This window comes from Allopseudospirillum japonicum (assembly GCF_900108915.1).
In the GTDB taxonomy this organism is placed as follows: Bacteria; Pseudomonadota; Gammaproteobacteria; order Pseudomonadales; family Halomonadaceae; genus Pseudospirillum; species Pseudospirillum japonicum.
This window is the reverse complement of record NZ_FNYH01000004.1, coordinates 1-57,671: the sequence shown is the minus strand read 5'-3', so window position 1 is coordinate 57,671 and position 57,671 is coordinate 1. Positions and strand designations below refer to the sequence as shown.

Here is a 57,671-nt window from a genome sequence, read left to right as displayed (position 1 = left end):
ATGCAGGTGCTCATACCCTAGTTTCCCCTGCTGATGGCGTGATTAGCCAAATAGGCCGGATTGAGGATGGGCGTCTTTTGCAAGCTAAAGGACACGATTTTAGCGTGGAAGCCTTATTAGGCGGTAATCCTGCGGAAGCCCAAACCTATCGCGCTGGCGAATTTGCCACCATTTATCTCTCACCGCGTGATTATCACCGCGTTCATATGCCTTGGGGTGGACGTTTACAGCAAACGCGTTATATTCCAGGGCGTTTATTTTCAGTCAATCAAGCCACGACAGCGCATGTCCCCAGCTTATTTGCACGCAATGAACGCCTTGTCTGTCATTTTGATAGCCCACAAGGGCCCTTTGTGATGGTCTTAGTCGGCGCTATGATTGTCGCCGCGATTGAAACTCCTTGGGCGGGACGCGTGGTACCTGTGAATCAAAGCATCCAAGAAACCCGCTATGCCCAGCAAGAAGTACAAATTATTGATTTACCCAAGGGAGCAGAAATGGGACGTTTTTGCCTAGGCTCGACGGTGATTATGTTATGGCCTGCCAAAGCCCAAGTTCAATGGCAAGCGCATGTACAAGCGGGAACACCTGTACGCATGGGGCAAGCCTTGGCTAGCCTAGGGCAAGGGTAAGCGGACATTGACTTGCAAGCCGCCTAAAGGGCTCGCTTGAAACGCCAGTTCACCTTGATAGCTTTCCACAATGGCTTGGCAAATCGATAACCCCAAGCCATGCCCCGCCCCTGCTTGCTCATCAAGGCGCACACCACGTTGGGTCAACAATGCCAATGAAGCCGCCGCCACCCCCTCCCCGTCATCTTCAATCTGCGCTTGTAGTTGATGCGCCTCTAACGTCCAACTCAGGCGTACTTGCTGGTGTGCATAACGCCATGCGTTATCCAATAAATTACCGAATAACTCCAACATGTCATCGCGATCAAAGGGTAATTGGGTTTTACCTTGTGATGCTAAATTCTGATAAGTAAAGTCTAATGGAGTTTCTCGCATCATTTGCAAAAAATTGACAATATGTAATATTTCCTGATCTGGCATAAAGTATTGCCCTGGATTTGGTGTCCCTGCAATCCGAGCACGCTTTAATTCACGCTCAATTTTATAATGTAATTCTTGGTAAATCGCTTGCAAAAGTTGCGCTTGCTCCTTGCTTTCTAATCCCTGAGAAATATGCGCCAAATGTTGTAAAGGATGTTTAAGCTCGTGCGCTAAATTCCCTAATGCCATTCGTGACCGCTTTATTTGTGCACTTGAAGTTTGTAATAACTGACGAATCGCTTCGACTAAGGGGGTCACTTCTTGCGGTGTATTTTTCGGCAGATCAAAGGTTTCTCCCATACGTTGGGCAGTAATGGCATTTTGTAATGGAGTGAGCCGAGCAAAAGCCCCCAAGATAATTTTCTGCTGCAAACTCACTTGAATTGCCAATACAAACAAAAACACCCCAACCAAGGCTATTTCTAAGATATAAATACTTATTTTTAGCTCGCTAATATCCTCAGCAACCCAGATAGTAAAATGCGTATTATGCTTTTGAATACCTTGCTGTAATACCAGCCAAGTTTGCCCTTGTAATCTGGTATCCAGGTAGTGGGTTTGTTGATCTAAAGGCATTTTATCCAAGGTTAACTGAATATCCCACAAAGAGCGGGAAGAATATTGTACTTGCTCGCTATCAATATAATAATAAGCGCCAGAATGCACTCTATGATAAATCTCATCAATTCCTGCAGTTCTGAGCTGCCAACTTTGTTGCTCGGTTTGATAGACAAGCGCACTGATAAGATTTGCTGCTTGACGCTCTAACCTAGCGAGCACTACGTCTTGCGTGAGTCGATTTAGACCCCAGTGTAAAATGACTAAAAAAATCACCATCAAAGCTAAACTTAGCAAAAAAAGCTGCCGCTTTAATTGCATAGCAAGACTTGGTTGCGCGTTTGCTGGATGATTTAAAAAACTCATTAAGTTTCTTCCTGAAGGTTTTTGACTAAAATATAACCTTGTCCACGCTTAGTTTTAATATGGGCTTTGCCTAACCTCTGCCGTAAGCGATTAATATAGACTTCTATGACATTGCTATCTTTTAAAGCATCCTCCTCATAAATATGTTCACTCAGCTGATTTTTAGAAAGAATTTTACCCGCATTAAGCATCATATAGCGTAATAAGCGAAATTCTTTCCCTGTTAAGGCATGTTGCTTGCCTTGTGTATCTATCACTTCTTGTTGGTGAATATTTAATTCTAAACCCGCCACTTGGAGCCTATTTTGTGCTTGCCCATAATGACGGCGAATTAAACTATGCAAGCGTGCAATTAATTCTGGTGTATAAAAGGGTTTACCTAGATAATCATCTGCACCCGCTTTTAAACCATCCACACGTTCTTGCCAGCTATCCCGTGCGGTTAAGATTAAAATAGGTATCATCATTTTTTGATTTCTTAGATTTGTTAATACCTCTAATCCAGATTTTCCCGGCAAGCCTAGATCCAAAACAATAGCACCAAAGTCTTCTTCTTGGGCTAAAAACTCCCCATCAATTCCATTATCTGCATGTTCAACAGCAAAACCAACTGCTTGTAATTCTGGTTTTAATTGTTTAACTAATAAAAGATCATCTTCAACAAGTAGAATCCGCATCCTTTCACTTCCCTAATCTTCTATTTCTTGATGTAAAACTGTGCCATCTTTGGCATCTAAATAAAATTCACGTACGATACTATCTGTACCTAAAATTTCTAGTTCGTAAACTAGATGGCCATCCTTATATTCAAGTTCTGCATCCAATAAATAACCTGCTAGAGTTTGTGGATGCAAAGCGCGTAGGGTTTCTAAAGGGGTGAGTTTACCTTGTTGAATCCACGTTTGAATCTGGGTGACAGGAATATCATCTGCATACAAGGTCAAACCAGGCCACAAAAGCCCCGCAATAAGATAGAAATAAAAAGCAGGCATGCTTCACCTCTTTAGCAAGATAATAAGCGGTCTATTATAAATTATTTACCTGAAATCAAGCTGAACAGAAGCCAAACCCCTAAAAGGAGATAAAAGTTAGTGATCAAGCTTCATCGAAGATAACCAACCTCCTCCTTCGTAGGAGGGGGAACTTTTCTCTAGGTCGGCAAGTGCTAACACACCCAATACAAGATCAGCAAAGGCGCACCTTATCGCCCTAGCGGGCGATGCGCTATCTATCTCCACCCAAATCGCAAAGCGACACAATGCGACTCTGGATGGAGAACTTCGCGCTTTTCGTTAAAGCAAGAATCTGCATTCCTTTGGGTTAGGCACAAGCTGCTTAGTTTAACGTATGCCAAAGCGTATCAAACTGATTAGCACGTGCTTCGCGACGGGTGCCTAAAGGTTCTAATTCAAATTGATTAAATTCCCCCGGGGAAGCCAGCAAGGCCAGCAAGCGGCTGCGCGAATTGCGCCCTTCGTGTTGAATCATCACTTTATGCCCTGCTTTAAAAGGCAAGGTTGGGGTAATAATGGTCGGTGGTGTGTTAACAACTTTCATCTCTGGCAATAGGAGGCCACGCATATACCCGACATCGCTACCGCTTTTAATCACGGGCTTAACCGCACAAGCAATCGCATGGGGGGCTAATAGCTCGACCCCTACTTGGGTTTGTTCTGTTTCTACATTTTGCCGTACCCAGCGTACCACTCCGATCAGCCAATCTTGGGTATCTTTTTCTTGCAGACCGATCAATTCCCCTGTGATCAAGCGCTCGGGGATTTCTGTCGTCCAAGCTAAACAATAACCGCCTGGGCTGGTATTGACCAGTTGGACCTCGTGTGTTGGGTAACGCGCGCGTTTGTGTGCCTTTTGTTGAGCCTCGTCTGGTTCGGCTTCAAACTCTACTTCTACACCACCTTGCGGCATCATGCGGTTTTCTATATTGGTATCGAAGGCATCGCCCCAAACATCATCTTCAAGGATTTCACCTACTTTGGAAAAACTGCTACCAACACGGCTTTGCGTACTTAAAAAAGGATTGCCTTTTTTCTGAGCACTTAAAGGAGAGGCAGCCTCATCCCCTAATAAATCATTGAGCTCTTGCTCGTGGCCGATATAAAAATGTGCATTGCTTAACCCTAAAGTGACACGAATTTTCCCACGCGCTGGTACACGGTTGTGACTGCGCTTAGTCGGACGACTCCATGCAAACAAAACATGATGTGCTAAACGGCTATTAAAATCTGCCGGTGGATTAAAGCCTTGCGGCGCTGGATGCTGTTCTGGATCGTCCAAATGCTGCGCATAGGCTTGCAGCTGATCAACCAAGGGTTGACAATCCACCCCTAACAAATGCGGACTATTGAGATGCGGCATCAGGGCGCGATATTTGGGCGGCGCATTCCCTGCCAAATCCACCACAAATAAGGCCTGTTCATCTTGGCCACTGAGCAAATGCGTATAGGGTGTCCAAAGCTCTAAACTGCGGTAGATAGTGGCCAAATCATTTTGACGTAATTGATTTGGGCGCGCTGCTGCGAGCAAAAGCACCTGAATATATACATCAGCAATACTAGATTTACTACGATACTGGCGTTCTGTATCCGATAAATATACCTGATCTAGGCGCATTTTACGTGCAAGATAAAAAATCCGGTGCAATTCCATCCACACAAGCGGCGGTGTATCTACATAGAGTTGACACGCCCTTAATACCAAAGCACCTAATTCACTGAGAGCACGATAGCAGGCCAAGGCTAAAATCTTCATCAAAGCGGCTTTGGGTAATTTATCTTTGAGCGCCAGCGTATGCTCGATGACTAATTTATACCCTGTCGCTAGCTCATTTTGTAAAGCTTGGGTTAAATCTGCAATTTGTGCTTCTTGATCTGAGCCTTTAGCAACATTTTGGCTCCCTAACGCCACACTGACGTAATAAATAGGGGAACGCAAAATTTCTAGCATTTGCAAACGCATATTCGGCAGCATGCGCACCTGATTGAGCTCAGTAATGGCCGCATACAGTTGACGTGAGGTTTCCCCCAAATGGGCCATGGGGAGGGCTTTCACCCAGTCGTTCATTGCATCTAACTGGGTCGCACAAAAACTCAGGTGTTTTTGTGTCGGCGTAGGAATTTTTAGTTTTAACCCTGACATGGACTCACGTACACTCCGACAAACTTGGGCTGGTTAAGACTAGGGGGGTTTTGCTGGCACGTTCAGGGATTTCCCGCACCAAACGCGGTACCAGAAATCCCGGCAAGTGCGCTAGCAACTCACTCACTAAGATTTGCGCTTGCTCATCAGGATAATCAAAATGCGCCGCCCCTTGTACCGGATCCAGCGTATGTAAGTAATAAGGTAAAATACCACAAGCAAACAAGGCTTCACTCAAATCAATTTGCGCCTGTAGGCTATCATTGATTCCTGCAAGGAGTACACTTTGATTCAACAAGCTCACACCCAAAGCGCGTAAACGTGCCACCGCTGCTTGCACTTGGGCATCAATTTCTTGTGCATGATTAATATGCAGCACCATCACCACTTGTATAGGTAAATCCGCCAACCAAGCCAAACAAGCCGCGTCAATACGTTGTGGAATCACTACGGGTAAGCGTGTGTGAATTCGTAGACGCTTAACATGAGGAATCTTGGCAATCGCTTGTGTCAAATACGCAAGGCGTGCATCACTGGTTGCTAACGGATCACCACCGCTTAAAATGACCTCATGAATATCAGGACGTTCCTCAATATATTGTAAAGAGGCCTGCCACTGTGCACGGCTTAAGGTATGTTCTTGATAAGGGAAGTGGCGACGGAAACAATAACGACAATTAATGGCACAAGCACCTTGCGTAATCAACAAAACGCGCCCTCGGTATTTGTGAATAATCCCAGCAACTGGCGTATACTCTCGCTCCTGCAAAGGGTCAAGCTGCATTTGTGGCTGAGTGTTGATTTCTTGGATCTGCGGCAGCACTTGCAACAATAAAGGATCATCCAAGCGCCCAACGTGCATTCTTTGCAAAAAGGGTTCAGGCACCAATAAAGGGAAATCTCGGCTAGCGGCTTGGATGTGCGCCGTATCTATCGCAGGCAATTGTAAACGCTGGCATAAAACGTGTGCATCACGAATACTTTGCGCCAGTATTTGCTGCCAGTGGGCTTGAGGTTCTGGCGTTGCAGGCTGTGGCCCTGCTGGTAAATTCGTCGGTTCTAAGTCCACACTCGGCTCAGTTCGCGCTATGATTAGCACCCTTTTCGCTCCTTAAATCCCTGCATAGCGCAGGGGTATTTTTTTGGCTTAACTTTTGAGGTTGATATGGCTAGCTATTCTACCAACGAATTTAAATCCGGTCTTAAAGTCATGCTCGATGGTGATCCCTGCTCCATCTTAGAAAACGAGTTTGTCAAACCTGGCAAAGGCCAAGCCTTTAACCGTGTGCGCTTACGTAATTTAATGACAGGGCGGGTCTGGGAACGTACTTTTAAATCCGGTGAAAGCCTTGAAGGTGCGGATGTGATGGATTTGGAGATGGAATATCTGTATACCGATGGTGAGTTTTGGCATTTTATGAAAACAGATGGCTCTTACGAGCAATTTGCTGCCGATGCCAAAGCTGTCGGTGATTGTACTAAGTGGTTAAAAGAACAGGAAGCCTATACGCTGACATTATGGGATGGCAGCCCAATTAGTGTCACACCGCCGAACTTTGTGGTTTTGGAAGTCACAGAAACCGATCCAGGTGTGAAAGGGGATACGGCACAAGGCGGCTCTAAACCTGCTACTTTATCCACAGGTGCTGTGGTACGTGTTCCCCTATTTGTTAACCAAGGTGATTTGCTGAAAATTGACACCCGCACCGGCGAGTACGTCAGTCGCGCCTAGGCCTAATAAACAATAACAGAGGCCTTTTTGGGGCCTCTGTTATCTTCACAAGACATTTATTAAGATATAGATTAGTACTTATAGCTTTCCGGCTTATAAGGACCTGCAACCTCTACCCCAATATACTGAGCTTGTTCTGGCGTAAGCTGGGTCATCACCCCGTCAAAGCCTTGCACCATATAGCGCGCTACTTCTTCATCTAACTGCTTCGGCAGCAAATCAACACGAATTTGCGTGGCTTTTTCTGCCTCCGGCAAGGCTGCAAATTGGCCTTCATACAGGTGAATTTGTGCCAAAACCTGGTTAGCAAAGGAACCATCCATAATGCGGCTTGGGTGACCTGTCGCATTCCCTAGATTCACCAAACGACCTTCAGAAAGCAGGATTAAGTAATCGTCGCTCGCTTCATTAGCTGGTGTCCCTGCTGGTGCATCTCGATACACCTTGTGTACCTGAGGTTTGACTTCTTCCCATGCCCAGTGTTGACGCATAAAGGCGGTGTCAATTTCATTATCAAAGTGACCAATGTTACAGACCACACAGCCTTTTTTCAGCGCCGCTAGCATGTGTGCATCACAGACATTTTTGTTGCCTGTCGTTGTGACCAGCAAATCCGTTTGGCCGAGCAAATCGGTATTAATGCCTGCTGCAGTGCCTGTGTTGATGCCATTTTTATACGCAGAAACGACTTCATAGCCATCCATACACGCTTGCATGGCACAGATTGGATCAATTTCAGTGACTTTCACAATCATGCCTTCTTGGCGCAAAGAAGCCGCTGAACCCTTACCCACATCTCCATACCCTATGACCAAGGCTTTCTTGCCAGACAGGAGGTGATCTGTGCCCCGCTTGATTGCATCATTTAACGAATGACGGCAACCATATTTGTTGTCGTTTTTCGACTTAGTGACCGCATCATTGACATTGATTGCAGGAATTTTCAAAGTGCCTTGTTTGAGCATGTCCAGCAGACGGTGTACGCCTGTGGTGGTTTCTTCAGAAACCCCATGGATATGCGCTAACATCTGCGGATATTTCTCATGCAGCAATTCGGTTAAATCACCACCGTCATCAAGGATCAAATTAGGCTCCCAGCCTTGGGCATGGCCTAGGGTCTGCTCAATACACCACCAATATTCTTCTTCTGTTTCCCCTTTCCAAGCAAACACAGGAATACCAGCGGCAGCAATCGCGGCAGCAGCATGATCTTGAGTAGAAAAAATGTTACAAGATGACCAACGCACCTCCGCACCCAAAGCGACAAGGGTTTCGATCAAGACGGCGGTTTGAATTGTCATATGGATACAGCCGGCAATACGGGCACCGGCTAAAGGCTGCTGGGCACGGTATTTCTCACGAATCGCCATTAAAGCTGGCATTTCGCTTTCAGCAATACGGATTTCTTTACGGCCCCAGTCAGCTAGGGTGATATCAGCCACTTTATAGTCGCTCATGCTCACAATATCTCCATTCATGGTTAGTGAATGGGCGCCCTTGCTGAGGTCGATCCTAAATGAGCGTGGCGGAAGTCTTCTTCCGTTGCAGCGCCCCTCATTTAGGTGGCAGGGTCTTAAGACCCCAGGCAACTGGGGGAGTTTCCCCAATCTGCCTTAATCACAGGAAATTACAGATTCGCATCTGCCTTTAGGGCATCGGCTTTATCGGTTTTTTCCCATGGGAAGCTAATAAAGGTGTCATTACCTACAGTCATTTCTACAGGCTGACGGCCAAAGTGTCCGTAAGCTGCTGTGGCTTGATACATAGGATGCAACAAATCTAACATACGTGTAATTGCGTAAGGGCGCAGATCAAAGTGCGCACGCGCCAGCTTGATAATCTCGCTGTCGGCAATTTTCCCAGTCCCAAAGGTGTTAATTGAAATCGAGGTTGGCTCAGCCACACCGATAGCATAAGACACTTGGATTTCACAGCGATCTGCCAAACCTGCCGCTACAATATTTTTAGCCACGTAACGACCTGCATAAGCCGCTGAACGATCAACTTTAGAAGGATCCTTACCAGAGAAAGCCCCCCCACCGTGACGTGCCATACCACCGTAGGTATCTACGATAATTTTACGTCCTGTCAGACCACAATCCCCAACAGGGCCACCAATCACAAATTTACCTGTTGGATTAATATGGAAACGGGTGTCTTTCGTCAATAAATGTGCTGGCAACTCATGTTTTACAATCAGTTCCATCACAGCTTCTTCAAGGTCTTTTTGCGAGACTTCTGGATTATGCTGCGTCGATAACACCACAGCATCAATCCCAACCACTTGGCCATTCTCATAACGGCAGGTCACTTGGGATTTAGCATCTGGACGCAACCAAGGTAATAAACCGGATTTGCGGGCTTCTGCTTGACGCTCAACCAAACGGTGCGCATAGCAAACCGGTGCTGGCATCAAAACGTCGGTTTCATTGCTGGCATAACCAAACATCAAACCTTGGTCACCTGCCCCTTGGTCTTCAGGCTTTTGACGGTCTACCCCTTGGGCAATATCAACAGACTGCTTACCAATAATATTGATCACGCCACAAGTTTCACCATCAAAACCTACGCTAGAAGAGGTATAGCCAATATCACAGATGACTTTACGTACTAGGTCTTCTAGGTCAATCCACGCTGAGGTGCTGATCTCACCCGCAACAATGGCAACACCCGTTTTTACCATAGTTTCACAGGCCACACGGGCATGCTTATCTTCAGCAATAATGGCATCTAATACGGCGTCAGAAATTTGGTCCGCAATCTTGTCCGGATGGCCTTCAGAAACAGACTCAGAGGTAAAGAGGGAATATTCGCTCATAGTTACCGATCACCCTAATATCATCAAAGCGGGTTAGAAGAAACCTCAAGCCTAAGGCTTACAGGCATAAAAAAATCACCTGCATTTGCAGAGAGATTTTTTGCAACATTAGCAAAGTTAACACCCACAAGTGTACCTTGTGTATGTGCAAGATGCATTGCAAAATTTATGTGGCTTCCTGTCGATTCCAGCAAGCTGCATACGTTTGCAAAACTTTATCCAAAACCTTGCTTGGGTCAAACCTTAGCCACTTCAAGGCATTTGCCGCTACAAGAAACGCTTTAAACACAAAAAATAACAGGGTATCTTGAAAGCGCTTTATTTTTCCATTTCTTTTAAGCTGTACGCCATCTTTTCCATATTGGGGATTTTCATTTAGGAGACCTCTTATGTCCTTGTCTGACACCTCGCCAAGTGGTGCGGCTAAGAAACAAGATAGCCCACCACGCGCAGGGACCAGCGCGCAAAAATGGGTTTGGCATGCCTTTGCCAAAAGCGCCCTCGTGCCTTTGGTGTTAGTAGAAACAGTGCTGATTGCCGTGTATCTGCTGACTAACGCGACGATACGTGATGCCAATATTGATTACTTACGTACGCAAGCAGATCATGAATTGACAGTTTCTGCATAACGTGAAGCACGTATCGTACGGGAGCAACTACTTGCTGTCGCTGAATTGACAGAAATTTACCGTAGAGAAACCCAAAAAGCGCTTTTAGATACGGATTTCAAACCAGCACCAGAAGAAATCCAACGCCGTGCATTAAATGAACAGGGCGTCTTCTATACCACAGAAGACAATGGCAAAGCGGCCTCTTTTTATTCCGGATTTACCCCAGCATCCGAACAAGATCATGATAAAGTATTTCGGTTATCCCAAACGGATAACTTAATGAAAGCCATTCATGATGCCAATCCCTTGGTAACCTCGATTTATTTTAATACTTGGGATTCTTACAACCATATTTATCCATTTTTCGATACTCCCTCACAATATCCAGCCGATATGGATATTCCGCAATACAACTTTTATTACGATGCCGATGCGGTACATAACCCAGAACGCAAAGTAGTCTGGACGGATGTTTATATTGATCCTGCGGGCCAAGGTTGGATGACCTCTGCCATTGCGCCTGTCTATCGTGGTAACTTCCTTGAAGGTGTGGTGGGCTTAGATATTACCGTGCAAACCATTATCCAAAATATTCAAAACCTGAATATTCCTTGGGAAGGTTATGCCATTTTGCTCAACGGCAGCGGCAACATTATGGCCTTACCACCTCAGGGTGAAAAAGATTTTGGCTTAAGCGAGTTAACACAACATTCTTATCAAGAAGCCATCCGCCAAGAAAGTTTTAAACCTGATCAATTCAACTTGTATAAGCGCCAAGATACGCAAGCCTTAGGGGAACAAATGCGTACCCAAGGCGCTGGGCATTTTGAACTATTGCTCAATGGAGAAAGCAAACTCGTCGCTTGGGAGACCATCCCTGAAACCCGCTGGAAGCTGGTGACTATCGTGGCAGAACAAGCCGTTTATAGTAAAGCCAATGAGCTAGCCACCCGTTTTACCCAAATTGGTTACTTACTGATTACCGGTTTAGTCGTCTTCTATTTGGTCTTCTTTGCTTATATGTGGCGTCGTTCTAAAAGTATGAGCCGCATGATTTCGCAACCCTTGGAAGCCTTACAACAGATGGTACAGGCCATAGGGATAGGGAATTATTACCAAACCGCACCTAAGGTCAGCATCCACGAATTACAAGATACAGGGGATGCGATCAGCCAAATGGGGCATGAGCTGGGTCATACAGCGGAAGCTTTGCAAATCAGTGAAAATCGTCTGCAACTAGCTTTAGAAAGCACCACAGATACCCTGTGGGATTTGGATATTCCCCAACAGCGTCTCTTTATCAACCACCTCATGCGTGAGAAACTTGGCGTCAAAGAGTCGCAGGAGTATATCGAGCTTTCCACGCTAGATGCCCTGATTCACCCTGATGATTTGCGTGATGTTCAGCAAATGCGCGCCTTTGTCGTTAAGGGTGATGTGGATCTTTTTGAGGCAGAATATCGGATTAAAAACGCCCAAGATCAATGGATCTGGTTGCAATCGCGCGGTAAGATCGTTGAGCATGATGCACAAGGCCAACCTAAACGCCTTGTTGGTACCTATGTTGATATTAGTGCACGCAAAGAGGCAGAAACCCAACTACGCTTGGCCAAGGAAACGGCAGACGCAGCAAACCGTGCCAAAAGCCAATTCCTCTCGAGTATCAGCCATGAGTTACGCACCCCTTTAAATGCCATTTTAGGTTTTGGGCAGCTACTCAAAGCCGATGTAAGCTTGCCTGATAGCGAGCGTGGCGAATATGTGGGTGAAATTCTCAGTGCTGGTGATCACCTTTTGCATCTGATTGATGACATTCTGGATTTATCCCGCATTGAATCTAACCGCATGTCCTTATCCATCGAGCCAGTGGATGCCGTTCAGGTGGCCAGACAATGTACCGAAATGGTACGCACCTTGGCGCAACAACATAAAGTCGGGGTCCAAGGACGCTGGCCAGAACAAAGCTATATGGTCCAAGCTGACCATATTCGATTACGCCAAGTGATCTTAAACCTCTTATCCAACGCGATTAAATACAATCGGGAACGCGGTGAGGTGTTTGTTTTTGTCGAACAAAAAGATCAGCGGTTACGAATTAGCGTGCAGGATACCGGGCCAGGGATTAGCTTGGAACAGCAAGCAGAACTCTTTAAACCCTTTAATCGCCTAGGCTACGAATCTTCTAATGTGAAAGGAACTGGGATTGGTTTAACTATTTCTCGCCAACTGGTCACCTTGATGGAAGGGGAAATCAACTTTGTCAGCCAGCCAGGTTTAGGCTCTACCTTCTGGGTTGAGTTACCCCTCAGCGGTGATAAAGATTTAGCTAATTTGCGTGCACTTGAACGCGTGCAAACGACTGCCAACGCAGAGGTTGCCCAGAGTGCTAATATTGGCCGTGCCCTAGGTGAGACAGTGCCACGCCCGCAATTAGATCCAGAACAGTTACGTAAAGAACGTAGCGCTGCCGCTTCACCAAGTATCGCAACACCTCCCCCCACAACAGCTAAAGTGACAACCGAGCCGCAAGCCCCTAGAGCGCCTAAACAAGTGCTGTATGTGGAAGATAATCCCGCGAACATGCGTTTAATTCAGCATGTTGTCGGTATGATCGAAGGTTGCATGTTGTTAAGCTCAGATAATGCGGAAGAAGGCCTAGTCTTGGCACAAGAACAACATCCAGATCTGATTATTCTGGATATTAACTTGCCGGGGATGGATGGTTATCAAGCCTTAGAAATCCTCAAACAGGACGCGCGTACCTCAAGCATTCCTGTGATTGCACTGACTGCCAACGCCATGGAACATGACATCGAGCGTGGTATGGCCGCAGGCTTTATGGCTTACCACACTAAACCCATTGATGTGCCCAAAATGGTGAATGTGATCAAGGAGATCGTCAACGTTTAAACAGGATCAAGACAAAAACACCAGCTAGTCACTGCTAGCTGGTGTTTTTTTGTCGTTAATTTTTGCGTGCTACAGATAAATGTGCGATAGCTTCTAACTGGGTTTTATAGGTAGAAGCAGGCAGCACCTTGAGCACTGCAATTGCCTCATCTGCTAAGCGCTCCGCTGTTTGCTGTGTATAAGCCAAGGCTCCAGTGCGCTCAATAATCGCCATGATTTGTGGTAAGTATTGCAAACCGCCTTCACCTAGCGCGGTACGGATTAAAGCCTGCTCCTCCTCTGTGCCCACACTTAAAGCATAGATCAAGGGTAAGGTGGGTTTACCTTCGGCCAAATCATCACCGACATTTTTCCCCATAGTGGCCGCTTCGCCCTGATAATCCAGCAAATCATCAATCACTTGAAAGGCCATCCCTACCTTGCGTCCATAGATTTGCAAAGCCTCTTCTTGTTCCGGCGTGGCTTGCGCCAACACAGCCGCACTTTGCGCAGCCGCCTCAAATAACATGGCGGTTTTGCCATGAATCACTTGCATATAGGCCGCTTCATCAATATCTGCGTTACCAATATTTAATAGCTGGAGGACTTCCCCTTCAGCAATCACGCACGTCGCTGCGGAGAGGATTTCCATCACCCGCATACTCCCTACCTTCACCATCATCTCAAACGAGCGTGAATATAAGAAATCACCAACTAAAACACTGGCTTGATTTCCCCATTGGGTATTGGCCGTGGGGCGGCCACGTCTTAATGTAGATTCATCGACCACATCATCATGCAGTAAGGTGGAAGTATGCATATACTCGATCAGAGCCGCTAACAGGATATGCTTATCCCCTTGATAACCAAGGGCATGGGCACCCAGCAACGCAATAAGCGGGCGCAAACGTTTGCCGCCACTTTGAATAATATACTCACCAATTTTTTCCACTAGGGGAACATCTGAATTGAGGTGTGCATAAATACTTTGGTTCACTGCAGCGAACTGAGTGGCAACAACTGCATGAATTTCAGAGGCAGGCACAGAAGAAGATGACGACATAAATACGCCCTAGGTCAGCAAACGAAGAATGGCAGGCATCCTATGCAGCCCCTTGGGGGGTGTCAAGCCTTGCACTTGGGCAAACAAAACCAAGACAGAAACACTTGTGCCCTAGCGGTAGATTGCCTAGAATATGCCTCCTTCTTACTTACCGGCTCCCAGTTGCGATGGTTGCCAAAGCGCCTCCAGTCAAACCTGGTTGTAAGTAGCCCCAAGTGCTAAGTAAGATTCCTTTTCTATCTGGAGTAAATTTCATGTACGCAGTGATCAAAAGCGGCGGCAAACAGTATCGTGTTCAAGAAGGTCAAGTACTCAAGCTAGAAAAGCTTGAAGTGCCTACAGGCGAGAGCTTAGATTTTGACCAAGTCCTGCTTTTAGGTTCTGATGACGAAATTAAAGTAGGTGCCCCTTTGGTTGAAGGCGCTAAAGTGACTGCAGAAGTCCTTGAGCATGGCCGTGGCGACAAAGTGACTATCATCAAATTCCGTCGTCGTAAGCACCACATGAAGCGTCAAGGTCACCGTCAGTGGTACACTGAGGTACGTATTACCGGTATTAACGGTTAATTCCTTCCCCATTCCTTGGCGGATATCCTATTAATTTTTGCACCTACTGCGTTTTTGTTGATCAAGTAGTAGGGCACGTGAGGAGTAAGCAATGGCTCACAAGAAAGCTGGTGGTAGTACCCGTAACGGTCGCGATTCCGAAAGTAAACGCTTAGGTGTGAAACTCTTTGGTGGCCAAGCTGCAAAGGCTGGTAACATTATCGTGCGTCAACGTGGTACTAAATTCCACGCTGGCACCAACGTAGGTGTAGGCAAAGATTACACTTTATTTGCCAAAGCAGATGGCGTGATCAAATTTGAAGTTAAAGGCCCTAAAAGCCGCAAATTTGTTAGTGTTGTCCCTGCCTAAGCAGAGATAAGCTGGCCTTAACTGGCACGTTTTGTTTCTTAAACCCCGCAGTATTGCGGGGTTTTTTGTCTGTGTATGACCTACCCAAACCTATCACAAGCATATCCAGCGAATCTAGGCTTGTGCTAGAATGCCAATAACTTTGTCTGTAACCTTGCCTCATGTGTCTTTTTGGTCTTCTATCTCACCCATGCACCCTTACTGATGATTTTGGCAGGTCTGCAATACATCCACAGGCATACTGTCTTTCTCTATCGTGATGACAACCGAGTTAACCTAATTATGCAATTTCTTGATGAAGCCCGTATCCGTGTGCAAGCTGGCAAAGGAGGCAACGGCTGTTTAAGCTTCCGCCGCGAAAAATATGTCGAAAGAGGCGGCCCAGATGGTGGTGATGGTGGCCACGGTGGCAGCGTTTATTTAGTAGGCGATGATGCACTCAATACCCTAATTGATTTCCGCTATCAAAAATTTTACCAAGCCGAAAGCGGGCAGCCAGGTCAAGGGCGGCAAATGTCTGGCAAAGCAGGCAAGGATTTAGAAATCAAGGTACCTGTCGGCACCACGATTGTTGACGAAGAGACCTTAGAAGTGATCGGCGATATCACCGCGATTGGCGAACGCTTGTTAGTCGCGCAAGGCGGACGCCGTGGTTTAGGAAACGTGCACTTTAAATCCAGCGTCAACCGTGCGCCTAGACGGACGACCAAGGGCACACCAGGTGAAGAAAGACGCTTACACCTTGAAATGAAGGTCATGGCAGATGTAGGCCTTTTAGGTTTACCCAATGCGGGCAAATCAACCCTGATACGCTCGGTTTCCGCAGCTAAACCCAAGGTCGCTGATTACCCTTTTACGACCTTGGTGCCTAATTTAGGTGTCGTCAAACTTGGTGAATTTCAGCACTTTGTGATGGCAGATATTCCTGGGTTAATTCAAGGCGCGTCTGAAGGGGCAGGGCTTGGGTTTAAATTCCTGCGTCATTTAAGCCGTTGTCGTTTATTACTGCATGTGCTTGATGTAATGCCCGTGGATGAAAGCGATCCTTTAGACAACTTCCATGCAATTGAAGCTGAACTTGCCGCCTATAGTCCGACCTTATTTGAGCGACCACGCTGGCTGGTTCTCAACAAGCTTGATTTAATCAGTGATGAGCAAGCGCAAGCCTTTAGTGCGCAACTAGCAGAGCGCCTCGAATGGGAAGAGCCTCTTTTTAGCATTTCTGCGATTAGCGGTGCAGGCACAGCTGCACTTACCCAAGCAATTATGCGTTGGTTAAATGAACAACGTGCTCAAGAAGCAGAAAATCCTGAGATTGCCGAATATGAAGCGCAAATCCGTGCAGCGATTGAAGCCGAATCGGTTGCCCGTGTTGAAGCCCATCTGCATAAACTGGCACGCCTACATCCACATGCACACACCGCGCCGCCTATCAGTGCGACCCAAACCAGCACAGGCACCACGGAAGCTGTGGAGGATGAAGATTGGGATGATCCAGACTATGACGACGATGATTATGATGTTGAAGTTGAATATGTCCGTTAGTTTATAACGCTTAAGGATACTAAGGTGGCACAGCAACAACGTGATGCATTAATTCAAGCACGCCGGATTGTGATCAAAATCGGTAGTGCTTTGTTGACCAATGACGGCCAAGGACTAGATAGACGCGCCATTGCTGCTTGGGTTGAGCAAATTGCCCATCTGTGTCAAGGGCCACAAGCACGCGAAGTGATTCTCGTGTCCTCGGGTTCTGTGGCAGAAGGCTTGGTGCGTTTGGGCTGGCGCACTCGACCGAGTGCCGTCCACGAACTACAGGCGGCCGCGGCTGTGGGGCAAATGGGCTTAGTGCAAACTTGGGAAAGCGCGTTTCAACAACACGGGATTCGTACCGCACAAATTTTGCTCACCCATGACGATTTATCGAATCGGCGCCGTTATTTAAACGCACGTAGTGCTTTGCGCACTTTAGTGGAGCTCAAAGTCATCCCCATCATCAATGAGAATGACACTGTCGTTACCGACGAAATTCGCTTTGGTGATAATGACACCCTAGGTGCTCTGGTCGCCAATCTGTTAGAAGCGGATGCGTTACTGATTCTCACCGATCAGGAAGGCGTGTTCGATGCAGATCCTCGACATCATGCACACGCACAGTTAATTGAGCAAGCCCGCGCAGATGACCCGCAACTGCTACAAGTTGCTGGTGATGGCGGTGCCTTAGGCCGTGGTGGCATGATCACTAAGATACGTGCGGCACGCTTAGCGGCACGTTCAGGGGCAGTGACTTTAATTGCCAGTGGCCGCCAACCGCAAGTGTTAGCACGTGCTTTAGCAGGTGAACACCTTGGTACCCTACTCTTACCTGATCATGAGCCTATGGCTGCACGCAAACGCTGGCTTGCAGGGCATTTACAGGTGCGTGGCACCCTGACATTAGATGCAGGTGCTGTACGTGTATTGCGTGATTCTGGACGCAGCTTACTTCCTGTTGGTGTGCGTCAATTACAGGGCGATTTTCGCCGTGGGGATATGGTGCTGTGTGTCGCGGAAGATGGTGAGCGCATTGCCAAGGGTCTTGTCAATTATGATGCTGAAGATGCGCGTAAATTACTGGGACAGCCGAGTCAAAATATCCAAAACCTGCTCGGTTATATGGAATCACCTGAGTTAATCCATCGCGATAATTTGGTATTAATTGGTTAGCAAAGGCGTTGAAAGAGAAGCCTAGCTGGCTTCTCTTATCTAGCTATTTACTGTGCTCTTTTACTGCGTTCTTCATCTCTCAGTTGGCGACGCAAAATCTTACCCACGACACTTTTAGGCAGTTCATTGCGAAACTCGACGAATTTAGGCACCTTGTACGCAGTCAAGTGCTCTCGGCAATAAGTACGGACATCTTCAACATTCAGATGCGGGTTACGTGCCACCACAAAAATTTTAATCGCCTCCCCACTTTTCGCATCCAGTACGCCAATCGCTGCCGCTTCAATAATATCTGGATGCTCAGTGACGACATCTTCAATTTCATTGGGGTACACATTAAACCCAGAGACGTTAATCATATCTTTTTTGCGATCAACAATACGCAGGAAACCATCTTCTTGCAAAATGGCAATATCGCCTGTGTGTAACCAATGTTCCTGATCTAAGATCGCTTGTGTCTCCTGCGGCCGGTTCCAATAACCCTGCATCACCTGTGGCCCACGGACACAGAGTTCGCCAGGTACCCCTTTAGGTATCTTGTGTCCTGTTGAGTCAATAATTTTTACCTCAGTGGCAGGCACAGGCCGCCCAATCGAACCGGTTTGAATCGCATTGGGTGGATTAAAGGTCACAATCGGGGCCGTTTCTGTCATGCCATAACCTTCAGCAATTGCACAACCAGTTAAGGCTTGCCATTCTTCTGCAGTGGCATGGGTTAACGCCATCCCCCCAGAAATCGTGAGCTTCAGTGCAGAGAAATCTACTTCACGGAAGCTTGCTTGATTTAACAAGGCCACAAATAAGGTATTCAAGCCGACAAAGCCGCTAAAGCGTATTTTTTTTAAAGTGCGAATAAAAGCAGGGATATCTCTTGGGTTAGGAATCAACACACTGTGATTGCCCAGATCCACCAAGACCATACAATTCACTGTGAAGGTATAAATATGATACATGGGCAAAGGTGCAATCACGGTTTCTTGCCCTTCTTCTAAGATCTGTGTAATCACAGCACGCGCTTGCAACATATTCGCGACTAGATTGGCATGGGTGAGCATAGCGCCTTTAGCCACGCCCGTTGTCCCGCCTGTGTATTGCAACACAGCCAACTGATCAAGCTGGAAGGTTAGCGGATGCACTTGATGACGCTTCCCTACTGCTAATGCATGTTTTAAACGCACAGCTTGCGGCAGATGATAGGCAGGCACTTGTTTTTTGAGATATTTGACCGCGGCATTCAACGCATAACCTTGCCACCAAGGATGTAAATCCGCAATTTCTGTAATAATGATGTGTTTGATATTGGTTGCGGGAAGTATTTTTTGTACAAGATGGGCCATATTGGCCAATACCACTAGAGCCTTAGCGCCAGAGTCGTCAAACTGATGCTGCATTTCACGTTCTGTATACAAAGGATTGGTATTGACCACCACCAAACCCGCGCGTAAAGCACCAAAAACAACAATCGGATATTGCAAACAGTTCGGAAGCTGGATAGCAATCCTATCGCCTGGATCTAGATCTGTTTCAAACTGCAAATACGCCGCAAAAGCGCGACTATAAGCCTCTAATGCTTGGTAAGTCAGCGTATGCCCTAAGCACGTAAAAGCAGGCTGCTGGGGAAAGCGTTGGCAAGCACGATCAAACACATCTAACACTGAGGTGTAAGGTGTAAAATCTAAAGTCTCGCTTGCAGTAAGATGCGCATCAGATAGTAAAGAATTCATAAAGCCTCCTTTGAAGTGGGCGAGATCCCAACTTCTTTTTTGTTATTGTGATTTTGGCTTAACGAGCAACTTTCCTATCCTAGGCTACTTTAGTCGCAAAATAAAACAGGTGTTTTAATTTTTTTATGCACTTCCCAAAGTACGCCCATTGTTGACATCACGAGAAGCCCCTTTCGCACTGTATACCTTGCCGCTTGAAGGGGTACCACCTTGCGAGTTTTTCACCAAATTCAGCAAAACACCCACTTGCTGTTGTGCACGCATCACCAAAATCCCATTTTGTTTATTGTGTTGATGGACTTGGCTTAGCAGCTTCACTAATTGTGCCCAACCTTTTCCTAGTGCCTGTGCCAATTTAGGATCTTGATCAGCCAGCCAAGCCTGCACTCCAGCTTCAGAAGCTTCCTGCCCTTGTGCTTGTAGAAAATCACGGCGCGTATCAATATCTGTATGTACTTGCTGTAATGCCGCTTGTTTACGTTGCGTGCACGCCTCTAGTGCTTCTAAATCACGCTGAGATAACAAGCGTTCTTCTTCTTCCAAACAAGTTTTTAATACCTGTAAGTGTTTAATACTTTGTAGCAGTAGATTTTTGAAATCCTGTACTTGATTCATCGCTTTCACCTTTCAAGGTTGCCAAATACGTTTGCTGAGATCTCACACCAAAAAACGTCTTGATAAGACACGCCTGATAGCAGTTTACGTCCCTTTCTAACAAGGTCAATTTTCGCATGCTTCACTTAAAGAAGCAGGCCTTATATGACAAAAATTAAATATTTGTTAAATCGAATGGCTTGCATTGTGAATATCTGAATTTTAAATTATCTTCTTTGAAGAATGTAGCAAGAGGGTTTTCCTTGTGAAACGCGTACTTTTTTTGTGTTCGGCAAATTCCGCACGTTCCATCATGGCTGAAGCTTTATTAAGGCATTATGCGGGTGACCAGTTTGAAGTGCATAGCGCAGGTACTGAACCTGAGCCGGTGGATCCAAGAAGCTTAGCGGCAATCCAAGCCTTTGGTTTACCTGCGCAAGATTCATATGCAAAAAACGTTAAGGATTACCAAGATCAGCATTTTGATTATGTGATTAGCCTCTGCGAGAAAGCCCATCAAGACTGCCGTTATTGGCCTCATACAGGCGTCACCATGGCATGGGATTTTCCTGACCCTAAAACTAGTACAGATCCCAAAGCTTTCGCACGCATCTTGCAAGAAATAAGTGACCGCATTCGCTTGTTTATTATGGTGAATGAAAAAAGCGTAGATTCAGCAATAAAACCACTACAAGCCGTTGATTTTTATAAGCTGTTAGCCGATGAAACCCGCCTATTGAGCCTATTACTGATTGAGCAAGAAGGTGAGTTATGTGTATGTGAACTAATGGAAGCATTAGACCAGTTGCAGCCCAAAATTTCTCGTCATTTAAGTCAGTTACGTAAAGCCGGCTTATTATTAGATCGTCGTCAAGGTCAGTGGGTCTTCTATCGTTTACACCCGCTATTAAATGACTGGATGCGGGAGGTATTACAGCAAACACGCCAACATAACCCTGCTTTACTCACCCAAGCTTGCGCACGTTTACAAGCAATGCACAATCGCCCTTCGAAGTGTTGATCTGTTTAAGGAATGCAATATGGGGATCTTTGAGCGCTATCTGACACACCATGTGCTTTCCATGCAGGCGCGGCCTTAGCGACTGTGGTTGGTGTTTTGGTGGAGGTTCCTGTGATGCTCTCATTAGTCGCCTTAGCCAAACACACACAAGACGGGTTCCCCAATCACTAGTTAATCCATACATACTCTGCTCTCAAACATTGCGATCAAAGGAGCCTAAAATGACCATCAAAGTTGGGATTAATGGATTTGGACGCATGGGGCGTTTAACCTTACGTGCCCTGTATGACCAAGCAGACATTCACCTAGTGCACATCAATGATCCAGCGGGAGATGCCGCTACTTTAGCCCACTTACTCAATTTTGATTCTGTGCATGGACGTTGGCATCACGAGGCTAAGGCCGAAGGCTCTCACATACTGATTGCAGGACACCCCATCACTGTCACTGCGAACCAACACCTAGCAGAAACGGATTGGTCAGCTTGTGATCTGGTCATTGAAGCCTCTGGCAAACTGAAAAACCAGGCCGTATTACAAACCTATCTAGACCAGGGTGTAAAGCGCGTCTTAGTCACAGCGCCCATCAAAGAAGCTGGTGTGTTGAATATTGTCCTTGGTGTCAATGATCATTTGTATGATCCGCAACAACACAGAATTGTCACTGCCGCTTCCTGTACCACGAATTGTTTAGCACCTATCGTCAAGGTGATCCAAACCCACTTAGGGATTCATCATGGCACCATCACGACAATTCACGATATCACCAACACCCAAACCATTTTGGATGCACCCCATAAAGATTTACGCCGCGCACGTGCTTGCGGTATGAGCTTAATTCCTACCACGACAGGTTCGGCCACGGCGATTGCACAAATTTTTCCTGAGCTCACAGGCAAGCTCAATGGCCATGCCATTCGAGTTCCATTAGCGAATGCTTCCATCACAGATTGTGTTTTTGAAGTACAACGCGCTACCAGCGCAAAGGAAGTCAATGCCCTACTTAAGGCCGCTGCGGAAGGTGAGTTACAAGGCATTTTAGGGTACGAAGAACGCCCGCTCGTGTCGATTGACTATAAAACCGATCCGCGTTCCAGCATTATCGACGCCCTATCAACCCTGGTCGTCAATGGTACTCAAGTGAAAATTTATGCCTGGTACGATAACGAATGGGGCTATGCCAACCGGACTGCGGAACTTGCCCTCAAAATAGGACGCACCTAAATGCTGAGCCAGCTTTCTCCTGAAATCCGCCAATATTTAGTGATCACGGGCAATTATTGGGCCTTTACCCTCACTGATGGTGCCTTACGGATGCTGGTAGTGCTGCATTTTCACAGCTTGGGGTACTCGCCACTAGACATTGCTTTGCTATTTCTGTTTTATGAAATTTTTGGTGTGATCACTAACCTAGTAGGAGGCTGGCTAGGTGCGCATTGGGGCTTAAATCGCACCATGAATATCGGCTTAGCGTTGCAAATTCTTGCCTTAGCCTTACTTCTCGTACCTGCAAGCTGGCTGAGTGTCCCTTGGGTGATGGCGGCACAGGCACTGTCAGGCATTGCCAAAGATTTAAATAAAATGAGTGCTAAAAGCGCGATCAAATCCTTGGTACCTGCCCACGCACAAGGCACCTTATACCAATGGGTTGCCTTGCTCACGGGTTCGAAAAACACCTTGAAAGGCGTCGGCTTTTTCATGGGTGGTTTTTTATTAATGACCTTGGGGTTTACAGGTGCTCTTGCCTTAATGGCCTTGATGTTAACTTTCATCTGGCTGTTGAGTTTGGCACGACTGAAACAAAATTTAGGCAAAGCCAAATATAAGCCCAAATTCCGTGACATCTTTTCTAAAAGCCCAGCGATTAACTTACTCTCAGCAGCACGCTTATTTTTATTTGGTGCCCGTGATGTTTGGTTTGTCGTGGCCTTACCTGTGTTTTTATCCCAAAGCCTCGGCTGGAACCCAAGCCAAACAGGCAGCTTTTTAGCCTTATGGATCATCGCCTATGGCCTGGTGCAGGCTTTAGCCCCCAAAATCACCCGTGATGCACACAATACTCAACATTCCGCTGTTTTTTGGGTTAGCGTATTAACTGTAATTCCTGCACTTATGGCTTTGGGGTTAGAGCTAACTGCCTATACAGAAGAAATCCTCATCGGGGGTTTGCTGATTTTCGGTGCCGTATTTGCAGTCAATTCTTCCCTGCATAGCTACTTCGTTGTGCGTTATGCTAACGAGGATGGCGTTTCCTTAGATATTGGCTTTTATTATATGGCCAATGCGTTAGGACGCTTATTAGGCACTTTATTATCTGGGTGGATGTTTCAATTAGGTGGACAGGCCAGCGCAGGTTTGCAGGCTTGTTTATGGGCTTCTGTGGTGATGTTAATGTTCGCTTGGTGGTTTTCCTTCAAATTACCGCAAGCGCATCAAAGATCATATTGATGCTGGTAATTTAGGTTGAAAAAATGGGCTTGGGTGTTTAACTTGAAGAAAATCTACTTATTGACAAGCTTTCTGTAAGGATCTTTGCCCCCATGAAAACCCTCACCAAAGGTATGCTAATAGGTTTCGGCACTGCGGCTGTGGTCATGTATTTAATGGATGATCCACGTACAGAATCCCAACCCCTCCCCCCTTTACCAGAGTCTTTCCCTCAACCAGAACAAGCCGAAAATTCCCAAATCCTTGAGGCAACAGAAGATTTACAAAATGATGGTCTAGGTGAGTTACGTAGCCAATTAATGCAGGATGACCCCAGCATCACCGCTGTTTATATGCAAGATGAACGTTTAATTATTGAGCGTGGGGATAACCAAGAAGTCACAGATACTTCTGCTATGCCTTGGCTATTAGCTGGCGGTATGGCACTTGCCGCCGCTTATATGCTCGGTAGTGCAGCACAAAAAGCGCAATTACGTGCTGATTTAGAAACCCGTTATCAAGCCAAACAACGTACGCCCTATACCAATAATGCCTCCTCGACAAGTTCCACCAGCTCACGCGTGAGCACAGGCAATTTGTCTAATAATACCAGTAGCGTTTCCAGTAGTAGCAAAGGCGGTTTTAGTTCCTCAAGTTCATCACGCTCAAGCTCCTATTCCGGCAGCTTTGGAAGCTAGTTTATGCAAATACTGCACTTTCCCAATACCTTTGATTTAGCCAATTTTCTTAAACAACAAACCTATGCAGGTCAATTTTTTGATCATGCAAGCCTGAAAACCCATTTTGCTGCCCACGAAACTGCAAAAACACGCTTTTACCACCTCAGCCAAGCAGAAGCTGACTATTTATATGCCAGTGCGAACCAAGCTTTAGAGATGATTTTTGCCACCTTAGCAGAAGTCATAGAAGATGAAGCTACCCTCAAAAACATGGGCATAACACACCCTAAATTGATTGAACTCATTCGTGCGAGTTGGCGCTATCAACAGCCTTGTTTTTATGGTGCTTTTGATATCGCTTTTGATGGCCAAGCAGCCAAAATTTATGAATATAACGGCAATACGCCTGTGATGCTGTTTGAGTCTTGTATCTTGCAAGATGCCTTATTTAATCACTATCAACCCGGCTTGCAAGCGCATTTAGGGCCTTGCCAACAATACAATGAAATTTGGCCGCAATTGCTGCAAAGTATGCGCGCGCAATTACGCGGACGCCGTGTGGGCTTTGCTTGCGATCCTGCATTAGAAGATTATTTAACCTATGAGCTTCTAGCCGGTGTTGCGCAAGAAGCTTTAGTACCGCCTTACGGACAATTTGTCGATTTTTCATCTATTGATGAGGTGGGTTATCGTAGCGATAGCCGCGAGTTTTTTATCCAAGATCCACAAGCTAGAGTCGATACCTTATTTCTCCTCAAACCTTGGGAGGAGCTAGTGGATACGTCTTACTTCAGTAAGCTAGATCCGCAACGCCATTGGCTTATTGAACCGGCTTATAAACTTCTCAGTGCCAATAAAGCCTTGCTAGCTTATGTGTACCAGAAGTTTGGTCATCGCACGGATTTATTCCCTAAAACCAGCTTGGACGTCGCGGATTTCCAAGGGCAAGCCTATGTCGCTAAGCCCTGGTTTGGACGCATGAGCAATAATATCCGTTTTTATAATGCACAGGGCGAGCAGATCCTTGCCTCAGAAGGTGCTTATGCCAATCAACCTTGTGTTTACCAGGCTTATCACCCTATGCCAAAAAATGCACAGGGTGAGCATTTTCAAATGCGGGTATGGACGCTAGCCGATCAACAAGGTGATTTAACTGCAGCAGGCTTAGCCATTCGTGAATGCGAGCACGAATTACTTTCTCTAGCAGGCGAACGTTTTGTTGCACATGCCGTTGCCTAAGATGGCACAGCGGAATCTCGGTTCCGCTGGTATTTATGATACTGCTTGTACTTGTTTGCACGCGTGCGGATCAATTTCAGGTAAGGTTTCAAAGGCAGGTCTGGCATACCAATATCCCTGATGCAGATGGATGCCTAACTGATACAAAGCACGCGCTTCTGCTAGCGTTTCAATTCCCTCAGCAAGAATTTGGCAACCCAAAGCACGCCCAATTTCGACCAGGTGCTGCACTAATAAATGACGCACCGAGTCTTGATGAAGACCACGAATCAGCTGCATATCTAGCTTTAATAAATCAGGCTGAAAATCTGCCAATAAATTCAGTCCTGCATACCCAGAACCAAAATCATCAATAGCGGTACCTAGGCCAATCTTACGATATTCATTCACAATACGTGCGAGGTGGCCTTGGTCCCGAACTTGTTCTACCTCAGTAATTTCAAAAATAAGACGCTCAAGTGGCCAAGCGTATTTTTCTGCAGCGGCCAAGGTCGCACGAATACAGGCTTTAGGCTCATACACGGCATTGGGTAAGAAGTTAATACTTAATTTAGCCTGCATCCCCAAGGTCGATGCAAGCTCAATGGCTTTGACGCGACACGCTTGGTCAAACTGATAACGGTTTGCCTCATCCACTTGCGCCAAAATAAAGCCTGCACCTTCACCTTGCGTACCACGAACTAAAGCCTCATAGGCGAATATTTCGTGTGTATGTACGTTGATAATCGGCTGGAACGCCATACTAAATTCAAACCCCAACGCGGGGGCATTACGGCAACGTTGACATCCATCAGATGCAGACATACAAGCACAACTCCTTGATTAATTCGCCCAGCGAATTGTATCCGCCTGCTCGTTTGTTTTACAGCTACGACGATCTAAAAAGCCCACGCGCTCTTGCTCTGGAATTTGGTGGCTAATTTCATACTTAAGAACCGCTTCCATACAGAGTTCGACTTGCTGTTCGGTCAACCGGCGTCCATCTGGCCATTTACGTAACTCAACCGCCCGCTTGAGGTTGTGGTAAATATCTGCCGTCATGTGGTTAATCATTTGATCAAAAGTCATTTACGTGTCTCCATCGAGAAAAAGGCTCGATTATGATACCCAAGTTGCCGGATAAAGTTCGTATTTTCTATATATTAACAAGATTTTAATAAGCGTGCTTTCCATACAGAAAAGACACCCACAAGCACTCCAAGTAATAAACCAACTACATGGGCCGCGTTAGCAATCTGCCAACCTAGCCAAGTGGTGATAGGTGTCATAGCAAGCAGTAACCAAGCGAGCATAAAAACAACCAAGCCACGAGGGACACCAAAATGGCTTTGCCGATCAAAAACAGTCCAAGCCAGAATATAACCAAGTAAACCGTAAACTACGCCTGACATACCGCCAAATAAAGGGCTAGCATCCCACAAAAATTGCCCCAAATTGGCACCAACGCCAGTAATTAACACCAAGTTTAACAACGCACCATGACCACGCAAATGTTCGATACTACGGCCTAGATACACTAGCCACAGCATATTAAAAACTAAGTGCATCCAGCTAAAATGTAGAAAAATAGGCGTCAGCAAACGCCAAATTTCTCCTTGCATAAAAGTGGTTTCCAAGCTTGCCCAATACACTTGACCACCTTCAATCCATACAGGCACCAAGCTTAATTGCGGCATAATCCAAGCTTCAAACCCGCGCAAGACAAGAAAGCTAGCGAGCAAACTGGGTAAAACAAACAGCCACACTACAGGAATTTTACGCCAATCAATGCTTGCTGCAGGATCTGTTGGCCTTGCTTGAGATCTATCTGTGACTGCTGCTGTCCATGCCCGCGTATCCTGCTCCGCCTGCCAGCGCTGAATTAATGGCTGGGTACGCTGTACGTCTTGCGCATGCATCAGAAAAATGACTTGTTCACCAAGGGCATCTTTTAAAATTTTGTGTTCAATTTGCTGTGCCCATAAACGATCGCTTAAAGGCTTAAGGTCAATATTGGCGGAGGCAACCAAGACTTTCAGCATAAGGGCTTATCCTAGGGAAACATCTCTGTGACCGGTAAACATAGGAAAGAAATACATTAGAAGGTTATCGTCCAAAAACCCCTAAGGTTTAGCGGTCTTGGCGATACGGTCACAAAATTTTATCCTTGCATATAAAACAAGCGTTTGATAATTGATAGCAACGAAGACACATTATTTTTCAAAAGGACCTTATATGACACCTGCATTACATTTTGCCCACGCAAACGGCTTTCCAGGTGCAAGCTACCAGAGCTTATTCACTCATTTAGCACCTGATTATCAGCTACATTGGATTGACCAAGTAGGACATGCAAAGCCAGCCCAAATTGCCCCTAATTGGCAGGGCTTATGCCAAGAGGTGCTGGATTCAGTCACTCACTTGTATCAAAAACAACACCAAGCGGTTTGGGGCGTGGGGCATTCTTTAGGCGGCGTATTAACTTATATGGCGATGCTGGAGCAGCCTCATCTATTTAAGGGCATTATTCTGCTTGATCCCCCCTTGATGCTGGGGATAGATGCTTATCTAATTAAATTAGCCAAGCGTTTAGGTTGGATTGATCGTTTAACACCTGCTGCCAAAACCCAAGGGCGGCGTACTGTCTGGCCCAGCACAGAAGCTATGTATCAGCATTTACACAAGAAAGCTTTGTTTCGACATTTTCACCCACAAGCACTGGCTGATTATATCCAAGCAGGGACACAACCCAATCCACAAGGCGGCATTCGCTTACGTTTTCAACCTGAGGTAGAATTAGCTATTTTTCGCCATTTGGCAGATCATTTACAAGGGACACACAAGCGCTTAGCCTGCCCTGTCGCCGTCATTGCAGGCCAGAATTCGGATGTGGTCACTCCGAGACGTTTTCGTCAATTCCAAGCGGCTGGATTTTGTATGAGCCAAATTGCCGGCGACCATATGTTTCCTTTTCAATACCCACAAGCCACAGCGGCAGCCATTCATGCACAAATTCAAGCATGGCAACGGCTTGATATAAGGGAATCCTCTTGAACACTTTATCAGCACAAGAAATTTGCCTCCCTCTAGAACATTTAACTTTAAATGCACTCGCTTGGGGACACGCGAAAAATCCACCCATTTTAGCTTTACATGGTTGGTTAGATAATGCGGCGACTTTTAGCCTGATTGCCCCTGCATTAGCCGCACAAGGCTACTATGTTTTAGCACCTGATTTCGCTGGTCACGGATATTCAGATTGGCGCCCAACAGGAACGCCTTATTTAATTTGGGAGCATGTATACGAAGTGCTCGCCATCGCGCAATTTTGCCAGTGGTCACACTTTGATTTGCTTGGTCATTCTATGGGGGCAGGCATCGCTTGCTTAACTGCTGGTAGCTTTCCCGAACGTATTGGTCAACTTGCTTTGATCGAGGGTATAGGGACTTTGGCCACAGAGGCCGAGCAAGCCCCAGAAGCTTTGGCCGAGAGCATACACATGCGTTTATCAAAAAGCCCAGTACAGCAACAAGCGATTTACAAAGAAAAAGAGCTCTATATCCGCGCACGGATGCAAGGTTTAGGCGCTGTTTCTTATCAAGCGGCTGAAATCTTGCTGACGCGCGGTTTACAAGCGCATCCCCAAGGGTATCGCTGGCGCACAGATCCTCGATTACGCCAAGCTTCCAGCTTGCGCCTCAGTGAAGCGCATAACCTTGCTTGGTTAAGCAAAATTCAAGCACCTGTTTGCGGTATTCAAGCGCAACAAGGTTTTCTTGTTCAACGCCCCAAGATGCTTGCACGTTGGCAGTATTTACAGAATTTAACACTTCTCACCTTAGAAGGTGGGCATCATTTGCATCTAGAAGAAGACACAGCACCTGCCGTCAGGCAGGCATTAGTCGATTTTTGGCATCCCCATCAACCCTAGGCATGAGGTCTCAATGCAAGTTCAACATCCTTTTCGCTTAATGCAAGGCACGTCTTTCAAAACTTGGTTTAAAGTCACTTTGGTAAGCGTGTTCGCTGTCTTATTAAGTGCCTGTAGCGACAGTGAAAACGCACCTTTCGCTGGTTTTCCACAAGCACAAGGTGGCTGGAAAACTTGGCATCGTGTGCTACACAATGAAGCCTTTAGTGTCGGTTATTCGGATATACGCTTAAACCCTTTGTGGGTCAGCTACCAGCTCCAGCCTTTAGAAGAGCGTCGTAGTATGCCACGCCCTAGCCAGTTTGAAACCGATTGGCGAGTGCCTTGGTTAGAGCATGAAGATTATACACGCAGTGGTTATGATCGTGGTCATATGGCACCCAACCATGCAATTGCGCAACTGTATGGCCGTAAAGCCCAACTAGAAACCTTTTGGATGACCAACATTAGCCCACAAAGTCCTAAGTTAAATCGTGGTATTTGGCGACGCTTAGAAGAAGCGGCTTTAGATCATTTTGCGCCTTTACATCGTCAAATTTGGGTGATTACTGGACCGATTTTTGGTTCCGGCTTTCATTTTCTAGATACGAGCTGGGTACAAGTCCCAGAAGCTTTCTATAAGATTTTTATTGTGCCAAGCCAAGGCAAACAACCGCCACACTTGTTGGCCTTTATGATTCCACAAGAGGTGACAGGTAAAGAGAAGCTGGCGGATTTTGTCGTCAATATTGATACTTTAGAAACTTTGACTGGCCTAGATTTTCTGACCGAATTACCAGATACCCTCGAAGAAAATCTCGAACGCCAAATCGACACCCGATCTTGGCAAATTGCTAAGCTTAAATAGCAACCTAGACTGGGTAAAGTGGCCTGAATATGCCCCAAATCTTTGGCATAAAGACGGATTGATCGCTAAACCTATGACACCCCAACTTTGGCCGCAGGGTTGCATAGGTTTTGCTAGGCTTTACCCATCCTACGTGGCTTCGCTTTACCCCTAGATAAATTAATCTCTACTCACTTTACGAATTCAGGTAAACTAAGCGCCTTCCTTGCCTCATCATTTTTCGATCCTTGAGCCACCTGTATGGCTCCAACTTGCAAAGCAATCGAGGGTAATAACGCATGTGCGGAATTGTCGGCGTCGTGGCTAATGGCCATGTCAACCAAGTCCTATTTGATTCCTTAACGGTTTTACAACACCGTGGACAGGATGCCGCTGGAATTATGACTTGCCAACAGGGGCGCTTTTTCCTGCGTAAAAGCAACGGCCTAGTTCGCGATGTGTTCCGCACACGCCATATGAAACGCCTTCTTGGCAATATGGGCATCGGCCATGTGCGCTATCCTACTGCAGGGAGTTCTAGCGAGGCAGAATCTCAGCCGTTCTATGTGAATTCACCTTATGGGATTGCCTTAGCCCACAATGGCAACTTGACCAATTCAGCGCAACTCACCCAAGATTTATTCACCACAGATTTGCGCCATATTAATACGAATTCAGACTCAGAAGTGCTACTCAACGTCTTTGCACACGAACTCGGCAAACAAGTCCATCCTTTATCTGCCGAAGACATTTTTGATGCGATTCGCCGTGTACATCGTCGCTGCTTAGGTGGTTATGCTGCGGTGGCCATGATTAGTGGTTATGGTCTGGTCGGATTCCGTGATCCACATGGTATCCGCCCTATCGTGCTTGGAAAGCGTGATCACGAACAAGGCACAGAATATATGCTGGCCTCTGAGTCTGTCGCTTTGGATGTCGCTGATTTTGAGCTAGTGCGTGATATTGCACCGGGCGAAGCTATTTTTATCGACCTTGAAGGCAAGGTACACACGCGTCAATGTGCCGATCATGCCAAAGGCCATCCTTGCATTTTTGAACACGTATATCTAGCACGCCCTGATTCCATCATGGATGGCATTCACGTCTATCGTGCGCGTATGCGTATGGGCGAACGCCTCGCAGAAAAAATTAAACGCGAGCGCCCCAACCATGATATTGATGTAGTGATCCCTATCCCAGATACCAGCCGTACCTCTGCCCTTGAACTAGCCCAGCATTTAGGGGTGACTTTCCGCGAAGGCTTTATTAAAAATCGCTATATTGGGCGCACTTTTATTATGCCAGGGCAACAATTACGTAAAAAATCTGTGCGTCAAAAGCTCAATGCGATTGACCTTGAATTCAAAGATAAAAACGTTCTGCTGGTGGATGATTCGATTGTGCGTGGCACCACCTGCAAACAAATTATCCAAATGGCACGCGATGCCGGTGCTAAAAAAGTCTTTTTTGCTTCCGCGGCACCGGCGGTGCGTTACCCTAATGTCTATGGGATTGATATGCCTGCTGCGCATGAGCTAATCGCACATGGACACACAGATGAGGAAGTTGGCGAATTGATCGGCGCTGACTGGATGATCTATCAAGAACTAGAAGATCTGATTAGCGCATGCCGCGAGGAAAACCCCAGCTTAGAAGGTTTTGATTGCTCTGTGTTTAATGGCGAATATGTCACAGGGGATATCGACAGCCACTACTTGGCACGCTTAGAAGCCGAGCGTAATGATGCCGCCAAGCACCAAGAAGATGAGGACAATGCCGTCATTGATTTGCACAATGATAGCTCTGCAGATTAAGTCCTTTTCTTGAGCACATGGACACCATCAGGCGGCCTAGGCCGCCTTTTACATACCTAATTTATTTGAGATGCTCTTATGCAAAACTTTGATGATCTATCGGCAGAATTTGCGTTTGCTACCCAAGCCATCCGTGCCGGTCACAGACGCACGGCAGAAAATGAACACAACGAACCTATCTTCACCACCTCCAGTTTCGTCTTTTCTAGTGCTGCAGAAGCCGCTGCACGCTTTGCGGAAGAAACCGGCGAACACAACATTTATTCACGCTTTACTAATCCCACAGTACGTACTTTTGAGCAACGTCTTGCTTGTCTAGAAGGCGGCGAAGCAGCTGTAGCAACAGCCTCAGGCATGGCCGCGATTTTGGCAACCTGTTTAGCTTTTTTAAGCCAAGGGGATGAAGTCATTTGTTCACGCAGCGTCTTTGGTTCTACTGCTAGCCTATTTAGTAAATTTGTGAGCAAGTGGGGCATACAAACGCACTTTGTGGATTTACAGGATTTATCGGCTTGGCAAGCGGCAATGACGCCTAGAACGCGTCTCCTTTTCGTAGAAACGCCCTCCAACCCTTTATGTGAATTAGCAAATTTACAAGCGCTTAGCCAATTAGCACGCGCACATGCTTGCAAGCTCGTCGTAGATAACTGTTTTTGCACCCCAGCTTTACAGCGTCCGTTAAGTTTAGGTGCAGACATTGTCGTACACTCAGCCACCAAATATTTAGATGGTCAAGGACGTGCCCTAGGTGGAGCTGTCGTTGGCAATGCGCAAGATATGGCCCAAGTCTTTAACGTGGTACGGACATGCGGCCCTTGCATGAGTCCTTTCAACGCTTGGGTATTTTTAAAAGGCTTAGAAACCCTAGAATTAAGAATGCGTGCACACAGTGCTAATGCACTGGCGCTAGCGACTTGGCTTAGCGAGCAACCCAAGGTTGAAAAAGTCCATTACGCTGGTTTAGCTTCACATCCGCAACATGCCTTAGCAAAAGCACAAATGCATGGCGGTTTTGGGGGGGTATTATCTTTTGTGGTACGTGGTGGCCGCGAAGCCGCTTGGTCTGTGATTGATCAAACGCAAATGCTCTCGATCACAGGCAATCTTGGGGATGTCAAAACCACGATCACCCATCCAGCCACCACCACGCATGGCAAACTCACTCCAGAACAAAGAGCACAAGTAGGGATTGAAGACGGCCTTATCCGGATTGCCGTTGGCTTAGAAGCCTTGGCAGATATCCAAGCAGATTTAGCTGTAAGCCTTTAGCAAAAACCGCGTAAACCCTCGCCCAATCGGGCGGGGATATCAACGGATGACTGCGAAGCCGTCATGGGTTGCTACTCATGAATAATACGGGCATGATTTACAGCATGATCAAAGCCACAAAAGTACGCATCTACCCCACACCCGAGCAGGCGGATTCTTTAAACCGCCAGTTCGGTGCTGTGCGCTTTGCGTACAACAAGGCTTTACATATCATCAGCTTACAATACAAACGCCATGGCCTAAAACTCAAAGCCAAGAAAGACCTTAAGCCGCTGCTCGCGGTGGCGAAAAAGTCCCGCAAGTATCCCTGGCTCAAGGATTTTGACTCAATTGCACTCCAACAAGCCTGTATCAATCTGGACAAAGCCTTCCAGAACTTTTTTGATCCCAAGCGCCCCGCCCGTTATCCCAAGTTCAAGCGCAAACATGGTAAGCAATCCAGTTATCACTGTATGAGTGTGAGTGCTGGAGAAAACTGGATCAAGGTGCCGAAGATGGAACCGATTAAGGCGAGGATTCATCGCAAGGTGGAGGGCAAGCTGAAAAGCATCACCCTATCCCGAACTGTGACGGGCAAATATTATGCCTCGCTGCTCATTGATAATGGCCTAGACACACCTGCGCCCATGCAAACGCTTGCTACCCTATTGGGCCTTGATATGGGGCTGACCCATCTTGCTATCGACTCAGACGGCAACAAAATAGAGAATCCACGCTTTTTGAAGAAAGCCAGTGCCAATCTGCGCCGTAAGCAAAAAGCCTTATCACGCTGCCAGAAAGGCAGCAAGGGCCGTGCGCAAGCGCGTCTTCAACTTGCTAAGGCGCATGAGCGGCTGAAAAACGCCCGTGCTGATTTTCAGCACAAGCTGTCTCGAACGATTGTTGACGAAAACCAAGCGGTGATCGTCGAGACACTAAAAGTCAAAAACCTGCTGAAAAACCGGAAGCTATCTAAGCACATCGCAGATGCCAGCTGGTCAGCTTTGATCCAGAAGTTGGAATATAAAGCCAAGGCGCAAGGCAAGTACCTAGTTAAAATTGACCCCTGGTTTGCCAGCTCCAAGACCTGTTCTTGCTGTGGGCACAAGGTAGACACTCTGCCCTTGTCAGTACGCAAGTGGATGTGCCCTGTTTGTACAGTAGAGCTTGACCGCGACGTTAACGCCGCGATCAATATCCGTCAGCAGGGCATGATTAAACTAAGGGCCGAAGGACTGTCGGTGCCTGCCAATGGAGGCTTGCGTCAATCCGGTCACGCGCCGGTTGCGGCCTGAGAAGTTGGAAGCCTCGCCTGTTAGGGCGGGGAGCAGTCACCTAGCTTTATATTTCAGCGAACGCTTAATATAAATATCAAAACGGCAGCTTTGCCCTTTGAGTTGCATTTCCGGTGTTCTTGCAGCAAGACAAGGGGCATGGCGTGGCCGTTTCACCACAACGCGATACTCTGCTAAATCCAATGCTGGCTCAAGCAGTGCATCTGCATCTATATCTGGCCCAACCAAATGTTGAAATAACTGCATTTCTTTTTTGACGGCGGCAGATTTATCCCGATGAGGAAACATAGGGTCCAGATAAATCACTTCCGCAGGCCAAGCCCAAGCCTGTATTTTTGTGGCTAAATCATCCCCTGCATTCACCCTTTGACATTGCATTTGATGTACAAAAGCTTGCGCCGCCAGCTGGTGTTGCGCTTGCTGTAATCCATACCCTAATAAAGCGTGCACTACAGGATGGCGTTCCAACATAAGCACCTGACACCCAAGCCCAGCAAAAACCGCACTATCACGTCCTAAACCTGCAGTCGCATCGACAATACAAGGCTGGATACCTTGTGCAATACCCACCGCTTTAGCAATAGCTTGGCTTTTGCCTCCTCCAAAGGCTTGTCTATGTGCTACTTGACCTTGTAAAAAATCCGCTTTCACACCAGCCCAGCGTGGCTGTGCCTGCCAATATAAGAAGAGTCCTTCCGCTTGTACATGCAGCTGCATCTGTGCCCCACATGCCATACAAGGGGTGGCTGTGGCTGCTTCATGTACAAAACAAGGGTAGTTTTCTTGCAAAAGCGGCACATAGGATAAGGCCAGTGTGCAGGCTTGTGGGTGGATATGGATGGAAATCGACATACAAGCAGGCGTCCTTAGTTTACAGGCAATTTAGTTCCAAAATAATGCTAACAAGACCGTACCTAACATCAGGCGGTAAATGACAAAGGGCCACATACCAATTTTATCTAGGATACGTAAAAATAAATGGATACAGACTAAAGCGGCCACAAAAGAGGTCGCAAAACCCATCCCAATTAATTCCCATTCGGTACTTGTCCCCATTTGGTACAATTGCACTCCTTTTAAACCGCCAGCCGCTGCAATCAGAGGAATGGAAAGCAAAAAGGAAAAACGTGCCGCGGCTTGGCGATCAAAACCCAGCATTAAAGCAGCGGTCATGGTGATTCCTGAACGCGAAGTCCCAGGAATTAATGCCAGAATTTGCACCACACCAATAAAAAGCGCATGGACAATGTTCAGTTGCATTAGCGTCCGCCGCCCACGGACACGATCACTCCAACCTAAAAGCAGGCCAAAAACACAAGTCGCAATGGCAATAACAATCGCCGAGCGCAGCCAAGCTTCAATCCAATCACTTAATAAATAACCTACTGCACCTGCGGGGATGGTCGCTAAAATCACCGCCCATGCCAATTGACTGTGGGCACTATGTTTTCCAGTAAAGCTTTTAAACCAGCCCAGCAGCATCTTCCATAAATCAACAATAAAATACAAAACCACCGCGCATAAGGTGCCAACATGCACAGCCACATCAAAAGCGAGCCCTTGATCCGGCCAGCCCAATAGCTGAGAAGGCAAGATAAGATGGGCAGAGCTGGAGATGGGTAGAAACTCCGTAAGGCCTTGAATTAAGGCAAGAATGATCACCTGAGTGATATCCAGTTGTTGTGATACCTCTATCACGCTTGCAAGATCCTCTATCAATGCGCCTAACTACGATGGGTGACTTGATCACGAATATAAAACGGCTGGGCTTGTGCCGCCGCCATGCCTTCACCGCGTGCCCAAGCTTGCTCAGCCAATGCGAGTATGGCTTGTGCTTTTAGGTCAGCATCAGGATAAAGCTGTTGCATCTGTCCTTGTATCCAAGGCGAGAATGCCTGCGCATTTTGCCATCCAGAACCTACACCAACCCAGTCTTGGTCTTGATAGGCTTGTGGCCATTGGACTTGATCTGGTGGGCACACTTGCGCAGGCACCAAAGTCTGTAAGCTATGCTCTTGTATCTGGTACAAGCCCCAATAGACTTCACCCATGCGGGCATCCAAGGCGACCGCTAAATAACGTGCATAGGTACTTTGGTAGGTTTGCCATGCATAGGCTTCTAAGGTCGAGATGGGATAGACAGGAATGTGTAATGCCCAAGCTAAACTTTGCGCACACATACAGGCAATACGTAGCCCAGTAAAGGACCCAGGGCCTGCACCAAAAGCAATCCCTTGTAAGGCCTGTAAGGGCATGTGTGCTTGTTCAAGCAGGGCATGAATTTGTGGCACAAGGGACTTCGCCTGTTGACGCTCTGCGGCTTGGTGATGTGTCCACACTTGGCCTTGCGTATCACAAAGCGCAAGGCTACAAGCAGCACCTGAGGTATCTATCGCAAGTAAAGGCACTGGGGATTTCACCTTAGTGTGCTCCCTGTTGCGCGGGTGAGAAAAATAAATCTTGTAACGCCAATCCAGGATCAGGAGCACGCATAAAGGCTTCCCCAACAAGGAAAGCATGTACGCTATGATTACGCATTAACTGCACATCTGCATGGGTTAAGATGCCACTTTCGGTCACTAATAAACGGCCCGCTGCTTGTACACTCGCCACCAGATCCAGGGTGTGTTGTAGACTCACCTCAAAGGTATGCAGGTTACGATTATTAATCCCCACCATAGGATTGGGTACTTGCAAGGCAACATCTAATTCCTGTGCGTTATGGACCTCTACCAACACGTCTAAACCCAGCTCTTGCGCCAATAAGGAGAAATCCTGCAACTGCGGCAAATCTAAAGCCGCCACAATCAATAAAATAGCATCCGCACCAAGCGCACGCGCTTGATAAATTTGGTATTCATCAATCAAAAAATCTTTACGGATCACAGGTAAATCACAGGCAGCACGCGCAGCTTGTAAATAAGCATCTTGCCCTTGAAAAAAGTCTCGATCAGTTAACACAGACAAACAAGCTGCCCCAGCTTGCTGGTAACTTTGGGCGATCTCTGCAGGGATAAAATCTGTTCGCAAAACGCCCTTACTCGGCGAGGCTTTTTTAATCTCGGCGATGATCGCTGGCAAACCTGCATCTAACTTGGTTTGCAAAGCGGCGACAAAGCCTCGGCTTGCGATGGATTGCTCGGCTAGCTCACGCATTTGTTGCACAGATTGGGTTTGCTGCGCACTGGCGATTTCTTCTCGTTTACGCTGTAAGATCTTTCTTAAAATGGTGGGAACTTCAGTAGACATACGCCTTCCTTTTCATCAATGGCTGTTCAGTACGCTAGGCTTGGCAAGCCTCGGTAAAACTAGCAAGCTCTTGCATCTTTTGATACGCCATGCCGGAGGCAATCGCATCTTGTGCCATATGCACACCCGCAGCTAAAGTATCAGCAATATCCGCGGCGTAAAGGGCTGCCCCAGCATTGAGCGCGAGCATCTCGCTGGCTGCAGTCTCTGTCCCCTGCAAGGCGGCAACCACTTTTTGCAAACTTTGCTGCGCATTAGCCACTTTCAGGGAATCAAGTGGATGACGGCTTAAACCTAGCGCTTCTGGGGTAATACTATATTCTTCAATATGCCCATGTTTAAGTTCAGCAACCCGCGTACTTCCGGCAATCGAAAGCTCATCCAAACCTTCATCCGAACACACCACTAACACATGCTTAGCCCCCAGACCGTGGAGCACTTGCGCTAAAGGCGACACTAGAGATTGGCTATATACCCCAAGTAGCATATGCGGTGCTTGCGCAGGATTGGTTAAGGGTCCCAAGACATTAAAGAGGGTGCGCACGCCCATTTCTTTACGCGGACCAATCACATGCTTCATTGCGGTGTGATGCTGAGGCGCAAACATAAAACCGACGCCAATTTGCTCAATGCAGGCTTTAACTTGCTCGGGATTTAAATCAAGACGAATACCGGCAGCTTCGATTAAATCTGCACTCCCGCTGGAGGAAGACGCCGAACGATTACCATGTTTAGCAACACGACCACCTGCAGCAGCCACCACAAAACTTGACGCCGTGGAGACATTAAATAAATTAGCGCCATCGCCCCCAGTACCCACAATATCGACTAAGTGTTGTTTATCAGCAATCTCAACAGGGGTCACCAGCTCGCGCATCACTTGGGCAGCGGCAGTAATCTCACTGACACTTTCGCCTTTCATACGCAAAGCGACTAAAAAAGCCGCAATCTGTGCAGAAGTTGCCTCACCACGCATCAGAGTACGCATCAGGTGCTGCATTTGTGTAGGTGTTAAATCTTGTCGTCGAATGAGATTTTCTAATGCTTGATTAAATAACATGAAGGTCTCCACAAAAGGCTTGCTTAAGCAGGCAGGCAAGTCATTTTTAGAAAGTTGGCGAGCATAGCATGGCCATGCTCGGAGAGGATGGATTCAGGGTGGAACTGCACGCCCTCAATCGGCAAATGCTGATGACGAATGCCCATAATGGCATTTGGGGTCACATCGTCTTCACCCACCCAGGCACTGACCACAAAATCCTGTGGCACACTTGCCGGTTCAACCACCAAGGAGTGATAACGCGTTACTTGTAAGTTTTGTGGTAAATCTTGGAATACCCCTTGGCCATCATGAGCAATCCGTGACACCTTGCCATGCATCACTTGGGAAGCCCGTACAACACGTCCACCAAAGACTTGCGCTATACTTTGGTGACCTAAACAAATCCCTAAAATCGGTAATTGACCAGCAAAGGCTTTAATCGCGGCTAAAGAAACCCCTGCTTCATTCGGGGTACAAGGACCGGGAGAAATAACCAAGTGACTAGGATTTAGCGCACGAATTTCTTCAACACACATTTCATCGTTACGCACTACCTTCACTTCAGCACCCAACTCAGCAAAATACTGAACAAGGTTGTAAGTAAAGGAATCGTAGTTATCAAGCATTAACAACATCTGGGGGTAAACCTCCTCCAATTGACGGTCTAAGCGCCATTTTTTCACAGATTAGAATAAAAATAACCTGCTGATTGCCTAGCTTATCGAAGTTTTCTCTCGATCTGCTTGTTTATCAGCATCCATTTTTTTAAGCAATAGGATATCTTATGTGGTTACTCACACTCTTACGAGGATTGTTCATGAGTGTGCTGCTGGTGATAGGCATTGTGCTTGCTTTGCTAGCAGCCATTAACCCCGTTGGCACTTATGCGCTCAATACTTGGGGTAAAGCCTTTAATTTGCAGGTAGAAAGTTTAGATATACGCTGGTTTGCTGGTTCTTTTGATCTTTACGGCGTACGTTTAGGCGCGGTGGAGCATCCACTCGTATCAGAAAAACTCTCCCTGCGCTGGCGCTGGGATACCCTACAAGACCAACACTTTTGGTTACAAGCACATTGGCGCGGTGTTCAGGTGCCTTTGCAGCTCAATGCAGATAAAACCCAAATCACCCAAATCGGCGGGTGGACGCCAATCCAATGGCAACAAAAACTAGCACAAAGTCTTCCCGAACCGCTTTGGCAGCAATTACAAGCACCTAGCCCAACGCCTGAACAAGCGCCCTCTAATCTATGGGCGCTCGATGCGAGCCGTGATTGGCCTTGGCGAATCAGTTTATCTAGTCTTCATCTACAAGATATTCAGCTCAGTTTTGCCCAAGCTTATCCGGATCTGGCATTGCACAAGTTAGAAATTAGTCAACTGCGTTCTGCTTATCCGGAAATTGCCAGCCCAGTACATCTCGATCTTGCTTGGTACCAGGCCGATACCCAGTTGGGCCGAGTGCAATTAGAGGCGCAAATTCAACCGCTACTCGCTAGTTTACCAGTACAAGGACAAGTCCACTTGCAGGCGCAAGCACTGAATGCATGGGGCCTACCTGTCAGTGCAAAAACGCAAGTTAATCTACAACAAGCCTTTCATCTGGTGCAAAAATCTCAAAGTTGGCAAGTAGCCACGCAAGGCCAAATTGGTACCCAAGCACTCGCCTTACAAATCCCTGAAGATGTCGCCGTCGCTTTACAAGACTTACGCTGGCAAGGCAAGGTGGCACTTGATTGGCCTTTAGATCCACAGACAAATGCACCCAAGATCAACACCCAAGGCAAATTACAGCTTGCAGATTTAAGTCTCCAGCTTGCGCAACAAAAACACCAGCTCGATCAGTTGACTTTAGCAGGTGATCTGCAATTGGCTTCTTTCACCGATCCTCAGCTTAACTACCAAGGCAAGGTGCAGTTGACCGGCCTACAAGCCCAGTTAGAACAGCAAAAGCATCAACTTAAAGATTTTGCCTTAGAAGGAAAGGTACAAGTTGCTTCCTTAGCATCACCTATCCTGGATTATCAGGGTCAATTCCAACTGAGCGGCCTTAATAGCCCTTATGTACAAGTAGATCAATTGCGCTGGCAAGGTCAAAGTGGCTGGAAAACGGCCCATCAGGCTTGGTCGATGCAAGCTGATCTCGGGCTGCAAAACATACAAGTCCCCTTATCAGCACAAGCCTACATCCAAGTGCAAGATGTTCAGCTTAAGCAAATCCACACCACCCCAGAATCCAGCACGCTGGCAGCCCTGCAGATCGCAAACATCACGGGAAAAAACACACCTGAGCCTTTAGCACTCGAATCTTTAAGCCTCCGTGAACTGGATTTAGGCGCCGTATTACAGACGCCCAAAATCACCTTAGCCGGTGTACAAGTAGGTGCTTTCAATCTAGGCCGTGCTGATAAGGCTTTTTATCTTGCGGGATTAGAGGTAGGCCAAGTGGCCATAGATCTAGCAAAATCCCAAGCGGCTATCGGTACAGTGCATCTGTTGGAAAGTCGCCAAAGCCTCAGCTGGACCCAAACAAATCAACTCGAACCTTGGCAAAGCCGCATCACCTTATGGCAACAAGCCTTACAACCGACAGATCCAGCGCCTCCAGCGGAGAAGTCCCCAGCGCCCAGTGCGCCTTGGGAATGGTTTGTAGAATCTATCGCGATTCAGCAACCCCAATATATCAGCTTGCGTGATTTAAATTTGCAACGTCCAGAATACACGCAAATTAGTCTACAAAAGATGCGTATTGATGATTTAGGTATGCCCCATGCGCAAGCCTCGCCTTGGCTAGTTGAGGGTATTTTAGATGAACAAACCCCTTTTAAAGTCCAAGGCCAAGTCACTTTAACACCTGAACTTCGCTGGCAAACTGGGGTTCGGTTACAGGATCTGGCTTTAAGTAGTTTCGATGCCTATAGCCGCCATTATGCAGGGATTAATCTTGCCAGTGGCCAATTACAGCTGACTTTAGATGCGCAACAAGATACGCAAGGGATACGCGGTAATACTAAACTGCAATTATATCATTTGGATGCCAATCCCATTTCTGATCAGGCCGCCCAAAAGATTAACCGTTTGCTATCTATGCCTTTGGGCTTGGTCATTTCTGTTTTAGAAGATTCCGATGGTGAAATTGCCCTGGATATTCCCTTCGATTTCCAAGCAGGTAAAACCAAGGTCGGTTTAGAAGATGCTTTGTTATTAGTCACCCGTAAAGCAGCACAGCAAGCTGCCTTATATTATTTGCGTAATAGTTTGCAACCTTATACAGGGCTCATTACTTTAGGCCAGCTCGCATTAGAAGGGGCTGAATACTTAACGCAAGTGAAGTTAGATCCCTTGACTTTTCCCCCCGCACAAGTTGGTTTAAATGATCGCCAACAAGACTATCTCACGAAAATTGTCAAAATGCTTAACGACAGGCCAAGCCTACATTTTAGCTATTGTGCTGATGCTGGTAGCGAGGAGGTACAAGCCTTAGAAAACCCACAAACTAGGGCACCTTTGTTAGCGGCTTATCCACAACTTGCACAAATCACCCAAGCAGAGGAATTAGCAGCCAGTCTACAAAAAATTCGCCAACGTTTAGTGAGAGAATTTTTACTCGCTGCCAATATTGAAAACCAACGTCTTGCCCTGTGCTCTCCTGCATCCCAAATGCCCGAACAAAGCCAAGTGCGTATGGGGATTGTTCAGTAATTTTCCCACCTTATGCAGGCCTTCTTGATCCAAGGAGGCCTGCACTTCTAGCTTTGATCAGGCTTTTTGTTGCACACCCTAGCGCATTTTGCTAGATTCTAGCCTTTCGTATTCCAAATAAGCCTTCCTATTTTAGCCTTTGACGCCCAGGGCGAGCGTATCGATGCCTGAAGAAACACCTTACTCTCAACACAGTGCTACGCATCTGATTTTCGTCGCTCTTCCGCTCTTATTTGAACGTCATTTACCGACGGATATTTCTTTACAAAAAGCCCTGCATTTGTTGCGCCAAGGTTTATTTTTCTCTCATCAACTTGAATTAAGTCGTCCTTCTTATCAAATTCATCCCGAAGATAAAAGCCTCATTTACCCGATTCACTTAGACCCTGAGCATAGAGCTTTAGTCCTAACGTTAAACCCAGATATTCGTTTGGAAGCTTGTCGCGCGCTGGGCTTTAATAGTTTTGAAGAATATCGGCGCTGCGAGGATTTATTTTTACAAGGGGCTGCTGATCAATTAGGCCGTTTATTGCGGCATGCACATTTACGCACTGATAGTTTTTATCAAGATGATCAATTTTTTTCGGTGATTTTTGACACGATTCCAGATGCTGTCACCATTACCCGCTTAAGCGATGGATGTTATATCGAAGTCAATCGTGCTTTTTGTGAATACACTGGATATTTACGTGAGGAGGCTTTGGGGCGCACACCCGCCGAGCTACAAATCTGGGCAGACCCACATTTTCGCGAAACCTTGCGTACTCAGCTTACCTTACACAATAAAGTCACAGGGCTAGAAACTCGTTATCGTAACCGCCAAGGTCAGCTACGTGCGGTACTCGTTTCTGCAACCTGCATTCCTATTCGCGGCGAATTATGCATGGTCGGTGGGTTTCGTGATATTAGTGACCGCAAGCACTTAGAAGAGCGCTTAAGCCATATCGCAGAACATAATCATGTGACAGGCTTGGTTAATCGACATTATTTACAGCGTCAAGGCGACACTTGGCGGGCACGTTGGCACGAATATGGCATTCGAGTTGCTTATATTTATCTCGATTTAGATCGTTTTAAAAATATTAATCACAGCTTTGGCTATGGGTACGGTGATTTATTATTGCAGGCCGTTGCACAACGATTATTAGAATCTTTTCCTGAAGAAATTCTTGTCACCCATCTTGCTGCTGACGAATTTTTACTTTTAGTGCCTTTTACTGAGAAAGAAAGTATTCAAAAAACACTCGATTTTTTGCGTACTTTATTTGTCCGTCCATTTCAACTGCGTGATCGGCGTTTATACATTACGGCCAGTTCAGGTGTCATCGAAGATGCCACTTATACAGATTTTGATTTAGAAGCCCTTATTCAAAAAGCGCATAGTGCATTAAATCAAGCCAAACGTTTAGGCTCACAACAATGTGCTTTTTACACCCCAGTACTTGATCAACATACGAGCGCACGCTTACAACTTGAAGGCGAACTCAGAGAAGCACTCGATAACGAAGAATTTTTCTTGGTTTATCAGCCACAAATTGATATGCGCTTACAACAAATCACAGGGGTAGAGGCTTTAATCCGCTGGCAACACCCTAAGCGTGGCTTGGTCTCACCAGCACAATTTATTCCTGTCGCCCAGGAAACCGGCTTAATTATTGAAATCGGTGCTTGGGTTTTGCAAACTGCCTGCCATCAAATGCGCCAGTGGCAACAACAAGGAGTCGCGATTCCCAAGGTAGCCGTCAATGTTTCTGGTGTACAAATTGAGGCAGGGACTTTATTAGCTACCTTAGATAGTGCATTACAACAAAACCAGCTTGATCCTAGCCTTTTAGAATTAGAAATTTCTGAGGACTTTTTTATTCATCAAGCAGATACCGTTTTACAGACATTAACGAGTATTCGTGAACAGGGAGTAAAACTTTCTATTGATGATTTTGGTACAGGGTATTCCTCTTTAAGCCAAATACATCGTTTGCCCTTAGATATTTTAAAAATTGATAAAAGTTTTATTGACCAACTTGCCCACCAAGATACTGCGATTGTGCAAGCTATTATTGGTATGGCAAAAGCTTTGGATTTAGAAATCATTGCCGAAGGCGTAGAAACAGCACAACAAGCAGGTGCCTTATTAGATATGGGATGCTCACAAGCCCAAGGCTATTTATATAGTCCACCACTGCCTTTAGAGGCTTTAGCGGACTTTATTAAACAGCGCAGTTTTCACGTATTATAGGAAAGAGCCCCCACTTCTTAGAGCAGGGACTTCAGGGCATTAGGCTTGTAATTCTTGCTCGGTAAAGATCCCTTCAAATAACACACTAGACAAGTAACGCTCGCCAGAATCAGGCAAGATAACCACTAAGGTTTTGTCTTTGAACTCGTCCAATTCGCTTAAGCGTAATGTCGCCGCCAGCGCAGCACCACAGGATATCCCACACAAAATCCCTTCTTTGAGCATGAGTTGACGTGCCTGAGCAATTGCCTCTTCATTACTCACAGCTTCCACACGATCGACCAAACTTAAATCCAAGTTTTTAGGAATAAAGTTGGCTCCTATACCTTGAATTTTATGAGGTGCGGGTGTGATCTTCTCGCCACGCAACGCTTGCCCAATAATGGCAGAATCTTGCGGCTCAACAGCCACACTCGTAATTGCTTTATGCTGTTTTAAGTAACGCGAGACACCACTTAAAGTGCCGCCTGTGCCTACGCCGGCGACAAAGACATCCACTTCGCCTTGGGTATCTTGCCAAATTTCTGGACCTGTCGTTTGTTCATGAATCGCAGGATTGGCAGGATTCTCAAATTGTTGTGGCATAAAATAACGTTCTGGGTCCGCTTGCGCCAGCTCGCGTGCTTTATCCACCGCACCTTGCATTCCTTTCGCTGGCTCGGTCAAAATAATATTGGCACCCAAAGCCTTCATCACTTTACGACGCTCTAGGCTCATAGAAGCTGGCATAGTTAAAATCACTGGATAACCGCGTGCAGCACCCACAAAACACAAGGCAATACCTGTATTGCCTGAGGTGGGTTCAATAATTTCCATCCCTGCCTTGAGCACACCACGCTGTTCTGCATCCCAAATCATATTGGCGCCAATACGGCATTTCACTGAAAAAGCAGGGTTGCGGCTTTCAATTTTAGCGAAGATTTTTTTACCAGGCGCAATGCGTGACAGATGCACTAAAGGGGTACGGCCTATAGTTAAGGAATTATCGGCAAAGATGCTCATGCTTACTCCTAAAATGACGGCGAAATGAACCAAGGTCGACAGCGTGGAAACCTAGTATAAAAGTCAGGCTTACAAAAAACTAGCTATAAGCATTGGGTTTTTTATTCCTTTTGTCAATTAAACTCCAAGAATATCGTCTAAATCACCACCGGGAAGTGGCGTGACTTGCTCATAATTATCCAAAACGTCCCGTGCCATACGCCGCCCTAATTCGATTAATTCAGGCGCTTTATGAAACTCATAACCCGCACATACAGTTTTAGGAATTTCCACTACGATATCTGGGGGATAACCTGCCATCTTATATTGTGCTAACGCCGCTTGGGTGATCTCAAAGGATTGCAACATTAAATCCAACTTACTCCAGTTCATTTCCGATCCTAGCGGGGTTTGCTCCTCTGTTTTGATTTCTTTTAAGACCTCATTCGAGGCTTGCTTATTTAATAGCTGTCCCGCTAACCCCTGTACCCGTTTTACCCATTCACTTAATCCCTTAGCTGGCTGCTGCATATCTGGGGTTCTGTGGCGTTTAATCCAATCTGGCATGAGTTCATTTAAAGTCGCACGTCCTTTTTGTGCGGTTACATTCACTGCGAGAATTAAATCCGCATGACTTGATACGGTAGGAATAATAGGTAGGGGGTTCACTAAACCGCCATCGACTAAAATACGATTCCCCGCATGTACTGGGGTGATCACCCCAGGTACAGCAATTGAAGCACGAATGGCAGTTTCTAAACTGCCTTCTTGAAACCAGACCTCTTTTTGCTCTAATAAATCAGTCGCCACGGTTGTAAACGCGATGGGTAAATCTTCGATACGCATTCCAGCTAATAAATCACTAATCACCTCCATCACACGTTCACCGCGCATCGCCCCCATAGGACTCCAAGTGATATCCACTAAACGCAATACATCCAAGTAATCTAGGCGAGTGACCCACTCTTTGAAAGCTTTTAGTTGTCCAGCAGCATAAACACCGCCGACTAAAGCGCCCATAGAACACCCAGAAACACAAATAATTTCGTAGCCTCTGGCTTCTAACTCTTCAATCACACCAATGTGCGCATAGCCACGCGCACCCCCACTTCCCAAAACTAAAGCGACTGTCTTATTTGTTTGCATCTTGAAGATCCTTAAAGGATGATAGACCCACTTAATTTTGTATTAAGCTACCTTTGAGCATACATAAGACACATATCAAGAGTGAATACCGGGACAGGTCAGAATGATGCAAATAAGCCTTGGACGCAGATGGCAACCCCTTGCGCTGACACTTTATTTAGCCGATTTGGGCGAGATTTTTCCCGGACGGCAGCAAGACTGGATTTTGATCAGCGTATTGACCTTGATAAGTACACCTGCACTCGCATTTACACCGCCGAGCTTGCATACATCGCCTCAGCTAGTGAGCTTTGAGCAATATGAGCTTGCAGAACCTTTAGAAAAACTAAAAAATCAGCTCAAACAAAATATTAGCAACCAAGAGGGGCAGGTTTCTTTAGTTTTGGACCCGCAAACACAAGGGACCGCTTTGCTTGTAGAAATGCATTCTGCACCTTATGCACGTCTAGTACCTCAAGCCAGTCAAATGGCACTTAAACCTGTGTTACAGCCACAAACTAGCCAAGTTTTAATTGGCTATGATGCCAAGCGTCAGGGTTTTTTAGTCCATTTAGATCCTGAACACTTCCCCAAGCAAAGCACACCTGCTCCCTTATTTATTCATGCCTTAGCGGCCCACTTTGTGGGCGAAAATTTCCGCCCCTTATTGTTAGATAGCCCACAATTAGTGTTAGCCATTAAATATTTACGTGTAACGCAGCAATCACTAGCAACGCCTTTGATCTTGCGGCAAAGCTGGCAAGACAGCTTAACCGGAGAATTAATGGTAGATTCGGAGGGGCGTTTACATACTCAGTTGCGTCCGCAAGATTACCCTTTATATACACCTGATTTACATACAGAACCCAGCTTACCTTTACTTGAGCCACGTTATTATCTTGAACAAGCCTTATCTTGGGATAAACCTGAGCAGGTGTATCGTTATTATCCGCAACCTCAAGGGATTTTATGTGTCCAAGCGCAAACAGGCGCACAGGAGGAAACCCCTGTCACCTTTATCACCTGGGCACAATTAATGCAGGTGTTAGAACCTGCACAAGACTACGACTTAGGTCCAAGACCTGAAGGGTAAGCAGATATCTTATTGATATTTTTATGCTTAATTTTGATCCGTGACAGGCAAACCTTGCTTGGTCATCTGCTAAAATCAGCGTATAATTCGATCAAATCAGTGCTTGTTAATATATTAGCTAATGTGCTTGTTCGAGCTGACCCTCTAACAAGCTAAGCGAAATCCACGCCGCATCTAATCAGCTCTCATTCAGAAGAGTCGCGGTTTGGGAAAAACTCCAAAGGCTACTGACCTAGCCTTAAGACTTGATGATGAGGAATCAAACCATGGCCAATAAAAGCCGTCGTAATTTCATGAAAGCAGGTTTATTAGGTTTAGCTGCGCTGCCTTTCGGTATGGGCGTAATGAGCCGCGAAGCTTTCGCTGCCACCTTACCTGAGCTGCCAGAAGATCACCCACAGGCTAAAGCACTGCACTATGTCGTCGACGCAACGACTTCTACTCATGCAAAATATGCTGCAGGCCAAACCTGTGAAAACTGCATGTTCTTCAAAGCAGACAACAATGGTTGTGCGCTTTTCCCACAGAACTCGGTTGCACCTGCTGGCTGGTGTCAATCTTGGACCAAAAAACCAGGCTGATTTATTCCCGCCTTGGTCAATAAGAAAACCCCGCATTTGCGGGGTTTTTTGGTTTCTCGGTTAAGCATCAATACGCTTGTACTTAATGCGGTGCGGTGTATCATCACCCACCCGCTTTTTGTGGTCTTCTTCGTATTCGCTGTAGTTACCTTCGAAAAACACCACTTTAGAATCTCCCTCATAGGCAAGAATGTGGGTCGCGATCCGATCAAGGAACCAACGATCGTGCGAAATCACCATGGCACAACCGGGGAAACTTAACAAAGCTTCTTCCAAAGCACGCAAGGTTTCAATATCCAAGTCGTTGGAAGGCTCATCCAAAAGCAACAAGTTAGCCGCTTGTTTAAGTACCATGGCCAAATGCAAACGGCCGCGCTCCCCACCGGAAAGCTCTCCCACACGTTTTTGCTGATCTTGGCCTTTGAAGTTAAAACGCCCAACATAGGCACGCGAAGGCACTTCATAACTGCCAATACGCAAAATATCTTGGCCTTCGGACACAGCTTCCCAAACACTCTGGTTGCCATCAAGCCCATCACGTAACTGATCTACAAAAGCCATTTGTACGGTTTCACCAATCACGACTTGGCCTTGGTCTGGCTGCTCAACCCCTGCAATCAATTTAAACAGGGTCGATTTACCCGCACCATTACCCCCAACAATCCCGACAATCGCCCCTTTAGGTAGACTGAAAGAAAGATCTTCAAACAGAACACGACCATCAAAACTTTTACTTACTTGATTAAACTCCACCACTTTATCGCCAAGACGCGGGCCAGGTGGAATATAAATTTCGTTAGTTTCATTACGTGTTTGATAATCTTGCGATTGCAATTCTTCAAACTGCTTCAAGCGGGCTTTTGATTTTGCTTGACGTCCTTTCGGATTCTGGCGAACCCATTCTAACTCCTGCTTGATCGTTTTCTGACGTGCCACTTCAGATTTAGCTTCTTGCTCTAAGCGCTGCTCTTTTTGCTCCAACCAAGACGAGTAGTTTCCTTGCCAAGGAATTCCTTGACCACGGTCGAGCTCTAAAATCCAACCCGCCACATTATCCAAGAAGTAACGATCGTGAGTAATGGCGACCACAGTGCCTGGATATTCATGCAGAAAGCGCTCTAACCAAGCCACAGATTCCGCATCCAAGTGGTTGGTTGGCTCATCCAGTAACAGCATATCTGGGCTAGAAAGTAACAAACGGCACAGGGCAACCCGGCGTTTTTCCCCGCCCGATAAATGCTCTACTTTCGCATCCCAAGGGGGTAAGCGTAATGCCTCTGCAGCAACCTCTAACTTGCGTTCTAGGTTGTGCGCATCTGCCGCTTGAATAATGTTTTCTAAACGCGCCTGTTCAGCGGCTAAGGCATCAAAATCTGCGTCTGGATCTGCATAGGCTGTGTACACTTCATCTAAACGTGCTTGCGCTTCTTTAATGCCAGAAACGGCTTCTTCAACAATTTCACGCACTTGTTTTTGCGGATCAAGTTGAGGTTCTTGTGGTAAATAGCCAATATTAATCCCTGACATAGGGCGAGCTTCACCATTATATTCTTGGTCAACGCCTGCCATAATGCGTAATAAAGTCGATTTACCCGCACCGTTGAGGCCTAGAACCCCAATTTTTGCGCCTGGAAAGAAGGATAAGGAAATATCCTTTAAGATTTCACGTTTCGGGGGCACCACCTTGCCCACACGATTCATTGTAAATACATATTGAGCCATGCGTTCACCCATTTATCATTTTGGTCAAAGGTCAAAAGAGCCTATTTGCTCAGGGTATAGATGGCGCAGATCATAGACATTTCCTCAAGGGAATGCCAGTGAGCACCTTAGCAAGTTGAAAAAAACTCGTGTTATTTGCACTTTCTTTTCATTATGCCTTGCCGACTTGAGTAGGGTAGAATAAAGAATCTTTATCTTTGCTTCGCTAGTACTTATCTGGCGACTGATGCTTTTATCTTTATCCCCGTAATTCGAGGCCCGCTTTTATGTTTACACCTGATATGCGCGTTGCTGACTTTGATCCTGAGGTTTGGGCAGCGATGGAAGCTGAAGCTCAACGTCAAGAAGATCACATCGAGCTGATCGCCTCTGAAAACTACACTAGTCCACGTGTCCTCCAAGCCCAAGGTAGCGTACTGACCAATAAATACGCAGAAGGTTATCCTTACAAGCGTTACTATGGCGGCTGTGAGCACGTCGATGTGGTGGAGCAATTAGCCATTGATCGTGCAAAAGAATTATTTGGCGCGGCTTATGCCAACGTACAACCACACTCTGGTTCACAAGCCAACAGTGCAGTTTACATGGCACTTTTACAACCAGGTGATACTGTATTAGGGATGAGCCTTGCGGATGGTGGTCACCTCACGCATGGTGCTAAACCTAATTTCTCCGGCAAAATTTATCATGCTGTTCAGTACGGTTTAAATCCTGAAACCGGCGAAATTGATTACGCCGAAGTTGAACGCTTAGCAAAAGAACATCAGCCTAAAATGATTCTGGCTGGTTTTTCTGCTTACTCGCGGATTGTTGATTGGGCAAAATTCCGTGAGATTGCAGATCAAGTCGGCGCTTATCTATTTGTTGATATGGCACACATTGCCGGCCTGGTGGCAGCGGGTGTTTATCCCTCACCTATGCCTTATGCAGATGTCGTCACCACGACCACACATAAAACCTTACGCGGCCCTCGTGGCGGTTTGATTTTGGCAAAAGATGATCCTGAGCTACACAAAAAGCTCAACTCTGCAGTTTTCCCTGGTGGGCAGGGCGGTCCTTTAATGCATGTGATTGCTGCAAAGGCCATTTGTTTTAAAGAAGCCATGGGTGAAGACTTCAAAACGTACCAAGCACAAGTAGTGAAAAATGCGCGTGCGATGGCCAGCGTGATGATGGACCGTGGTTATGATGTGGTTTCCCAAGGCACAGATGATCACCTCTTCTTGCTTTCTTTGATCCGTCAAGGGATTACAGGGAAGGATGCCGATGCAGCGCTGGGTCGTGCCCATATCACAGTGAACAAAAATGCTGTGCCAAATGATCCACAAAGCCCCTTTGTCACTTCAGGTCTGCGCATTGGTACCCCTGCGGTTACAACCCGTGGATTCACGGAAGTAGAGTGTCGCGAACTTGCCACTTGGATTTGTGATATTCTCGACGATATTCACAATGAAGAAACCATTGAACGTGTCAAAGCACAAGCTTCTGCCTTGTGTGCGCGTTTCCCTGTGTATGCGAACTAACCATTCCCTGCTATTTTTAGCATTTAGGTAATCATTAAGGATGTCCTTTGCGGGCATCCTTTTATTTATGGGGCCAAGCGATGACAAATCCCTTATCTTCCCTTCCTTTATTAACCTGTGCCGAAGCAGATTACCCCCTGATCTGTGAAACCGACCTACCCAAAGCAAGCCACGTACTAGACACTTGTCACTTGTATTGTCCCGAGCCCATTATGCTTTTACATCAAGCTGTGCGCGCTTTAGATAGTCAAAGCATTTTGCATGTCATAGCAACCGATCCGGCCACGCAAAGAGATATTCCCAAGTTTTGCACTTTTTTGCGGTATCCTTTGTTGCATCAAGGGCAGGATGATCAAAACCAATATCATTATCTCCTCAGCCTGACCAAGCAAACTTAAAGTTATAATAAAATATTTTTAAATACTTTGACGAAATAAGAAGAAGCAGGTTAACTAGCTGCGTTTTTTAGTGCTTTTTGTTGATCAACTCGGCCGCTTTTGCAGACTTAAAAACCTTGCCAAGCACACAGAGTTATTCGCTTTTGTATGATGGGGTTCACCAGCATGACACCGAAACGCCTGACACATTTGAAACAGCTTGAAGCTGAATCAATCCATATCATCCGCGAGGTTGCCGCCGAGTTTGATAATCCGGTGATGCTTTATTCCATCGGTAAAGACTCTTCTGTCATGCTGCACCTTGCACGCAAGGCCTTTTTCCCAGGGCGTCCACCGTTTCCTTTAATGCACATAGATACTACGTGGAAATTCCGTGAAATGATCACCTTCCGTGATCGTATGGCGCAAGAAGCCGGTATGGACTTAATAGTGCATACCAACCAAGAAGGCGTGGATGCCGGTATTAACCCTTTTGAACATGGCGGCAAATATACCGACATCATGAAAACAGAAAGCTTAAAACAAGCTTTAAATCATTATAAATTTGATGCTGCCTTTGGTGGTGCACGTCGTGATGAAGAAAAATCACGTGCCAAAGAACGTGTTTATTCTTTCCGTGATAAATTCCATCGTTGGGACCCTAAAAACCAACGTCCTGAACTTTGGAATCTTTATAATAGCCGTGTCAATCAAGGGGAATCTATTCGTGTCTTTCCTTTATCTAACTGGACGGAATTAGATATTTGGCAATATATTTATTTAGAAAACATCCCCATTGTTCCCCTTTATTTAGCAGCAAAACGCCCTATTGTAGAGCGTGATGGCATGCTAATTATGATTGATGATGAGCGCATGCCATTAAATGCAGGTGAAACCCCAGAATATAAAGAAGTCCGCTTTAGAACATTAGGCTGTTATCCTTTAACAGGGGCGGTAGAATCCAGTGCAAATACCTTGCCTGAGATAATTCAAGAAATGCTAGTTGCACGAACGTCTGAACGTTCAGGCCGTGCTATAGATCATGATCAAGCTGGATCTATGGAAAAGAAAAAGCGTGAAGGTTATTTCTAACTCATATTTATAAAGGCTTCTATCATGCATACTTCAAGCACTCAAATTACGCCTGAGACTATCCAAGCTTATTTGCAGCAACATGAGCAAAAAGACTTATTACGTTTTATTACTTGTGGCAGTGTCGATGATGGCAAATCAACCCTGATCGGGCGCTTATTACATGATTCTAAAATGATCTATGAAGATCAACTTGCAGCAGTCACTGCAGACAGTAAAAAGGTTGGTACCACAGGCGAAGCACCTGATTTAGCCTTACTGGTTGATGGACTCCAATCAGAACGCGAACAAGGTATTACCATTGATGTTGCTTATCGCTATTTTTCTACAGATAAGCGTAAATTTATTATTGCAGATACTCCAGGGCATGAGCAATACACTCGCAATATGGCTACAGGTGCCTCAACCGCACAATTGGCTATCTTATTAATTGATGCACGTTACGGTGTGCAAACGCAAACTAGACGCCATAGTTTCATTTGTTCCCTACTAGGCATTAAACACTTTGTGATTGCCATTAACAAAATGGATTTAGTTGATTACAGTGAACAAACCTTTGCGCAAATTAAAACAGATTATTTAACTTTTGCTCAAGATTTAGGTGTACAAGATATTCAATTTGTACCTATTTCTGCCCTAGCAGGTGATAACGTCGTTCACCCAAGCGCGCATATGCCTTGGTATCAAGGTAACACCCTAATGTCTTGGCTCGAAGAAGTCGAAATTGCTAAAGATATCAACTATGATGCAGTGCGTTTCCCCGTACAGTATGTTAATCGACCACATTTAAATTTCCGTGGCTACTGTGGTACTCTAGCTTCCGGAAGCCTCAATGTTGGCCAGAAAATCAAAGTGTTACCTTCAGGAAAAACGTCTACAATTAAATCTATTATTACTTATGAAGGTGAGCTAGAAACAGCTTATGCAGGTCAAGCGATTACCCTAACATTAAATGATGAGATAGATATTTCCCGAGGGGATTTAATTCTTGCTGCTGAGCAAGACACTCATTTATCTCAGCACCTGCAGGCACACCTTGTATGGATGCATGAAACCCCCTTACAAATTGGCAAGCAATATCATATTAAGTTAGGTACACAGTTTACTTCTGCTTATGTAACCCATATTGACTATCAAGTAGATATTAACACCCTAGCAAAAGAAGCCAGCGATCACTTATCTCTCAATGGTATTGCTTTATGTCGATTAGAATTAACAATGCCTGTTGCTTTTGATACCTATGAAGCTTGCCCACACACGGGAAGTTTTATTCTCATTGATCGTCTCTCTAACTTGACGCTAGCAGCTGGTATGATTACTCAGAATCTAGATAAATTACAAGAAGAGACAAGCCATTCCAGCTTTGAACTAGAACTTAATGCACTTATCCGTAAACACTTCCCCCATTGGCAAGCTAAAGATATTAGCCAACTGATTAAAAGTTAAAACGTATTTTTTAAACGCCTGTGTTGACGTTGGCTCAATACAGGTGTTAAATTCTGAGTTATATTAGCCTGCTTCTCTAGTAAAGCTTCTATATTGATAGGGTATTGACGATACAAACGAAAAAACTCACTACGCGAGAATTCTTGTAATATTTTCTGGCTATAAGCCACTTTTCTATTTTTTCTCAAATCGAAACCTTTATAACCTAAAACTTGTAAACAGTGTTCACATATTTTCAATGATGCTGTACGTGTCTCTTGTTTTATCAAAGGCAAATCACCTTCGCGTTTAGTGCTAATATAAACATATTCATGTTGTTTTAATTTTTGACACTGTGCTAAATGGTAAACAGATGATTCTGGAAGGTATAAAATCACTCTAGTATTTTTAAATGCCCAAGTAGAATCTGCCAAAGGCACCAAATTTCTAATTGAGACTTTCTTCCCCTGTAATTCTAATAAAGACCTTTCTTGACCAGTCAGATGATACTTTGGGTTAAAGAGCTTAAAATAACCATACCTAGAGGTTCCCATCTTTTTCCTCAGCTGATTAAAAGCTTCATCCTCCAAGAAATTAGGTAATTTCATTTAAGTCCCTCGTTCCAAAATAGCACGTATCCTCGCATCAGCATCTGTACGCAAACGAAATTCTACTCGGCGTGAACGTTCAGAATCTTCTTGTCCCTGAGTATCCAAGATGAGCTTAGAAGAAGAAAGTCCATTTGCAGTTACATGGTCTAATAACCAAATTTTTTGATTAAATACGGCTTGCAAACTTAATAAATAAGCTAATGTAGAACGTGTACGTGCTTGTGATAAACGCATATTATTAATATAGGCTTCGTCTTCATTAACAGCATTAGTCCAATCACTTGATGTATGACCTTCAATACGTACTTCAGCAATTTCGTTACGATAAGCATCTGAGGTAATTATTTTTGTATAACGTGGAAAAAAATCCTGTAATATTAATTTAAAACTAGATTTAAGCTCTGCTGAGCCAACTTCAAATAAAATATCTGTATTGTAAAACTGTAAGGATAGATCTTTCTTTAATTCAGCACCCCAACGAGGCAAATCTTTTTCAAACTCTTTCAATAAATCTTGATACAGATTCTCACGAAGATCAATATAAAGCTCAGCCACTTCCTTTATTTTTTGTGATTCTTTTTGCACAATCACCATAAAAATAACAGATAATAATAAAAACACCATCATAAGTGCTGCCATTAAATCACTTACGGAAATCCAATGAGCACCATCTTCTGCTGTGCTTTGGGTTTCTTCTTCATCTTGCGAGTACATAAATAACCTACTATCAAGAATCTTTAGATGGATTAATTTGTTCCGCTAAACTTACTACATCTCTTAGCTTATCTGTCAAGGGCATATAATCATTCACAAATTTCTCCGATAAAGCCGCCAATTGAAAGCCAAAACTTTGTAATGAGTGGGTTAGCTCATACTCTAAAGCTTGATCCATTCTTGTAAGTTGTTGTTCATTACGGTCTAACATTTTAATAAGTAAATTTTTCTGTTTATCTTGTAAAGTTTCAATATTAATACTCATATCCTGAGTCACCTGAATCACTGTTTTTTCAATATGCTTACCTGTCTTTAATAAAAGATCATTCATTTGTTGATGACTTATTTGAATACCTTGCGCGAGTTCTTCTGTCAAAGCAAATACACGCCCCTCTAAAGCAGGTAAGCCATCAGAAGCTTTACTTACAAGCTTTGCTAAACCTTCTAAGTAAGCACCCAAGGCATTAGATTGTTGCTGTAAACCTTGCATCACATCTCCTAAAGAAGCCGAAACTTGATTAAAGGCCTGTGTATGCTCTACCATGGTTTTATAAGCTTCTGTTGCTTTATCTAGAACTTTGCCATTAGCTTCTTGCTCGCGAATTAACTTATTCAATTCTTCTTTATAGCTTTGTTGCCATACAAGCATCGACTCTACAGCAGAATTAAGATGTTTAAAATTTTCGCCATACTCAACTTTAATTTTTTCATTAAATTCTATTAACAAGGATTTAAGTGCTTCCTGTAATGCCTGTGTATTTTTTTGTGCGACTTCGCTCTGGTACTGCAAAATGTCAGTTTGTTGTTTATTAAGAGTCTTTGTTAATTCCTGAAGATTTTTATCAAAGCTTACTTGTGTGCTCTGCATTTGCGCGCCTAGCTGGCTCAAATTCGATTTATCTAGCAACATGCGTATATCCCCCAACAAAGTTGCTACATCATCAAGAGTTGCACCTGTTACTTTTTTTGTACCATCTAAACCACGCACATGGTTCAGCACATGACGTAATTTAATTGTCATTGCACCAATTAAACCTACGATAGAAGACCAAAAAGCCGTTTTTAAACCTTCTATTAATCCGGGAACACTAGCTTCTATATCTGCGCTATTAAAGTCCATTAGCCCTAAAGCAACACCTAAAAAAGTGCCTAAAATACCTAAACTTGTTAAAATAGAGGGCGCTGTATTTACTGTACGCAATGAATAAACAGGTCCGTGAAAATATAAGGTTAAAATAATAATTAGCCCAGAAAATATTTGGGTCAGAGGTGATAAAGCGTTTAAGAATTCCATAGCCTGACCTTAAAAATTTAAATTAGTACCCCAGAAAATTTTATCTTGTTAATCTAAAACATCTTAACATGGACACTCTCTAACAGGGATAATTTTACATGTTTGACAGCTTACTTTAAGCACAAAAAAACCCCCAAGCAGGTGCTTGAGGGTTTTTCTATTAGGTGCTTGACGATAACCTACTTTCACATGGGGAGACCCCACACTATCATCGGCGCGACGCGGTTTCACTGCTGAGTTCGGCATGGATTCAGGTGGTTCA

The 57,671-nt window shown here is 45.6% G+C and carries 52 protein-coding genes, 1 rRNA gene, 1 pseudogene and 1 riboswitch (1 of these 55 running past the window's edge); of the genes and pseudogenes, 28 read left to right on the top strand and 26 right to left on the bottom strand.

The features are described from left to right. Positions 1-632 carry the 3' portion of an archaetidylserine decarboxylase gene (gene asd, locus BMX05_RS05295; protein WP_093308930.1) on the top strand. It extends 238 nt beyond the left edge of the window, so only the last 632 of its 870 coding nucleotides appear in the window; the start codon falls outside the window, past its left edge; the stop codon is at positions 630-632. Here asd and BMX05_RS05290 read toward each other — a convergent pair. The 5 genes from BMX05_RS05290 to epmB all read right to left on the bottom strand — a co-directional run bounded on the left by BMX05_RS05290 (position 618) and on the right by epmB (position 6,231). Then, positions 618-1,976, bottom strand: a complete 1,359-nt coding sequence (locus tag BMX05_RS05290) for a sensor histidine kinase (RefSeq protein WP_093308929.1) — start codon at positions 1,974-1,976, stop codon at positions 618-620. The genes asd and BMX05_RS05290 overlap by 15 nt on opposite strands. Then, entirely contained in the window at positions 1,976-2,653 is a 678-nt protein-coding gene (locus BMX05_RS05285) for a response regulator (protein WP_093308928.1), read from the bottom strand. The genes BMX05_RS05290 and BMX05_RS05285 overlap by 1 nt, the downstream gene beginning before the upstream one ends. Before the next feature lie 12 nt (positions 2,654-2,665). Continuing rightward, a complete protein-coding gene (locus BMX05_RS05280; RefSeq protein WP_093308927.1) occupies positions 2,666-2,968 on the bottom strand; it encodes a PepSY domain-containing protein in 303 nt (100 codons plus the stop codon). A gap of 343 nt (positions 2,969-3,311) precedes the next feature. Continuing rightward, a complete protein-coding gene (locus BMX05_RS05275) occupies positions 3,312-5,132 on the bottom strand; it encodes a hypothetical protein (protein WP_093308926.1) in 1,821 nt (606 codons plus the stop codon). A gap of 4 nt (positions 5,133-5,136) precedes the next feature. Continuing rightward, positions 5,137-6,231 carry an EF-P beta-lysylation protein EpmB gene (epmB, locus tag BMX05_RS05270; RefSeq protein WP_317622217.1) on the bottom strand — a complete coding sequence of 365 codons (1,095 nt, stop codon included), beginning with the start codon at positions 6,229-6,231 and terminating at the stop codon, positions 5,137-5,139. A gap of 66 nt (positions 6,232-6,297) precedes the next feature. On the opposite strand from epmB, the gene efp reads away from it, so the two are divergent. Next, the gene (gene efp, locus BMX05_RS05265) at positions 6,298-6,864 is read left to right on the top strand and encodes an elongation factor P (RefSeq protein WP_093308925.1); all 567 of its coding nucleotides are present in this window, start codon (positions 6,298-6,300) and stop codon (positions 6,862-6,864) included. A 71-nt stretch (positions 6,865-6,935) separates the two neighbouring features. On the opposite strand, the gene ahcY is transcribed toward efp, so the two are convergent. Continuing rightward, on the bottom strand, positions 6,936-8,321 hold the full coding sequence (gene ahcY / locus BMX05_RS05260; RefSeq protein WP_245710440.1) for an adenosylhomocysteinase: 1,386 nt from the start codon (positions 8,319-8,321) through the stop codon (positions 6,936-6,938). Positions 8,322-8,346: 25 nt separating this feature from the next. Next, a riboswitch (S-adenosyl-L-homocysteine riboswitch) is annotated at positions 8,347-8,426 on the bottom strand. Between the two features lie 65 nt (positions 8,427-8,491). Next, positions 8,492-9,682, bottom strand: coding sequence for a methionine adenosyltransferase (gene metK, locus BMX05_RS05255; RefSeq protein ID WP_093308923.1), 1,191 nt, complete (start codon positions 9,680-9,682; stop codon positions 8,492-8,494). 389 nt (positions 9,683-10,071) lie between these two features. Between metK and BMX05_RS05250 the strand changes: the two genes are divergently transcribed. Beyond that, complete coding sequence (locus tag BMX05_RS05250; RefSeq protein ID WP_093308922.1) at positions 10,072-10,311, top strand: hypothetical protein; 240 nt, start codon at positions 10,072-10,074, stop codon at positions 10,309-10,311. Positions 10,312-10,356: 45 nt separating this feature from the next. Continuing rightward, on the top strand, positions 10,357-13,203 hold the full coding sequence (locus tag BMX05_RS05245) for a hybrid sensor histidine kinase/response regulator (protein WP_093308921.1): 2,847 nt from the start codon (positions 10,357-10,359) through the stop codon (positions 13,201-13,203). A gap of 55 nt (positions 13,204-13,258) precedes the next feature. On the opposite strand, the gene ispB is transcribed toward BMX05_RS05245, so the two are convergent. Next, a complete protein-coding gene (ispB, locus tag BMX05_RS05240) occupies positions 13,259-14,245 on the bottom strand; it encodes an octaprenyl diphosphate synthase (protein WP_093308920.1) in 987 nt (328 codons plus the stop codon). Positions 14,246-14,499: 254 nt separating this feature from the next. Here ispB and rplU point away from each other — a divergent pair, with 254 nt between their 5' ends. The 4 genes from rplU to proB all read left to right on the top strand — a co-directional run bounded on the left by rplU (position 14,500) and on the right by proB (position 17,866). Next, the gene (rplU, locus tag BMX05_RS05235; protein WP_093308919.1) at positions 14,500-14,811 is read left to right on the top strand and encodes a 50S ribosomal protein L21; all 312 of its coding nucleotides are present in this window, start codon (positions 14,500-14,502) and stop codon (positions 14,809-14,811) included. Positions 14,812-14,902: 91 nt separating this feature from the next. Next, positions 14,903-15,160, top strand: a complete 258-nt coding sequence (gene rpmA / locus BMX05_RS05230) for a 50S ribosomal protein L27 (RefSeq protein ID WP_093308918.1) — start codon at positions 14,903-14,905, stop codon at positions 15,158-15,160. 282 nt (positions 15,161-15,442) lie between these two features. Further along, complete coding sequence (gene cgtA, locus BMX05_RS05225; protein ID WP_093308917.1) at positions 15,443-16,705, top strand: Obg family GTPase CgtA; 1,263 nt, start codon at positions 15,443-15,445, stop codon at positions 16,703-16,705. A 24-nt stretch (positions 16,706-16,729) separates the two neighbouring features. After that, entirely contained in the window at positions 16,730-17,866 is a 1,137-nt protein-coding gene (gene proB, locus BMX05_RS05220) for a glutamate 5-kinase (RefSeq protein WP_093308916.1), read from the top strand. Between the two features lie 47 nt (positions 17,867-17,913). Here proB and BMX05_RS05215 read toward each other — a convergent pair whose 3' ends face one another. Further along, on the bottom strand, positions 17,914-19,590 hold the full coding sequence (locus BMX05_RS05215) for an AMP-binding protein (protein WP_093308915.1): 1,677 nt from the start codon (positions 19,588-19,590) through the stop codon (positions 17,914-17,916). A gap of 123 nt (positions 19,591-19,713) precedes the next feature. Continuing rightward, positions 19,714-20,205: a flagella synthesis protein FlgN gene (locus BMX05_RS05210; protein ID WP_093308914.1), complete on the bottom strand. Its 492-nt coding sequence runs from the start codon at positions 20,203-20,205 to the stop codon at positions 19,714-19,716. 244 nt (positions 20,206-20,449) lie between these two features. Here BMX05_RS05210 and BMX05_RS12935 point away from each other — a divergent pair, with 244 nt between their 5' ends. The 6 genes and pseudogenes from BMX05_RS12935 to BMX05_RS05185 all read left to right on the top strand — a co-directional run bounded on the left by BMX05_RS12935 (position 20,450) and on the right by BMX05_RS05185 (position 25,550). Next, on the top strand, positions 20,450-21,205 hold the full coding sequence (locus BMX05_RS12935) for a metalloregulator ArsR/SmtB family transcription factor (RefSeq protein WP_093308913.1): 756 nt from the start codon (positions 20,450-20,452) through the stop codon (positions 21,203-21,205). Between the two features lie 60 nt (positions 21,206-21,265). After that, positions 21,266-21,376 (top strand): annotated as a pseudogene (locus BMX05_RS12375) (arsenical-resistance protein); the annotation flags it as partial. 50 nt (positions 21,377-21,426) lie between these two features. After that, a complete protein-coding gene (locus tag BMX05_RS05200; RefSeq protein WP_093308912.1) occupies positions 21,427-22,428 on the top strand; it encodes an ArsJ-associated glyceraldehyde-3-phosphate dehydrogenase in 1,002 nt (333 codons plus the stop codon). Then, complete coding sequence (arsJ, locus tag BMX05_RS05195) at positions 22,429-23,652, top strand: organoarsenical effux MFS transporter ArsJ (RefSeq protein WP_093308911.1); 1,224 nt, start codon at positions 22,429-22,431, stop codon at positions 23,650-23,652. Positions 23,653-23,744: 92 nt separating this feature from the next. Next, positions 23,745-24,329, top strand: a complete 585-nt coding sequence (locus BMX05_RS05190; RefSeq protein WP_093308910.1) for a hypothetical protein — start codon at positions 23,745-23,747, stop codon at positions 24,327-24,329. Between the two features lie 3 nt (positions 24,330-24,332). After that, on the top strand, positions 24,333-25,550 hold the full coding sequence (locus BMX05_RS05185) for a glutathionylspermidine synthase family protein (protein WP_093308909.1): 1,218 nt from the start codon (positions 24,333-24,335) through the stop codon (positions 25,548-25,550). A 33-nt stretch (positions 25,551-25,583) separates the two neighbouring features. Here the strand turns inward: BMX05_RS05185 and BMX05_RS05180 are convergent, their stop codons facing one another. From BMX05_RS05180 to BMX05_RS05170, 3 genes are all read right to left on the bottom strand, one after another. Beyond that, positions 25,584-26,354: an EAL domain-containing protein gene (locus tag BMX05_RS05180; protein WP_245710439.1), complete on the bottom strand. Its 771-nt coding sequence runs from the start codon at positions 26,352-26,354 to the stop codon at positions 25,584-25,586. 18 nt (positions 26,355-26,372) lie between these two features. After that, on the bottom strand, positions 26,373-26,618 hold the full coding sequence (locus BMX05_RS05175) for a YeaC family protein (RefSeq protein WP_093308908.1): 246 nt from the start codon (positions 26,616-26,618) through the stop codon (positions 26,373-26,375). 74 nt (positions 26,619-26,692) lie between these two features. After that, entirely contained in the window at positions 26,693-27,571 is an 879-nt protein-coding gene (locus tag BMX05_RS05170) for a rhomboid family intramembrane serine protease (RefSeq protein ID WP_093308907.1), read from the bottom strand. Between the two features lie 193 nt (positions 27,572-27,764). Between BMX05_RS05170 and BMX05_RS05165 the strand changes: the two genes are divergently transcribed. The 6 genes from BMX05_RS05165 to BMX05_RS05140 all read left to right on the top strand — a co-directional run bounded on the left by BMX05_RS05165 (position 27,765) and on the right by BMX05_RS05140 (position 34,644). Next, on the top strand, positions 27,765-28,583 hold the full coding sequence (locus BMX05_RS05165; RefSeq protein ID WP_093308906.1) for an alpha/beta fold hydrolase: 819 nt from the start codon (positions 27,765-27,767) through the stop codon (positions 28,581-28,583). Further along, complete coding sequence (locus BMX05_RS05160; RefSeq protein ID WP_177166802.1) at positions 28,580-29,461, top strand: alpha/beta fold hydrolase; 882 nt, start codon at positions 28,580-28,582, stop codon at positions 29,459-29,461. Before BMX05_RS05165 ends, BMX05_RS05160 begins: the two co-directional genes overlap by 4 nt. 13 nt (positions 29,462-29,474) lie before the next feature. Beyond that, positions 29,475-30,308, top strand: coding sequence for a DNA/RNA non-specific endonuclease (locus BMX05_RS05155; RefSeq protein WP_218138988.1), 834 nt, complete (start codon positions 29,475-29,477; stop codon positions 30,306-30,308). Positions 30,309-30,586: 278 nt separating this feature from the next. Then, positions 30,587-32,101, top strand: a complete 1,515-nt coding sequence (gene purF, locus BMX05_RS05150; protein ID WP_093308904.1) for an amidophosphoribosyltransferase — start codon at positions 30,587-30,589, stop codon at positions 32,099-32,101. A gap of 78 nt (positions 32,102-32,179) precedes the next feature. Beyond that, complete coding sequence (locus BMX05_RS05145) at positions 32,180-33,370, top strand: O-succinylhomoserine sulfhydrylase (protein WP_093308903.1); 1,191 nt, start codon at positions 32,180-32,182, stop codon at positions 33,368-33,370. Between the two features lie 77 nt (positions 33,371-33,447). Next, positions 33,448-34,644: an RNA-guided endonuclease InsQ/TnpB family protein gene (locus BMX05_RS05140; protein WP_245710437.1), complete on the top strand. Its 1,197-nt coding sequence runs from the start codon at positions 33,448-33,450 to the stop codon at positions 34,642-34,644. A 36-nt stretch (positions 34,645-34,680) separates the two neighbouring features. Here the strand turns inward: BMX05_RS05140 and BMX05_RS05135 are convergent, their stop codons facing one another. The 6 genes from BMX05_RS05135 to BMX05_RS05110 are packed head-to-tail and all read right to left on the bottom strand — an operon-like array spanning position 34,681 to position 39,570. Continuing rightward, entirely contained in the window at positions 34,681-35,496 is an 816-nt protein-coding gene (locus tag BMX05_RS05135; RefSeq protein WP_093308902.1) for a class I SAM-dependent methyltransferase, read from the bottom strand. Positions 35,497-35,526: 30 nt separating this feature from the next. Continuing rightward, positions 35,527-36,321, bottom strand: a complete 795-nt coding sequence (locus BMX05_RS05130; RefSeq protein ID WP_093309060.1) for an undecaprenyl-diphosphate phosphatase — start codon at positions 36,319-36,321, stop codon at positions 35,527-35,529. A gap of 47 nt (positions 36,322-36,368) precedes the next feature. Beyond that, the gene (gene tsaB, locus BMX05_RS05125; protein WP_177166801.1) at positions 36,369-37,064 is read right to left on the bottom strand and encodes a tRNA (adenosine(37)-N6)-threonylcarbamoyltransferase complex dimerization subunit type 1 TsaB; all 696 of its coding nucleotides are present in this window, start codon (positions 37,062-37,064) and stop codon (positions 36,369-36,371) included. A gap of 1 nt (position 37,065) precedes the next feature. Next, the gene (gene trpC / locus BMX05_RS05120) at positions 37,066-37,893 is read right to left on the bottom strand and encodes an indole-3-glycerol phosphate synthase TrpC (protein ID WP_093308900.1); all 828 of its coding nucleotides are present in this window, start codon (positions 37,891-37,893) and stop codon (positions 37,066-37,068) included. 34 nt (positions 37,894-37,927) lie between these two features. Beyond that, positions 37,928-38,953 (bottom strand): anthranilate phosphoribosyltransferase, encoded by a 1,026-nt coding sequence (gene trpD / locus BMX05_RS05115; protein WP_093308899.1) that lies wholly within the window; start codon positions 38,951-38,953, stop codon positions 37,928-37,930. A gap of 23 nt (positions 38,954-38,976) precedes the next feature. After that, positions 38,977-39,570, bottom strand: coding sequence for an anthranilate synthase component II (locus BMX05_RS05110; protein ID WP_093308898.1), 594 nt, complete (start codon positions 39,568-39,570; stop codon positions 38,977-38,979). A 182-nt stretch (positions 39,571-39,752) separates the two neighbouring features. Here BMX05_RS05110 and BMX05_RS05105 point away from each other — a divergent pair, with 182 nt between their 5' ends. Then, positions 39,753-42,635, top strand: a complete 2,883-nt coding sequence (locus BMX05_RS05105; protein ID WP_177166800.1) for a DUF748 domain-containing protein — start codon at positions 39,753-39,755, stop codon at positions 42,633-42,635. A 163-nt stretch (positions 42,636-42,798) separates the two neighbouring features. Beyond that, entirely contained in the window at positions 42,799-44,871 is a 2,073-nt protein-coding gene (locus BMX05_RS05100) for a putative bifunctional diguanylate cyclase/phosphodiesterase (RefSeq protein ID WP_093308896.1), read from the top strand. Between the two features lie 39 nt (positions 44,872-44,910). Here BMX05_RS05100 and cysK read toward each other — a convergent pair whose 3' ends face one another. Beyond that, complete coding sequence (cysK, locus tag BMX05_RS05095) at positions 44,911-45,873, bottom strand: cysteine synthase A (protein ID WP_093308895.1); 963 nt, start codon at positions 45,871-45,873, stop codon at positions 44,911-44,913. Between the two features lie 117 nt (positions 45,874-45,990). Further along, positions 45,991-46,998, bottom strand: coding sequence for a patatin-like phospholipase family protein (locus tag BMX05_RS05090; RefSeq protein WP_093308894.1), 1,008 nt, complete (start codon positions 46,996-46,998; stop codon positions 45,991-45,993). Between the two features lie 103 nt (positions 46,999-47,101). On the opposite strand from BMX05_RS05090, the gene BMX05_RS05085 reads away from it, so the two are divergent. Further along, positions 47,102-48,070, top strand: a complete 969-nt coding sequence (locus BMX05_RS05085) for a hypothetical protein (RefSeq protein ID WP_093308893.1) — start codon at positions 47,102-47,104, stop codon at positions 48,068-48,070. A 266-nt stretch (positions 48,071-48,336) separates the two neighbouring features. Then, complete coding sequence (locus tag BMX05_RS05080) at positions 48,337-48,651, top strand: high-potential iron-sulfur protein (RefSeq protein ID WP_093308892.1); 315 nt, start codon at positions 48,337-48,339, stop codon at positions 48,649-48,651. Positions 48,652-48,711: 60 nt separating this feature from the next. On the opposite strand, the gene ettA is transcribed toward BMX05_RS05080, so the two are convergent. Beyond that, positions 48,712-50,373 (bottom strand): energy-dependent translational throttle protein EttA, encoded by a 1,662-nt coding sequence (gene ettA, locus BMX05_RS05075; RefSeq protein ID WP_093309059.1) that lies wholly within the window; start codon positions 50,371-50,373, stop codon positions 48,712-48,714. A gap of 266 nt (positions 50,374-50,639) precedes the next feature. On the opposite strand from ettA, the gene glyA reads away from it, so the two are divergent. The 4 genes from glyA to cysN all read left to right on the top strand — a co-directional run bounded on the left by glyA (position 50,640) and on the right by cysN (position 54,811). Then, positions 50,640-51,896 (top strand): serine hydroxymethyltransferase, encoded by a 1,257-nt coding sequence (gene glyA / locus BMX05_RS05070; protein WP_093308891.1) that lies wholly within the window; start codon positions 50,640-50,642, stop codon positions 51,894-51,896. 80 nt (positions 51,897-51,976) lie between these two features. Then, positions 51,977-52,294, top strand: a complete 318-nt coding sequence (gene tusA / locus BMX05_RS05065; protein WP_093309058.1) for a sulfurtransferase TusA — start codon at positions 51,977-51,979, stop codon at positions 52,292-52,294. 165 nt (positions 52,295-52,459) lie between these two features. Next, positions 52,460-53,365, top strand: a complete 906-nt coding sequence (gene cysD, locus BMX05_RS05060; protein WP_093308890.1) for a sulfate adenylyltransferase subunit CysD — start codon at positions 52,460-52,462, stop codon at positions 53,363-53,365. A gap of 24 nt (positions 53,366-53,389) precedes the next feature. Further along, positions 53,390-54,811 (top strand): sulfate adenylyltransferase subunit CysN, encoded by a 1,422-nt coding sequence (gene cysN, locus BMX05_RS05055; RefSeq protein WP_093308889.1) that lies wholly within the window; start codon positions 53,390-53,392, stop codon positions 54,809-54,811. On the opposite strand, the gene BMX05_RS05050 is transcribed toward cysN, so the two are convergent. From BMX05_RS05050 to rrf, 4 genes are all read right to left on the bottom strand, one after another. Continuing rightward, the gene (locus BMX05_RS05050; RefSeq protein WP_093308888.1) at positions 54,808-55,398 is read right to left on the bottom strand and encodes a hypothetical protein; all 591 of its coding nucleotides are present in this window, start codon (positions 55,396-55,398) and stop codon (positions 54,808-54,810) included. The genes cysN and BMX05_RS05050 overlap by 4 nt on opposite strands. Further along, the gene (locus BMX05_RS05045) at positions 55,399-56,115 is read right to left on the bottom strand and encodes an OmpA family protein (protein WP_093308887.1); all 717 of its coding nucleotides are present in this window, start codon (positions 56,113-56,115) and stop codon (positions 55,399-55,401) included. 13 nt (positions 56,116-56,128) lie between these two features. Continuing rightward, positions 56,129-57,409 (bottom strand): hypothetical protein, encoded by a 1,281-nt coding sequence (locus BMX05_RS05040; RefSeq protein WP_093308886.1) that lies wholly within the window; start codon positions 57,407-57,409, stop codon positions 56,129-56,131. 166 nt (positions 57,410-57,575) lie between these two features. Further along, a 5S ribosomal RNA gene (gene rrf, locus BMX05_RS05035) occupies positions 57,576-57,671 on the bottom strand; the annotation flags it as partial.

Bases quoted from the DNA above. Each gene is read 5' to 3' on its own strand.
- BMX05_RS05290 (WP_093308929.1), bottom strand. From the start codon at position 1,976: ATGAGTTTTTTAAATCATCCAGCAAACGCGCAACCAAGTCTTGCTATG.
- BMX05_RS05285 (WP_093308928.1), bottom strand. From the start codon at position 2,653: ATGCGGATTCTACTTGTTGAAGATGATCTTTTATTAGTTAAACAATTA.
- BMX05_RS05280 (WP_093308927.1), bottom strand. From the start codon at position 2,968: ATGCCTGCTTTTTATTTCTATCTTATTGCGGGGCTTTTGTGGCCTGGT.
- BMX05_RS05275 (WP_093308926.1), bottom strand. From the start codon at position 5,132: ATGTCAGGGTTAAAACTAAAAATTCCTACGCCGACACAAAAACACCTG.
- efp (WP_093308925.1), top strand. From the start codon at position 6,298: ATGGCTAGCTATTCTACCAACGAATTTAAATCCGGTCTTAAAGTCATG.
- ahcY (WP_245710440.1), bottom strand. From the start codon at position 8,321: ATGAGCGACTATAAAGTGGCTGATATCACCCTAGCTGACTGGGGCCGT.
- metK (WP_093308923.1), bottom strand. From the start codon at position 9,682: ATGAGCGAATATTCCCTCTTTACCTCTGAGTCTGTTTCTGAAGGCCAT.
- BMX05_RS05250 (WP_093308922.1), top strand. From the start codon at position 10,072: ATGTCCTTGTCTGACACCTCGCCAAGTGGTGCGGCTAAGAAACAAGAT.
- ispB (WP_093308920.1), bottom strand. From the start codon at position 14,245: ATGTCGTCATCTTCTTCTGTGCCTGCCTCTGAAATTCATGCAGTTGTT.
- rplU (WP_093308919.1), top strand. From the start codon at position 14,500: ATGTACGCAGTGATCAAAAGCGGCGGCAAACAGTATCGTGTTCAAGAA.
- rpmA (WP_093308918.1), top strand. From the start codon at position 14,903: ATGGCTCACAAGAAAGCTGGTGGTAGTACCCGTAACGGTCGCGATTCC.
- cgtA (WP_093308917.1), top strand. From the start codon at position 15,443: ATGCAATTTCTTGATGAAGCCCGTATCCGTGTGCAAGCTGGCAAAGGA.
- BMX05_RS05215 (WP_093308915.1), bottom strand. From the start codon at position 19,590: ATGAATTCTTTACTATCTGATGCGCATCTTACTGCAAGCGAGACTTTA.
- BMX05_RS05210 (WP_093308914.1), bottom strand. From the start codon at position 20,205: ATGAATCAAGTACAGGATTTCAAAAATCTACTGCTACAAAGTATTAAA.
- BMX05_RS05200 (WP_093308912.1), top strand. From the start codon at position 21,427: ATGACCATCAAAGTTGGGATTAATGGATTTGGACGCATGGGGCGTTTA.
- arsJ (WP_093308911.1), top strand. From the start codon at position 22,429: ATGCTGAGCCAGCTTTCTCCTGAAATCCGCCAATATTTAGTGATCACG.
- BMX05_RS05190 (WP_093308910.1), top strand. From the start codon at position 23,745: ATGAAAACCCTCACCAAAGGTATGCTAATAGGTTTCGGCACTGCGGCT.
- BMX05_RS05185 (WP_093308909.1), top strand. From the start codon at position 24,333: ATGCAAATACTGCACTTTCCCAATACCTTTGATTTAGCCAATTTTCTT.
- BMX05_RS05180 (WP_245710439.1), bottom strand. From the start codon at position 26,354: ATGTCTGCATCTGATGGATGTCAACGTTGCCGTAATGCCCCCGCGTTG.
- BMX05_RS05175 (WP_093308908.1), bottom strand. From the start codon at position 26,618: ATGACTTTTGATCAAATGATTAACCACATGACGGCAGATATTTACCAC.
- BMX05_RS05170 (WP_093308907.1), bottom strand. From the start codon at position 27,571: ATGCTGAAAGTCTTGGTTGCCTCCGCCAATATTGACCTTAAGCCTTTA.
- BMX05_RS05165 (WP_093308906.1), top strand. From the start codon at position 27,765: ATGACACCTGCATTACATTTTGCCCACGCAAACGGCTTTCCAGGTGCA.
- BMX05_RS05155 (WP_218138988.1), top strand. From the start codon at position 29,475: ATGCAAGTTCAACATCCTTTTCGCTTAATGCAAGGCACGTCTTTCAAA.
- purF (WP_093308904.1), top strand. From the start codon at position 30,587: ATGTGCGGAATTGTCGGCGTCGTGGCTAATGGCCATGTCAACCAAGTC.
- BMX05_RS05145 (WP_093308903.1), top strand. From the start codon at position 32,180: ATGCAAAACTTTGATGATCTATCGGCAGAATTTGCGTTTGCTACCCAA.
- BMX05_RS05140 (WP_245710437.1), top strand. From the start codon at position 33,448: ATGAATAATACGGGCATGATTTACAGCATGATCAAAGCCACAAAAGTA.
- BMX05_RS05135 (WP_093308902.1), bottom strand. From the start codon at position 35,496: ATGTCGATTTCCATCCATATCCACCCACAAGCCTGCACACTGGCCTTA.
- trpC (WP_093308900.1), bottom strand. From the start codon at position 37,893: ATGTCTACTGAAGTTCCCACCATTTTAAGAAAGATCTTACAGCGTAAA.
- trpD (WP_093308899.1), bottom strand. From the start codon at position 38,953: ATGTTATTTAATCAAGCATTAGAAAATCTCATTCGACGACAAGATTTA.
- BMX05_RS05110 (WP_093308898.1), bottom strand. From the start codon at position 39,570: ATGTTGTTAATGCTTGATAACTACGATTCCTTTACTTACAACCTTGTT.
- BMX05_RS05105 (WP_177166800.1), top strand. From the start codon at position 39,753: ATGAGTGTGCTGCTGGTGATAGGCATTGTGCTTGCTTTGCTAGCAGCC.
- BMX05_RS05100 (WP_093308896.1), top strand. From the start codon at position 42,799: ATGCCTGAAGAAACACCTTACTCTCAACACAGTGCTACGCATCTGATT.
- cysK (WP_093308895.1), bottom strand. From the start codon at position 45,873: ATGAGCATCTTTGCCGATAATTCCTTAACTATAGGCCGTACCCCTTTA.
- BMX05_RS05090 (WP_093308894.1), bottom strand. From the start codon at position 46,998: ATGCAAACAAATAAGACAGTCGCTTTAGTTTTGGGAAGTGGGGGTGCG.
- BMX05_RS05085 (WP_093308893.1), top strand. From the start codon at position 47,102: ATGATGCAAATAAGCCTTGGACGCAGATGGCAACCCCTTGCGCTGACA.
- BMX05_RS05080 (WP_093308892.1), top strand. From the start codon at position 48,337: ATGGCCAATAAAAGCCGTCGTAATTTCATGAAAGCAGGTTTATTAGGT.
- ettA (WP_093309059.1), bottom strand. From the start codon at position 50,373: ATGGCTCAATATGTATTTACAATGAATCGTGTGGGCAAGGTGGTGCCC.
- glyA (WP_093308891.1), top strand. From the start codon at position 50,640: ATGTTTACACCTGATATGCGCGTTGCTGACTTTGATCCTGAGGTTTGG.
- tusA (WP_093309058.1), top strand. From the start codon at position 51,977: ATGACAAATCCCTTATCTTCCCTTCCTTTATTAACCTGTGCCGAAGCA.
- cysD (WP_093308890.1), top strand. From the start codon at position 52,460: ATGACACCGAAACGCCTGACACATTTGAAACAGCTTGAAGCTGAATCA.
- cysN (WP_093308889.1), top strand. From the start codon at position 53,390: ATGCATACTTCAAGCACTCAAATTACGCCTGAGACTATCCAAGCTTAT.
- BMX05_RS05050 (WP_093308888.1), bottom strand. From the start codon at position 55,398: ATGAAATTACCTAATTTCTTGGAGGATGAAGCTTTTAATCAGCTGAGG.
- BMX05_RS05045 (WP_093308887.1), bottom strand. From the start codon at position 56,115: ATGTACTCGCAAGATGAAGAAGAAACCCAAAGCACAGCAGAAGATGGT.
- BMX05_RS05040 (WP_093308886.1), bottom strand. From the start codon at position 57,409: ATGGAATTCTTAAACGCTTTATCACCTCTGACCCAAATATTTTCTGGG.